Here is a 57671-nt window from a genome sequence, read left to right as displayed (position 1 = left end):
CAGGATTAGTATTTATCGTAGTAGGTGCTATCTTCACGATTTTCTTACAGAAGATTAAACTGTCTGATCGTAAAAAAGGTGCTGAAGAGCCTGCTGTAGAAGAGAAAGAACGAACTGCATCATATTCGTAATGAAGAAGCATCGCCTTATGGCGGTGCTTTTTTGAGTATAACCTTAAAAGCTTTTTAATGAGAAATGATTGACGTATTTTTAGAAATACGTTATATTATTTTCTGTAAACGGTTACATGAAATGGAGAGAAAAGAGAATGAGTACGATTAAAGACGTTGCAAAATTAGCGGGAGTATCTGTTGCGACCGTTTCCAGAGTGTTAAATAAAAATGGATATGTCCATGAAGATACATTAAAGAAAGTAGAGCGAGCGATTGAAATGCTAGATTATAAACCTAGTACAGTAGCACGTTCTTTATACAATAAAAAATCTCGTTTAATTGGCTTAGTTGTTCCAAATATCGTGAATCCATTCTTTCCAGAAGTTGCACGTGCCGTTGAAGATGTAGCACATAAGCAAGGTTACACAGTTGTCCTTTGTAACTCTGATGAAAGTTTAGAAAAAGAGAAACAATACATTGATGTACTTAGACAAAATAATGTGGATGGGTTTATTGTGGCAACGAATCCACAAAATAGTGTTAATTACATGAATTTGTCTATTCCAGTTGTTGCGATTGACCGTATGTTTAATGAGCGCATTCCTACTGTATATGCAGATAACTATGCAGGGAGTCAAGCGGCGACAAAGTTATTAATAGACAAAGGATGTAAACATATTGCACATATTCGCGGACCCCGTGATGTGAGTACAGCCAATGAACGTTTTGAAGGTTTTGTAGACGTTATTACGCAAAATAATCTTTCTTATATGATTGCAGAGAGTACATTCGATCCAGCTCATAGTGAGCGTGTAGCGGTGGAATTATTAGAAGAATATCCGCATATTGATGGAATCGTTGCTGGGAATGATTTAATTGCAATAGGTATTGTAAAGGCTGCACTTCAAAAGGGAATTTCTATTCCAAACGATTTACAAATTATTGGATTTGATGGGATTTCTTTAACTGAAATGATGTATCCATCTATTACGACTGTTGCACAGCCAATTTATGAAATGGGGAAAATTGCAACAGAATTGTTGTTAGAGCAGATGGAAGGAAATGCATTAGAAGAGAAACACTATCGTTTACCGATTGAAATTATAGAAAGAAATACAACGAAGTAAGGGGATGAGACAGATGCCAAATATTGCGGTAGTAGGTAGTATTTCAATGGACTTAGTGGCTGTTTCAAAAGTACGGCCGAAAGCAGGCGAAACAGTAATTGGGGAAGCGTTTCATACGATCCCAGGGGGAAAAGGGGCAAACCAAGCAGTTGCAGCAGCTAGATTAGGAGCAAATGTAGCAATGGTTGGTGCAGTAGGAAATGATGATTACGGAACAGTAGTTAGAAAAAATTTAGAGAACGAACGCGTTTTTATCGACTATGTGGTACCGGTTACAGATAGAACGACAGGAATTGCTCATATCGTTTTAGCAGAAGAGGACAACAGTATTGTTGTTGTACAAGGGGCAAATGCTCTTGTAAATGAGTCGATTGTAGACCGTTCAAAAGACCTTCTTGTAAAAGCTGATATGGTTGTTCTTCAACTAGAGATTCCGCTGGAAACAGTAAAATATGTTCTATCTATTTGTGAGGAGCATAAAATTCCGGTTATGTTGAATCCAGCTCCAGCACAAGTTTTATCAGAAGACATTTTAGAAAAGGCAACGTACATTACGCCAAATGAACATGAATGTCGCATTGTATTAGATGATTTTACGTCACCAATCGAGGATTTATTGGCAAAATACCCAAATAAACTATTGATGACTGAAGGATCTAATGGTGTTCGTTTCCATAATGGTACGGAGATTGTACATGTTCCTAGTATTGCTGTTGATGTAGTGGATACGACTGGAGCGGGTGATACATTTAACGGCGCGCTAGCAGTTGCACTTTCTGAAGGAGAAACACTTCAAAAAGCAATTCGTTTTGCGAACATTGCTGGTGGTCTTTCTGTAACGAAACTTGGTGCACAAGGCGGTATGCCAACGAGAGATAGAGTACGTGAAGTGCAGGTGATTATTGGATGAAAAAGCATGGTGTATTAAATAGCGAAATCGCAGCAGTCCTTGCTTCACTTGGACATACAGATACGATTGTAATTGCAGACTGCGGATTACCGATTCCTGACGGAGTAAAACGAATTGATTTAGCAGTTGAGATTGGGAAACCAAGTTTTTTAGATGTATTACAAGTTGTAGCTGATGATATGGCAATTGAAAAAGTGACGTTAGCAGAAGAAGTTATTATAAATAATGCGGAAGTAAATAAAGAGATTGAGCTGCGATTAAAAGAGCCAGCATTTGAATATGTATCTCATGAACAATTTAAAGAGCATACGAAGAAAGCAAAGGCAATTATTCGCACAGGTGAGGCTACGCCTTATGCCAATGTTATTCTACATGCAGGTGTGATTTTTTAATAAAGGGAAGTGATGAGAATGCATATTGAAATGAAAAATATTTCAAAGGCGTTCAATGGTAATCCTGTTTTGAAGAATGCACAGTTTATGATTGAAACAGGGGAAGTTCATGCATTGATGGGGGAAAATGGAGCGGGTAAATCAACGCTCATGAAGATTTTGACAGGTGTATATACAAAAGATGGTGGAACAGTCACGATTGATGGACAAGAACGTACTTTTAAAAATGCGAAAGAAGCTGAAGAGTACGGCATTGCATTTATTCATCAAGAATTGAACATATTGCCGAATTTAACAGTAGCTGAAAATATGTATCTTGGTAAAGAGTTAATGTATGGGAAAACAGGTATTTTACGTACTCGTCAAATGAACGCACTTGCACAGCAGCAATTAGCGGAGCTAGGATTGCATGTAAAAGGCGCTATGTTAGCTGGTGAATTATCGGTTGGACAACAGCAAATTATCGAGATTGCGAAAGCTTTAATGACAAACGCGAGCGTTATTATTATGGATGAACCAACTGCGGCACTGACGGATCGTGAAATTGAAACGCTCTTTACAGTTATAAATAAGTTACGCAAAGAAGGTGTTTCATTCGTTTACATTTCGCATCGTATGGAAGAGATTTTCTCAATATGTGATGCCATTACGATTTTACGTGATGGAGAATACGTAGGAAAGAGGTTAATTCCAGAAACGTCATTTGATGAAGTAGTGAGTATGATGGTGGGGCGCAGCATTGGTGAACGTTACCCAGAGCGAAATAGTCAAATTGGCGAAGTGATTTTTGAAATGCGTAACGGAACGAAAAAGGGGAAATTCGAAAATGTTTCGTTTCAAGTGAGAAAAGGTGAAATTCTTGGTGTAGCTGGTTTGATGGGAGCTGGGCGCACGGATATTATGAAAGCGATATTTGGATATGAACCGTTAGACTCTGGACAAATTTTTATAAATGGACAAGAAGTAAAGATTGATAGTCCGATAGATGCGATTAGACAAAGAATTGCTTTTATTACAGAGGACAGAAAATCAGAAGGGTTAGTGTTAGATTTCTCAATTCGAGAAAATTTAGCGTTACCAAATTTAGAAAGTCTTTCAAAGGGAAGTGTTCTAAGTAACGCACTAGAGCAGCAATTTACAGAAGACATGATGAAGCTTCTTAATGTGAAAGCAGCTAACGGAGAGCAAGCTGTGAAATCTCTTTCAGGTGGAAATCAGCAAAAGATTGTAATTGCAAAGTGGCTCGGTATTCATCCACAACTACTCATATTAGATGAACCAACGAGAGGTGTAGATGTTGGGGCTAAAAAAGAAATTTACTCTATTATGAATAAGCTTACAGAGCAAGGAGATGCCGTTATTATGGTATCGTCTGAGCTTCCAGAAGTTCTAGGAATGAGTGATCGCGTTCTTGTCATTCATGAAGGGAAAATCGGTGGTATTTTAGAGAAAGATCAGGCATCGCAAGAGTCTATTATGGCACTAGCTACAGGGGGAGAGTAAGGTATGGCTAAGAAGGGGAATGTATTACAACAACTTGGTTCTTTAATCGGTTTAGTGTTAATTATCGTAGTAATTACAGCTTTAAATCCGGCATTTATTGAAATCCCAAATTTGTTTAATATACTGCGTCAAGTATCGATTAATGCACTCATTGCATTCGGAATGACCTTTGTAATTTTAACAGGGGGTATTGACTTATCGGTAGGTTCTATTTTAGCATTATCAAGTGCACTTGTTGCTGGAATGATGGCAAGTGGCATGGATCCGTTCCTTGCAATGGCAGTTGGATTATTAGCTGGTCTTGTAATGGGAGTTATAAACGGTATCATTATTGCGAAGGGAAAAGTAGCTCCGTTTATTGCGACTTTAGCAACAATGACTATTTTTCGCGGGTTGACGCTTGTTTATATGGACGGACGTCCGATCACTGGTCTTGGTGATCATTTAATGTTCCAAATGTTTGGCCGTGGTTATTTTCTTGGTATTCCGGTACCAGCTGTTACAATGATGATCGCTTTCGCAGTATTGTACTTCATTTTGAAGAAAACAACATTCGGTCGCCGTACCTTTGCGATTGGCGGAAATGAAGAAGCAGCAGCACTATCAGGTATTAATGTTACGAGAATTAAAGTAATGATTTACGGTCTTTCCGGGATTTTGGCAGCGCTTGCAGGTATTATCTTAACATCACGACTAGATTCTGCACAGCCGACTGCAGGTACTTCTTACGAATTAGATGCAATTGCAGCAGTTGTATTAGGTGGAACAAGCCTTTCAGGAGGAAGAGGATGGATTGTTGGTACATTCATCGGTGTACTTATTATCGGTGTACTAAATAACGGTTTAAATTTATTAGGTGTATCTTCTTTCTTCCAACAAGTTGTAAAAGGGCTTGTAATCTTACTAGCTGTATTAATTGATCGTCGAAAAGAAGCGTAATGGAGGGACAGTTCATGAAGAAATGGTTACTTATACTCGTTGCATGTATTATGGTCATTACTGCTGGTTGTTCAATGGAACCACCAGAATGGGCAAAGGATTCTAGCGATAAAGGTCGAAATAAAACTATTAAAGTTGGATTCTCTGTTTCAACTTTAAATAATCCGTTTTTCGTGACTTTAAAAAAAGGTGCAGAAAAGAAAGCGAAAGATAGCGGCATTGAATTGATTGCTGTTGATGCGCAAAATGATGCAGCAAAGCAAACAAACGATGTTGAAGATTTAATTCAAAAAGGTGTCGATGTAGTTGTTATTAATCCAACCGATTCAGACGCTGTTGCTTCAGCGGTAAGTGCAGCGAATGCAGCGAATGTTCCTGTTATTACAGTTGACCGCGTTGCGAATTCAGGTAAAGTTGTTTCTCACATTGCTTCTAATAATATCGAAGGTGGTCAAATGGCTAGTGATTACATTCGTGAATTAGTTGGCGAGGGAGCAAACGTTGCTGAGTTAGAAGGAATCCCTGGATCATCTGCTGCTCGTGAGCGCGGGAAAGGATTCCATAACGTAGCTGATAAGTCTTTAAAAGTAGTAGCAAAACAAGCAGCTGATTTCGATCGTGCAAAAGGTTTATCTGTTATGGAAAATATTTTGCAAGCGAATAGCGATATTAAAGCGGTATTTGCTCATAACGATGAAATGGCATTAGGGGCAATTGAGGCATTAAAATCTGCTGGAAAAACAGATGTAGTTGTTGTTGGATTTGATGCAACAGAAGATGCTGTGAAAGCGGTTAACGATGGGCGTATGGCTGCAACAGTCGCTCAAAAACCGGAATTAATCGGAGAGAAGGCGATGCAAACAGCAAAAGAGATAACACAAGGTAAAAAAGTGGACAAATTTATTCCGATTGAATTAGAGCTTATTAAGAAAAACAAATAAATATAAAATGAAAATTAGGAAGGAAGAATAACAAATGAAATTCTTTATTGATACAGCAAACATTAACGAAATTAAAGAGGCAAATGCATTAGGTGTAGTAGCTGGAGTAACGACAAATCCATCACTTGTAGCAAAAGAAGGCGTAGATTTCCATGAACGTATTCGTGAAATTTGCAGCTTTATTGAAGGACCTGTAAGCGCAGAAGTAATTAGCTTAGAAGCTGATAAAATGATTGAAGAAGGAAAAGAGTTAGCAAAAATCGCTCCAAACGTTGTTGTAAAAGTTCCAATGACAACAGAAGGCTTAAAAGCAGTAAAAGCATTCTCTGATTTAGGAATTCGTACAAACGTTACACTAGTATTCTCAGCAGTTCAAGCATTACTTGCAGCTCGCGCTGGTGCGACATACGTTTCACCATTCTTAGGTCGTCTAGATGATATCGGTCATAACGGTATGGACTTAATTCGCCAAATCGCAGAAATCTTTGCAATTCACGGCATTGAAACAGAAATCATTGCAGCATCTGTACGTCACAGCGTTCACGTAACAGACGCAGCATTAAATGGTGCACATATTGCAACAATCCCAGCAAACGTAATTGCTTCATTAGTGAAACACCCATTAACAGATCAAGGAATTGAGAAATTCTTAGCTGATTGGGAAAAAACACAAGAGAAATAATAGAAAATCGAGAATCCTAGTTTAATTGACTAGGGTTCTTTTTTTATCCCGTTATTTGTGGGCAGTAAAATTCCCGCCTCAAAATTCGGCATATGCGAGGAAGTTAGGTGGGAGATAACTGCCCGTAAAAGCCCGATTGGTGAAGGCAAATAATCAGAGGGGGATGGACAAAACATTCCTCTGATTAAAGTTCCGCTTCATTTAAAAGAATTTTCATGCAATTGTGCATATTGTCTTTTAAATTTGTTATATAAGCTATTTAATATATATCAAATCACTTTTTATTTTTCATATTTCGACATAAAAGGTAGAGGGTCTGACCAGAAAACTGGAGGGCATGATTCTATAACAGAAAGCTTAACGTTTATAGAATTATGCCTTTTTATATAGGGAGGGCAGAAAGTAGGGATTTCGATTAAAATGCACTTATTTATCTGAATTTTAAGTTTTATAAAAGGAGAGAAATAGAATGAGAAGAAAAGCGCCATTTAAAGTGTTGTCGTCATTAGCAATTACGGCAACCATTGGATACACAGCTGTATTGAGTGCTCCGTTAGCATACGCAGAAACGCCAGTGAAAGCAAAAGAAAATATTTCTACGACGCCAATTGATCATAATTTAATTCAAGAAGATCGTTTAGCGGAAGCGTTGAAAGAAAGAGGAACAATTAATCCAGCATCTTCTAAAGAAGAGACGAAAAAAGCTGTAGAGCAATATATTGAAAAGAAACAAGGGGATCAGGCGAATAAAGAAATTCTTCCAGATGATCACTCGCAAGAAGTATCTGATTTCACGAAAAAAGTAAAAGAAAAAAAGATGGAAGAAAAGGAAAACGTAAAGAAGGCTGAAAAAAATGTTAGCTCTGAGAAAAAGCCAGAGCCAAATAAAAAGCAATTGAATGGGCAAGTCCCAACGTCTAAAGCAAAACAAGCTCCGTATAATGGAACTGTCCGCAATGATAAAGTGTTAGTGTTACTCGTTGAATTCAGTGATTATAAGCACAATAATATCGATCAAACGCCAGGTTACATGTATTCGAAAGACTTTAGTAGAGAACATTATCAAAAAATGTTGTTTGGTAATGAGCCTTATACATTATTTGATGGTTCGAAAGTAAAAACATTTAAACAGTACTATGAAGAGCAATCTGGTGGTAGTTATACGACAGATGGGTATGTAACAGAGTGGTTAACTGTCCCAGGAAAAGCATCTGATTATGGAGCAGATGGTAGTAGTGGTCACGATAATAAGGGGCCAAAAGGCGCACGTGATTTAGTGAAGGAGGCTTTACATGCGGCAGCCGAGAAAGGACTAGATTTATCTCAATTTGATCAATTTGATAGATATGATACAAACGGTAATGGGAATCAAAATGAATCAGACGGTGTAATTGATCATTTAATGGTAATCCATGCTGGTGTTGGTCAAGAAGCTGGTGGCGGTAAATTAGGTGATGATGCAATCTGGTCACATCGTTCAAAATTAGCAGTAGATCCAGTAGCGATTGAAGGTACAAAATCAAAGGTAGATTATTGGGGTGGAAAAGTAGCAGCACATGATTACACAATTGAACCAGAAGATGGAGCAGTAGGTGTGTTTGCACATGAATTTGGACATGACCTTGGTTTACCGGATGAATATGACACGAAATATACTGGAAATGGTTCACCTGTTGAAGCTTGGTCATTAATGAGTGGAGGTAGTTGGACAGGGAAAATTGCTGGAACAGAGCCAACTAGTTTTTCGCCGCAAAATAAAGACTTTTTACAAAAGAATATGAATGGAAACTGGGCAAAAATTTTAGAGGTAGATTACGATAAAATTAAGCGTGGTGTAGGAGTTCCTACATATATTGATCAAAGTGTTACAAAATCAAATCGTCCAGGCATTGTTCGTGTGAACTTACCAAGTAAGAGTGTTGAAACAATTAAGCCGGGATTTGGAAAGTATGCATATTATAGTACAAGAGGCGATGATATGCATACAACATTAGAAACACCGTTCTTTGATTTAACAAAAGGAACAAACGTAAAATTCGATTATAAAGCAAATTATGAGTTAGAAGCAGAGTGCGATTTCATCGAAGTACATGCTGTAACGGAAGATGGAACGAAAACATTGATTGATAGATTAGGAGAAAAGATAGTACAAGATGATAAAGATACAACCGATGGAAAGTGGATTGATAAATCATACGATTTAAGTCAATTTAAAGGAAAGAAAGTGAAACTACAATTCGACTATATTACAGATCCAGCTTTAACATATAAAGGTTTCGCAATGGATAATGTAAATGTAACAGTTGATGGACAAGTAGTATTTTCAGATGACGCAGAAGGACAGTCTAAAATGAAGTTAAATGGATTTGTTGTTTCTGATGGGACAGAACAGAAGCCTCATTATTATTATTTAGAGTGGAGAAACTATGCTGGATCAGATAATGGATTAAAGGCGGGAAGAGGTCCGGTGTATAATACAGGACTTGTCGTTTGGTATGCAGATGATAGTTTCAAAGATAACTGGGTTGGGGTACATCCAGGTGAAGGCTTCCTTGGTGTTATTGACTCTCATCCAGAAGCACTCGTTGGTAATTTAAACGGGAAACCAGCGTATGGTAATACGGGCATGCAAATTGCAGACGCTGCATTTTCATTGGATCAAACGCCAGCATGGAGTGTAAATTCATTAACACGCGGGCAGTTTAATTATGCTGGCTTACAAGGCGTTACAACGTTTGATGATTCAAAAGTATATAGTAACAAACAAATTGCTGATGCAGGACGAAAAGTTCCAAACCTTGGACTTAAATTCCAAGTTGTTGGACAAGCAGAGGATAAGTCAGCGGGCGCTGTTTGGATTAAACGTTAATAATATAAAAGCACATTCTTCATATGAAGAGTGTGCTTTTAAAATTTGTATAGTAAGTTATTATTTTAGCTCATGTAATACAACTGTTGGTTCATGTGTAGTGTATCAAATTATGTGGGGAAAGGAAATATTTCCGAGGAAATTGTCGAAGTATCGTCAGTATTTATTCAGTTTCTTTCTTAAAGGAAGAAGGTAGTATTGATTTTATAAATAAGTTTATTTACAGTATTACTTGGTTATACACAAAAGTAATATATTAGGAAAAAAAGACAATGATGAAATTAACCCATCATTGTCTTTTTTACTTTGTCTTTTACTTTGCTTTTTACTTTGCTTCTTACATAAATCATTCCAGCAAATGTTAATAAGAATGCAGTTCCGATAACGAAGCTAGCACTAGGAGATGCTCCGATTGCTCCAACTGTAAAGGAACCAGCAACAACTCCTAATGAGAAGAATGCATAAAACAATCCGAATGCTTTCCCACGGTTACCATCTGTCGTATTTTCAACAAGTAAAGCATTAATTGCTGGGAAGAGGATAGCGAATCCAATTCCATAAATCATCATAACGATAAAGAGCATGCTTTTTGTTGCAAACAATCCAAGTAAAGATAATGCTAGTGCCATTACTGCAATCCCGATTAGCATTAGTTTTGAACGATTAAATCGATCGTAAATACGATTTGTTGGCAGTAAGAAGAAGAGGATAGCGGTAATTCCAAATACACTTAACATCATGCCTGTTGTAGATGCTTTAAGTGCTAACGCCTCAACTTTTACTGGTAACATATAAGTGACAATCCCTTGTGAAAACATTAGTGTGAAAGCACCAATATATGCTTGTAATAACGGTTCTGATTTCAATAGTTCAATCATATCTTCTTTGTTCATCATTTGTGTTCTTGATATATCTTTTCTTGATACGTTATTTGGTAAGAAGAATAGAGATACGATTGTACCAAGGGCCATTAAAATAGAAATCGTAATGAAAACCCACTCTATACCAGCTGTTGCTTTCATAATGCCACTGAAAGCAGGTCCTACGATTGCCGCTGTTCCAACAGCAGCACCAGATAGAGCCATTGCCTTACCTTGCCTTGCTGAATTTGTTTGCTTTGATAAAAACGTAAAGGCAGCAGGAATTAAAAATCCGTCACTAAAACCGTGCATAAAGCGCACAACTAATAGTTGTTCACCACTTTGAACAACGGTATATAACAAGACTATGAAACTCGTAATTCCCATGCTTATATAAAGGATTTTTTTTGCTCCAAATTTATCGACAGCGGCTCCAGCAATAATATTACCGATCATATTAGCGAATGAGTACATACCGACAACTAGTCCAATAACAAGAGGGGTTCCCCCAAGACTTTGAGCGAAAGTACTCATAATAGGTAATTGTGAAAATGTATCGAAAAACGCTACGATAACAATAAAGTAAATAAAATATTTCAAGCGATATTCACCTCTCCCATGCTATTATGGCATAATGCTAATTTCAACTGCAATGAAATTGAATTAACAGATGTGGAAAAAAGTACAAAGTGACAAAATAGTGAACGTTATTTGTTAAAAATTAGTGGAAATGAGATTGTTTTTTTGAAATATATGGATGGGAGTATTATAATAGGTTTGTAAACTTCACCAGGTTAAGTATATACATAGAGAGGGATGTATAAAATGAAAGCATTACTTTGGCATAATCAACGTGATGTACGAGTAGAAGAAGTATCCGAACCAACTGTAAGACCAGGAGCAGTTAAGATTAAAGTTAAATGGTGTGGTATCTGCGGGACAGACTTGCATGAATATTTAGCAGGGCCTATCTTTATTCCGACAGAAGAACATCCATTAACACACGTAAAAGCACCGGTTATTTTAGGTCATGAGTTTAGTGGTGAGGTAGTAGAAATTGGTGAAGGAGTTACATCTCATAAAGTGGGAGACCGCGTTGTTGTAGAACCGATTTATTCTTGTGGTAAATGTGAAGCTTGTAAACATGGACATTACAATGTTTGTGAACAACTTGTTTTCCACGGTCTTGGCGGGGAAGGCGGTGGTTTCTCTGAATATACAGTAGTACCAGAAAATATGGTTCATCATATTCCAGATGAAATGACGTATGAACAAGGTGCGCTTGTAGAACCAGCAGCAGTAGCAGTTCATGCAGTACGTCAAAGTAAATTAAAAGAGGGAGAAGCTGTAGCTGTATTTGGTTGTGGTCCGATTGGGCTTCTTGTAATCCAAGCAGCAAAAGCAGCGGGAGCAACTCCTGTTATCGCAGTGGAACTTTCTAAAGAACGTCAAGAGCTAGCTAAATTAGTAGGTGCTGATTACGTATTAAACCCAGCAACTCAAGATGTACTAGCAGAAATTCGCAACTTAACAAATGGCTTAGGTGTAAATGTTAGCTTTGAAGTAACAGGTGTTGAAGTTGTACTTCGTCAAGCGATTGAAAGTACAAGCTTTGAAGGCCAAACTGTAATTGTTAGTGTGTGGGAAAAAGATGCGACAATTACTCCGAATAACCTTGTATTAAAAGAAAAAGAAGTTATCGGTATTCTTGGATATCGTCATATATTCCCAGCTGTTATTAAATTAATTAGCTCTGGTCAAATTCAAGCAGAGAAATTAATTACGAAAAAAATCACAGTGGATCAAGTTGTTGAAGAAGGCTTTGAAGCACTTGTAAAAGATAAAACACAAGTTAAAATTCTTGTTTCACCTAAATAATATATAATAGAAGAAATTAGCCCTTTTCTAGAAATAGAAAAGGGCTAATTTTTTCTATACTGAAAGGTGATAGACTTTCCTTTAACTAAAAGTATTCTTGTTTGGAAGGGGAAGTTCGATGCTTTGTATTTTAGTGTGGTGACATTGACAACTGTAGGAGATAAAGATTTTAGTTCTCAAACTGATTTTGGGAAGATATTTACGATACTATACATATTTATCGGAATCGGATTAGTTTTTGGGTTTATACATAAGTTGGCAGTTAACGTGCAACTGCCGAGTATATTATCGAATAGAAAAAAGAGTAAAGCATGTAATTGCTTTACTCTTTTTTTACATTATTTTAGACAAACATTTGCAGTAGCTTAATAATACTTTATTACAATGTAAGTGCATTCATTCATTACGTTCACTATGTATAAAGTTATAGCAATATGAACATTTGCATATTTTGATTTAATAATAGAAATTCGATGAAAGGTGGGATATTCTAATCATAGGTTAACCGAAAGACATCGTAGGATCCTAACAAAATATTTACAATAACTTAATTATAAAATGGAGGATTTCAGATGAAAAAGAAAGTTCTTGCTTTAGCAGCAGCAATTACGTTAGTAGCTCCGTTACAAAATGTAGCATTTGCACATGAAAATGATGGAGGGAATAGAGTACAAATTATTCAGTATTGGTCTGCTGAAGATAAACATTCAGAAGGTGTAAATTCTCATTTATGGATTGTAAATCGTGCAATTGATATCATGTCTCGTAATACGACAATTGTAAAACAAGATCAAATTGCGCTATTAAATGAATGGCGTACAGATTTAGAGAACGGTATTTATTCTGCTGACTATGAAAATCCTTATTATGATAATAGTACATTTGCATCGCATTTCTATGATCCAGATGATGGAAGTACATATATTCCATTTGCAAAACAAGCAAAGGAAACGGGAGCAAAGTATTTCAAACTAGCTGGTGAGTCATATAAAAATAAAGATATGAAACAAGCATTCTTCTATTTAGGATTATCTCTTCATTATTTAGGAGATGTAAATCAACCGATGCATGCAGCAAATTTTACGAATATTTCTTATCCACAAGGATTCCACTCTAAATATGAAAACTTTGTAGATACAATTAAAGATAACTATAAAGTAACGGACGGAAATGGATATTGGAATTGGAAAGGTATGAACCCCGAAGATTGGATTCATGGGGCAGCAGTGGCTGCGAAGCAAGATTACCCTGGAATTGTAAATAGTAATACGAAAAGTTGGTTTGTAAAAGCTGCTGTATCACAAAGTTATGCGGACAAATGGCGTGCTGAAGTTACACCAATGACTGGTAAGCGATTAATGGAAGCACAGCGTGTAACGGCTGGATATATTCAGCTTTGGTTTGATACGTACGGAAATCGTTAAGTATTGGCGAAAGGTCAAATGTCAAAATAGAGCATCTCTCAAAAAAGTTTCTTCGTGCAGAAGAAACTTTTTTTATTTGAAAACAGGAAAATCATTCTTTCTTTCCAATATGTATAAGACATATATAGAAGAGGAGAGAAGAATGTGGATAGAGGAATTTTTAAGGAAGTTCCATTACCGTGTGCATTTTTAGATGAAGTGGCTTTAGAGAGGAATATTCAATTGATTATAGAGTTAAGTGGAGATAAGAAGATCCGTATAGCTAGTAAATCATTACGATCTGTTCCAATTATGAAACGAATTTTAGCTGCAAATGATCGATTTCAAGGTATTATGTGTTTTTCACCTAGAGAAGCTTTGTTCTTAATAGAACAAGGCTTTAATGATTTATTGTTAGGGTACCCTGCTTATGATGAACGAGCTTTACATGAAATTAGTTTACTAACAAAGAAAGGGTTCATTATAACTTGTATGGTGGATTGTGAAGATCATATTGTTTATTTAGAAAAAATTGCTGAGAAGTCTAAAGGGTGTTTTCGTGTTTGTTTGGATATTGATATGAGTAGTCTTTTTTTTCAATTTCATTTTGGTGTAAAAAGATCCCCGGTAAAAGATGTACAAGTCGCTTTGAAAATAGTTAAAAGGGTGAAGGAATCATCATATTTAATACTAGATGGTGTAATGGGGTACGAAGCTCAAATTGCCGGGGTGGGGGATCATATACCTAATCAATGGATGAAAAGTAAAGTGATTTCGTATTTAAAGAAGAAATCAGTGCTAGAGGTTAAAGAAAGAAGGGGACATATCGTAAAAGAAATCCAAAATCTTGGTATTGAACTAAGGTTTGTAAATGGAGGAGGGACAGGAAGTATAAAAACAACTGAGCAAGATAATTCAGTTTCAGAGATTACAATAGGTTCTGCTTTTTATTCTCCAAAACTGTTTGATTATTATAAAGAAGTACAATTTCATCCAGCCGTTGGATTTGCTTTACCAGTTGTGCGCAAACCAGCTCCGTTTATTTATACTTGCCTAGGTGGTGGATATATTGCTTCAGGAGCAGTTGGTAAAGATAAAGAGCCTGAAGTTTGAGGACCGGGTGGTGCAAAATTATTAACTTTAGAAGGTGCTGGCGAGGTACAAACACCAATTTTTTATAACGGTGAAGAACGAGTAGATATAGGCGATTCTATCTTGTTTCGCCATAGTAAAGCTGGAGAGTTATGTGAGCGGTTTCCTTTTTTATATCGTGTTAAAAAAGGAGAGATTGTAGGGGAGTATTCAACATATCGGGGGGATGGCCAATGCTTTCTATAAAGGGACAAAAATGGAGAAATTGGACAGGGAATGTAGAAGGAACGCCGCATTATACAATGTATCCAGAAAGTATACAAGATGTAGTAGAAGTTGTAGGGCTTGCACGAAAAAAAGGGAAGAAAATTCGTGTTGTCGGTTCAGGGCATTCGTTTACACCTCTTGTGCAAACGGAAGAAATTTTAGTTTCTTTAGATGAATTAAAGGGCATTACGAATATTGATACAGAGAAGATGACTGTTGAAGTGTGGGCAGGAACAAAGTTACATGATCTAGGGAAGTTACTTGAGGAAAAAGGTTATGCACAAGAAAATTTAGGGGATATTGATTCACAATCTATTGCGGGAGCGATTAGTACGGGAACGCATGGGACGGGTGTTACCTTTGGTAGTTTATCAACACAAGTTATAGAGATTACGGCAGTTTTATCAACAGGTGAGAGTATAGTTTGTTCGGAAACCGAAAACGTCGAATATTGGAAAGCGTTTCAGCTGTCGCTTGGAATGCTAGGTATTATTGTAAAGATAAAATTGAAGGTTATTCCAGCATATTCGCTCGTTTATGAAAGTGAAAAACAGTCATTCTCTACTGTAATGAACAAATTAGAAGAATATAAGAAGAATCGTCATTTTGAATTTTTTATCTTTCCTTATTCAGATGAAGTACAAGTGAAATTTACAAATGAAACAATGAGTAAAGAAAGTGACTTGAGATGGCATAAATTAAAGGTGGAGTTACTTGAAAATAGAATGTTCTCTTTGTTATCTAAAGGGTGTAAATGGTTTCCTTCTATAAGTAAAGGAGTAAGTCGGTTATCTGCTAAGACTGTACCAAATACAAAAATAATTGGTCCAAGCTATGCAGTGTTTGCTACATCACGTACGGTTCCATTTTTTGAAATGGAGTATAGTGTTCCTTCAAAGTATATGAGGACTGTTGTAGAAGAAATTTCAAATCTTATTGAAAAGAAAAAGTATAAGGTGCACTTCCCGATCGAATGCCGCTATGTGAAAGGTGATGATATATGGCTCAGTCCAGCCTACGGAAGGGATTCAGCGTATATCGCTGTTCATATGTACAAAGGTATGAAATATGCTGCTTATTTTGGTGAAGTGGAAAAAATTTTTCTGAAGTATGAAGGACGTCCACATTGGGGGAAAATGCATACATTATCGTATAAGCAATTACCAGATATATATCCAGAATTTCATTCGTTTTTACAAGTGAGAAAGTCGCTAGATGAAATGGGAATGTTTTTAAATCCGTATGCAGAAAAGTTATTCCTGAGTATGAAAAAAGCTGACAAATAATTATTTGTCAGCTTTTTTTAGTATAATTGCATTTCTTGTTTGACTAATACGCTCGTAAAATAGTAACTTATCACGGCTAAATACATGTAATAAAACATGAATAATAAATAGGCCGTTAATTACGAATTGGAATAACAATATAACTAGTAATACTAAAGGCTCTGTAAGATTTAAGATAGAGCTACTAGAAAGAATATAATTGATTCCCCCTAGAATGAAATAGAATATACCGTAACGAATGAATAATTCCTTCATCGTAATACGATCTGACTTTCCTTTAACATAAATACGAAGTAATGCTTTTCCAATTGTTTTTCCGTTCGTAAAGTATGGAATGATAATAAAGTAAATAAAGATCGAACACGTTATGAAAATGAGTTCGTATATATTGGTGTAAGATTGAATATTAGAAATGAAGAAAGAATTTCCTTTATTTTTAATGACAGGTACAACGATAGATAAGAAAATCCAATCAATTTGCATCGCGATAAGGCGGCGAACGAATCCAACTGGTTTCGTTTCCAAATCAATATGACTATCTAATTCGTTTGCTTTCGGAAGGAAGTACGTGAATATTGGTGCGATAATAAAACCAATGATTCCTCCTAATGTATTTAAAAACAAATCGTCGATATCGAGTAAGCGATAGGCACAATTATATATACCGTATAATCCAGTTACCTGTGTTAGTTCGAAAAATAGTGAAAGACAAAAAGAAATACAAATAGTCTGTAAGAAACTACGTCGGAAATAATAACGTAAGTAAATACCGAATGGAACGGTTAATAAAACGTTAAATGCAACTTGTAAAAATGCAGATTCTTTTAATAAGTAGAAATAAGTAGCTGGTTTCGTTAAAATTGCCGATGTATGATTACTAATCTCTTGTATGAAATAAAATGGCGATAGTTGCATGTGCTGTGTATTAGCCGGTTGTAGGCTACAAGTATCGTACGTTTGTGGTAATGGCAAAATAACAAGGAAATAGGCATTTAATAAGTAGAGTAATAATGAGTATAAAATAAATGAGCGCCATTTATTTAAATAACCGTATTTTCGATAATTAAATATTAAAAAAGGAATTAAGAGAAAGATTGCTAAAATAGGAAATAAAATAAATGCTGTTTTTACTGGAAATAAATATGCAGTCAAAATGAAGCTCCTTTCAATTGAATTTCGTTTATCATTATAGCGCTAAAAAGAATTGAAAACAAAGTTGAAATAGTTCGAAATATAATAAAAAACCCTTATGGGCAGATAAGGGTTTTTTATTATTAATTAGAAACTACCGTTTTTTGAATAGTTTGAGCCAATTGAGAGTCGACTTTTTCAGCATCATGAATATGATTCATAATAGTAGTGTTTAATTTTTGGAACATTTGTTGTGTATTAGCGAATTCTCGTAATATATCATCATTACAAGATTTTTGGTTTTCGATAGCTTTAATAACATTTGTAGCACCATTTTGTAACGTTTGAATCATGATTAAAATATTTTCAATTCTAGCGTTTGTATCGGCACTCATTTCTACACCTTCATCGACTAAATGTAAATTATCTTTTGTGTTGTCATATGCTTTTTCAATTTCTTCTTGAATTTTTTTCGTTAAGTTACCGATGTTTTTTGTACTTTCTGCTGTACTTTCCGCTAGTTTTCTTACTTCATTGGCAACAACAGCGAATCCTTTACCATGCTCTCCAGCACGTGCGGCTTCAATACTTGCATTTAACGCAAGTAAATTTGTTTGTGCTGCAATGTTTTGAATTACTTCAACAATTTGCTCGATTTCTTTTGAGCGTTCGCTTAAATGATTCATACTATTAGACGTGCGCTGGGATTGTTCACCTAATTTATTAATTACAATAAGTAAACGGTGAACGGATTCTTTTCCTTCATTAGAGCAGTCAATAATTTCTTCAATAGATTGGATTAAGCTTTGTTCTTTCTGTAACATTTCATTATTTAATTCATTGGAATGTGTTGTACGTGCTGAAACATTTTCGAAACATGAGCTCAATTGCTGAACTAAATTTTGGAGTGTATTGTGTTGGTTATTTACAAGTTTATGTTCTTGAACAACGCGTTGTACACGGTTGTGGATAGAAGAAATAGTTTCTTGGTTCTCAATATCTTTTTGTTTTAATTCCGCTTCTAATTCTTGTATACGATCTTCTAATTGATCAATTTTATGTTGGAGTGATTTCTTTTGAGTAAACATGTGTTTATTTCAACCGCCTTTAGAAGTTATATTTTCTCTATATTTGGATTTTAGCATCTTTTGTAATTTTTAAATATAGGAATTGTTAAATATTTAAGAATCTATTACATTTTATTCATAATTCCCTTTTTTTTGTCATGAAAAATAAACTGTATTTAATCGTATTGTAAACAAACTGTAAAATAAATCATGTATAACTGTATAAGAAGGGAGTCGGATTATGAACTATTTTAAGCGAATCAGTAGTCTAGTATTAGCAGGAATTATTGGTCTTTCTAGTACAGTCGCTGTAAAAGCAGAGTCAAACGACGAGAAACTTAACAACATGCAACAGCAATTGCAGCAAAACGATGCAGATATGCAGAAGAAAGAGCAAGAGAAGCAAGCTGTTACTAAAGAAATTCAAGGTATCGAAAACGAACTACATAATTTAAATAATACAATTGCAAAAAATAAAGAGGATCAAGCTGCTATTCAACGTAAAATCGATGAAACACATAAGCAGATTGAACAAAAAAAAGCAGATATTATCGTTTTAGAAGATAAAGTCCTTGCTCGTAAGGATATTATGAAAAAACGTATGGTTTCTGTTCAAAATAGCTCAAATACGAGTTTAGTAGTAGAAGTTGTTGTAGAATCAAAAAACTTTGCTGATTTCATACAACGTATGAATGCAGTATCTACAATTCTAGATGCAGATAAAGAAATTTTACGTCTACAAGAACAAGATCTTCGTCAAATTGAAGAAGATAAAAAAGCGATTGACGAAAAAGAAGCATCTTTAGTAGTAGATAAGCAAAAATTAGCAAAAGCACAAGCTGATTTGCAAGATAACTTGAAAAAACGTCAAGATAACTTACAAACAGTTCAAGCGAAATATAATCAGCTTGCAAGCGAAATCAATTTAGCAGCAGAAGAGAAAGCTAAAATTGAATCGAATATGAAGACAGTACAAGAAACGATTGCTCGTGAACAAGAAGCAGCAAGAATTGCAGCGGAAGAGCGTGCAAAAGCAGAAGCAGCAGCAAAGGCTGAACAAGAAGCTTTAGCGAAAGCGAAAGCAGAAGCAGCTGCTAAGCCAGCAGAGCCTGCAGCAAAAAATACAGCATCAGAGTCTAAGCCAGACACGAAACCAGCTCAAGGTGGAAAAGAATTTTATGTAACAGCAACTGCTTATACAGCTGATCCATCTGAAAATGGCTATAAACCAGGTGAAACTGTAAAGTCTAAGCTGGGACATAATTTGACTGCAAATCCAAATATGAAATTAATTGCTGTAGATCCAGCTGTTATACCGTTAGGTTCTACTGTATATGTAGAAGGATATGGAACAGCGATTGCTGGAGATACTGGTAGTGCAATTAAAGGTCATATTATTGATTTATTAATGCCGGATTCAGCGACAGCTAATGCTTGGGGTAGAAGAACAGTTAAAGTTACAATTTTAAACTAAAACATGATCCAACTTTACAATACGTAAAGTTGGATTTTTTTACAAGAAATATGTTAAGTTGAGTTTACATTTTGTTAAGGGTAGCATACAATGAGGGTGAGAGGTGGTAAATTTGACCATTTTAAATAGGGTAAAAGAATTAAGAGCACGCTTTAATTTTTCGCAAAGTGTATTAGCGGAAAAGGTTGGAGTGACGAGACAAACAATTGCTGCAATTGAAAAAGGGGATTACGTTCCTTCTTTGTTATTAGCACTTACGATTTGTGATGTATTCCAGTTAAAGATGGAAGATGTGTTTGTTTTAAATAAGGAGGGGGAAGAGGATGAATAGAATTGCTTTTTCTTATATTGTAAACGTGCTTTATACTGCGTTAGCATGCTGGACATTTGTTGAACTGTATGGTGTTACTACAGAGCTAGCAGATATAATTAAAAACGAGAAGTTCCCATTTGAAGTATGGTTTAATGGAGTACCATTCATTTTATTATTTATTGGAGCAACTATAGTTACAATTTTTTATAGAATTCAAAAGAAAAAATACAAAAATTTATCCTTCTGGATGTATCCATTATTATTTCCGCTAGAAGATGAGCGTGAAAAAGCAATTACGGAGAAAGCTTGTCGAACAACTTTTGTTTCATTATGGTACGTGTTACCTTGTGCAGTTGGATTTTTAACTCTTTCTCCTATTACCAATGAATATCTTCCAGGCTACCCGTTGTATATTATATTTTCTATATTCTTTATTCAAATGACAGTATTCCACGTATCACTATACAGAAATAAATTAGCTTAAAAAGAAACCTTCTTGCACCGGCAAGAAGGTTTCTTTTTAGCTTACACTTGTACATATAGCAATATTATCTTATCATTTTATATAGAGTAAGATTTTGTAAGGGAAAGGAATTGTATATGAATAAGCAAAGAATTTATAGTATAGTAGCAATCCTTTTATTTGTTGTAGGTGGTTTTTTAATTGGAAAGCCATTTTATGATGGATATCAGGCTGAAAAGAAACAGACTGAAAATGTACAGGCTGTTCAAAAGATGGATTATGAAAAGCATGAGACGGAATTTGTAGATGCTTCAAAAATTAATCAGCCAGACTTAGCAGAAGTAGCGAATGCATCGTTAGATAAGAAACAAGTAATCGGTCGTATTTCGATTCCAAGTGTTTCAATAGAACTTCCCGTTTTAAAATCTTCTACTGAGAAGAACCTATTGTCAGGTGCAGCAACAGTAAAAGAAAATCAAGTAATGGGAAAAGGGAATTACGCACTAGCAGGACATAACATGTCTAAAAAAGGTGTTTTATTTAGCGATATAGCATCTTTGAAAAAGGGCGATAAAATTTATTTGTATGATAATGAAAATGAATATGAGTATGCGGTTACTGGCATATCTGAAGTAACTCCTGATAAATGGGAAGTTGTAGAAGATCATGGGAAAGATGAGATAACGCTTATTACATGTGTATCTGTGAAGGATAATTCTAAGCGTTATGTTGTTACGGGTGATTTAGTAGGGACGAAGGCGAAGAAATAAAAAAGAAGGTCAACTCTTTAAAGAGTTGACCTTCTTTTTTACTAATGTTGAGAAATAATAGAATATTTTAGTTGGTATTTAAGTATTTTTCTATTTATGTATAATAAAGTTAGAATTCTAGATTTTGGGAGGAACAAGAGTGAAACAACAGGTGAAGAAACTTCTTTTAACAACAAGTATAGCGTTATTGGTAGCTCCAATTGCAGCTTATGCGCATCCAGGGCGTACAGATGCTAATGGTGGACATACGTGTCGTACAAATTGTGAGAAATGGGGATTACAGTACGGGGAATATCATTATCATAATAAACCAGCTTCTAGTAGTGGTGCAACGAGTCCTGCACCTAGCCAAAATAATAATGGCGCTGTAGAAGCTGAAAGACAAGCAGAAGCACAGCGCAATGCTGAGGTTGAAAAACAACGTGCTGCAGAAGCACAGCGTAAAGCAGAGGAAGAGAGGCAGCGTACTGCAGAAGCGCAGCGTAAAGCTGAAGAAGAGAGACAACGTGTAGCTGAGGAACAAAGAAAAGCAGAAGAGGCACGTAAGCAAGAAGAAGCTAAGCGCCAAGCTGATATGGAAAAAGGTCAACTTGAAGGCCAAAAAAATGGAGAAACTGATTTTAAAGCTGGAAAAAATGCTGCAGAAGCACATGTAGCTGGAAAATCGGATACATATAAACAAGCATTTACAACTGCTTATGCTGCGGCATGGTCTTTAGAAGAGCAGAAAAAAACGCATTTTGAAAAAGGGAAAGAGCAGGGGTTAGCACAAGAGGTAATGGACGATAGTCAAGTTGCCCCAGAGTTTAAATCAAACTTTGAAGAGGGATTCAAAGTAGGAAATAAAGAAAGAACGGAAAAAATTGAAAAAGAGCAAGCTGAACTAGGGGAAAAGGCTGGTAAAGAGTTAGCAGAAAAGAAACCTGGGAATAGTGATAAAGATGCATACGTGAAATCATATGAAACCGCGTATGAAAAAGGCTATAAGTCTACAAAAAAGGCAGCAGAAAAGGCTGGCTATAAGTATGCATTTGAAAACTATGATTTGAAAGTTCCTGCTAAGTATGAAAAGAATGAATCATTAAAGAAATGGTTTATTGAAGGATTTAAATCAAATAAAAAGGCAACGGAAATTCGGGAAGAAGGATACAAAAAGGGAGACAGCTGGCTTTCATTCTTCTATAAGAATTTCGTTCCAAGTGAATATAAAGAACATAAAGAGCTGTATGAGCAATCTATAGAAAAAGGTAAGAAAGCATAAAAAAGATGAGGAGAAATTCCTCATCTTTTTTTATTCCATCCATTTCACTAATCTCTTAGAAATTAATAATAAAACACAACCTAAAACGATCGCAGCAGCGCCGATTACTGTAAATACTTCAGAATATCCAAGTGAAGTTGTAAAGCTCGCAAGTTGTCCGCCTAAAATGTTGGCAATTCCTGAGCTTGCTAGCCATACTCCCATTAATAAAGAAGCAAGTTTTACTGGAGCAAGTGCACTAACCATTGATAGTCCAACAGGTGATAAGAATAGCTCACCTAACGTATGGAAAAGATACGTAAAGACGATAAATAGTAGGTTTGCTTTTTCTGTAATGTTATGTTCATCACTACCTGTTTTTAATGTAGCGATAACGAGAATGATATAACCGATACCGAGTAGGATCATACCAAGTCCCATTTTTGTTGGGATTTTTAAGTCCCCATTTTTTCTAGTTGCAAGTTTTGCCCATAATGCTGAAATGGCTGGGGCAAGTAAAATAATAAATAACGGATTGACCGATTGGAACCAAGAGGTTGGGACTTCCCATCCGAACACAGAGCGGTCTACAAATTTGTTTGTATATAATGTTAACGAACTACCAGCTTGTTCAAAGCCAGCCCAGAAGAAGACAACGAAACATGTTAAAATGACGATAACTGCGGTACGTTGTTTTTCTTTTTTTGTTAACGGTGTATTTCCTACTGTTTGTTGTCCATCTGTCGTTTGTAAATCGCGAGCTGGTTTTTTACCGATCTCACCAAGGAAGCGATTAGATAGAGTTGTAAATAAAATTTGTCCAATAATCATTCCGATTGAAGCCGCTAAGAAACCATAACGGAATCCGTAATGAACAACGCCATCTACTGTTGTTTTGAATAAATTTTCTGATAAAAATCCGCAAACGAGTGGAGCTAAAAATGAACCGACGTTAATACCCATATAGAAAATGGTAAATGCACTATCACGTTTTGGATCATGTTCTTCATATAATTCTCCAACAAGTGTAGAGATATTCGGTTTGAAGAATCCGTTACCGATAATAATAAGCGCTAATCCGAGGTATAGGCCGATTTGGTTTTGCATGGCAAATAGTGTAAGGTTACCGATTGCCATTGTTATACCACCAATTGTGATAGCCTTTCTTTTACCTAGGAAGCGGTCTGTTAAGTATCCACCAATTAACGGGGTGAAATAACAGGCTCCAGTATAAAATCCATAAATGGAGAGTGCCCATGCTGGACTAAACCCAAGACCACCGCTTACTAAAGCTGTCGTTAAATATAATGTTAATAATCCTCTTAATCCATAGTAACTAAATCTTTCCCACATTTCTGTAAAGAAGAGTAAGTATAAACCTGGAGGATGTTTCTTTTTTCTTTGTTGTTCTTTTTCTAGTTGTATCGCTGATTCCATGTAATTTTCCTCCTGACACAAACAAAAACAAAGTGAATAGTTTTGTATATTTAATAGTTTACTTTATTAACTATTAAAAGTCAATAAAGGTCGATTTTTCAGAAGAAATTGGAAAAGGGGTATAGCTATAGAATGGGTGATTCTTTTGTGATAGACTATGGACTATGTTTTCTTTGTAAGGAAGCGGATTATCGCGTTTTTCCTATGTGTGGAATAGATTTCATGCGTGATGAAATTGAAGAAGGAGAAAGAAATGAAATTGTTACAGAAAAAAGAAATTTTACTTATTAGTCTTATGTTATTCTCTATGTTCTTTGGAGCAGGGAATCTTATATTTCCGCCTTTCCTTGGATATGAAGCAGGAGAACATGTATGGATTGCACTGTTAGGTTTTATTATATCAGCAACAGGTCTTCCAATATTAGGTGTTATTGCTATTGCGAAAGCGGGAAGTTTTCAAACGTTAGCGGGGAGAGTTCATCCTTCATTTGCAATTATTTTTCCGTGTATTGTGTACTTGTTTATTGGACCTGGTCTTGGTATACCACGTGCAGGAAGTTTAGCATTTGAAATGGGTCCAGGGCAGTTGCTCCCAGAAGCGGGAGGCATTGTATTATTGTTTTACACGGTTATTTTCTTTAGTATTGTTTATTGGTTAAGTTTATCCCCATCTAAATTAATGGGCTTGTTTGGAAAGGTTTTAACACCTTTATTATTATGTATGATCGCCATTATATTTATAAAAAGTATGTTTACATCAGTAGGCAGTTTGAAAGAGCCTGCTGGAAACTATGGACAAGCGCCTATGTTCCAAGGGTTTTTAGATGGATATTTAACGATGGATGCGCTAGCAGCTTTAATCTTTGGGATTGTTATTGCAAATGCTCTACGTGCAAAAGGTGTTGAAGATGATAAAGGTTTAGCGAAATATATGAGTATTGCTGGAATCGGGGCAGGACTATTACTATCTATTATTTATGTCGTCCTCGGATATGTTGGTTCAATTAGTGGCTCGTTAGGTACATTTGATAACGGTGCGCAAGTGTTAGCACAAGTTATGACGGCATTATTTGGACAAGGCGGGGTAGTTTTATTAGGTCTTATTTTTACTATTGCGTGTTTATGTGTTTCGATTGGACTCGTTACGTCCTGTAGTCAATTTTTCGCTAGTGTATTTCCGAAAGTATCTTATAAAGTTTGGGCGTTTATATTAAGTTTTATTAGTATGGTTTTAGCTAACTTAGGATTAACGCAAATTTTAAAAGTATCAGTACCAATTCTCGGATTTATTTATCCGGTTGCACTAACCCTTATTATTTTAGGGTTATTCCATAAGTATATCGGAAAGTATGTATATGTATATTCGGTAACGATTGGAATCGTAGCGTTATTTAGTGCGATTGATATTTTAAATAAAAATGTACTGATGGATCAGTGGACGTCAGTATTGAAATACATTCCTTTTTATACAGAAGGTGTTGGGTGGATTGTTCCAGCTATTATAGGTGCTTGTATTGGCAGCATCGTTAGTATTGCTCTAAATAAGAAGAAATAAGTAAAAGGTGTTTTCCATAACGGGAAAACACCTTTCTTTTTTTGGGAAAAATAGTCTTGAAAATGAATAGACTAAGAGTATGATAAAGATAATTGGTAATATATAGGTTTCGAATGAATGATGAGGGGGGAGCGTATGAAGGAGGATTTGAATAAGAAAATAGAAGCACTCGAAACTGCAATAGAAACGATTCAAGAAGCACTTTCTGAATTGAAAGCGAAACAAAGAGAAATAGAAGTAGAAAACGCTCAGCAACATGTTCGTAAGGAAAAGAAAGTGTATATTGAACCGATAGTGGATGAAAAATCACAAGAAAGTGTAGTTACAATTAAAGAGAACATGCAAGAAATTGAGGAAAAACAAGTAAATATATCTGCTTTTAAACCGGAACCATTCAATATTATTAAGTTTTGCCAAACGTGGTTGCCGCGCATATTTGTCGGTATTATGTTACTCGGGGTTATTTGGTTGTTTAAAGCAGGGGTAGATGCTGGTTTATTAACACCAGCAATACGAATTGTGTTTGGTATCGCCCTATCTATCGGTTTGTATTATATAGGGGATGTTCAAATTAAACGAGAGCGGCAAGCTTTAGGGCTAGTATTAGCTGGAGGGAGTATTACGGGTATTGTTTTAACGACGTTTGCGGCACATTATTTATATGGATTCATTCCAGCAAGTGTCGCATTTATTTGTAATATTGCATGGGTCATTTTAGGCATTTATTTAGCGAAAAGATATCAATCGGAATATCTCACTATTTTCGTAGCGGTCGGGGCGTTCTTCGTGCCATTCTTGTTAAATAGTACGACTCCTAATTCTTACATTTTCTTTGGATATGAGATGATATTAACACTTAGTTTATTATGGTATGCGTTGAGAAATCGTTATAAGTATTTATATATGATTTCTTATGCTGTTGCTGCGATTGTCCTTTTTGTTTTCTTTGCGGTTATGTCAATGTTAGTAGAGAATTTGCAAATACAATTAACGTTTGTTTATGGCTTGATTCATTTACTATTATTTTGGCATATGTTTACGGAGAGAAGTTTTATATTAGAACCACGCTTGGCGATATTTAGTGCGAATGCCATTTTCTTTATATTAACCATTGCAAAAATTCCAGAATTCACAACATGGGGATTAATCATTAGTGCACTCGTGCATGCTATTATGTTCGTATTTGAATATAGGAAGAATAGACACTCTACATTTACAAATCTGTTATTTGGTTTCGCAATGGGAGCATTTAGTTTAGCCATTTTATATGAATACAGTTTAGTGAATGCAGCGATCGTATTATTGTTACAAGGTTTCCTCGGCATGATGACTGCTATTAAAGTAAAACAACAGATAAAATTGTATGTGAGTGCAACGATTTACGCGATTGGAATGATACAGACGATTTTTAGCCCATTTGATCAATTCCTCTCATCTGGATGTGTTGCTCACCTTATTTTAATAGGTACATTTTATTACTGCATGAAACAAGCGAAAGATGTGTTAATAAGCTTTGGAAAATATGTTTATTCTATAGCACTCTATTCGTTTATGGTCATTGTATTCGTTGCAATTACGAGAGTCGGTGAAGTTCTTTCTACAGATGGAAGTATAATAAGCGTACCTGTATCGTTATTATGGATGGTATATGCATTATTTGCAGTTTGGCTTGGAAGAAATAGAAACATGAATGAAATATTGTATGCTGGTTTAGTCGTATTAGTCGTAACGATAGGGAAGCTATTCCTTCTGGACTTACCAGAAGTATCAATGATGATCAGGGCAGTGTTATTTTTAATTGTAGGTAGTATAGGTATCGTTATTTCAAGAATGTTTTTCTCAAAGGAAGAAAAGTAAAAAGAAGGCAATCCATATGCGGATTGCCTTTTTCATTATTTTTTATTAATCGTTACAGTTTCACTATATTTCGCTGTTGTATTTTGACGTAGACGAAGCGTTGCTTGTCCAGTTGTATTTGGATTAATTTGCACATTTACAATTTTCTCAGCAGAACCTAAGCTGTTTGTTGTGAAAGAGAATGCACTGCTATATCCGAAAGTAGATGGCCAAGTGCCGTTTGTATTTTGAACCTTTGCTACTTGTGTTCCGCCAGTAGTGAATATACCTAAAGAGTAATTATTGTATGTTGTGTTTGGGAATAAGTTATTTACTTGAATCTTTATTTGGAACACTTCATTGTTTGGTAGAATGTTAGGGTGTGTAATTATATAGTCGTTTGTTGTTACGGCACCTTTATATCCGTATGAACCTGGTTTAAAAGTATTTGTATTGAACCATTGGTAACCTGCGTTTGGTGCACTCCAAGGCTCTGGTTGTGGCTCTGTTGATAAGCTTGGTTGTTCAAATGTTTGTAAAGCGGTAGGTGCATCAAGTTGTAAACCATTTACTTGATCTAAACTTGTAAATGTCTCTTTTTTCGATAGCCAATTTACGATGTTTTCTAGTAAGATAGCATCGTTTTCTTCTTTATAACCATCGTAGGTTTTCTTTGTTTGACCAGAGTCTTCGCGAACGTATTTTGGCGATACATCTTCAACGGGAGAAGAATCCCCAATAAATGCAGCTTTTCCAAGTCCTACTTTTGCAATTGCAGCATAAGGGCCTTCAGCAACACCGCCGCCGTTATAAACACCACTATCAACAGCATTATTCCATTTTGACGGGTTTTCTGGAAGATAAACAAGTCCTTTTGCTAGTTTTGGATTTGTAATAGCTAGAGTAGAACCAGCATGCATTGCTACAGATGATACGCCTTCTGTAATTCCGAATGATTGTTCAGGTGACACAATGTTTTTAGCTGAAACATCACCAATTGCATTATAGCGGAAACGAATACCGAAATTATCGGATAGCCAATCAGAGCTTTCGACTCCTTGCATAGCCTGTGAATTTACTTCGTCACTAGACATGCCTTTTGCTGGATTCTCCCATGCACCGCGTCTATATCCATTGAATACCTCTGAGGAGTCCCAACGGTTTTTATTACGATCTGCATTATAATGATCAGCAATGAAGAAGATACTGCCGCCAGTTTTTACGTATTGTAACATTGCGTCTTGTTCAGATTTTTTATAAGGAATATTTGCTTCTGGAACGATAAATACATTGTAATCTTTTAAATCTTCGTATGTAATAGGTGTTGATTTACGAAGTTCTTTTACATGATATCCGTTCTGGGCAATGCCGTTTCCGAAATCAGAAAAGCCGCCATCAATAACCCAGTCAGCTGTCCCTGCTGTTTGACCGTGCGTATTATCAAATAATACTTTCTTCCCGTTGTTTTGATTTACAACTTTTGCAGCAATCTCAGGAGCTGGGTCTACGGAGCTTTCGGCATAAGTAGATGGAATGTACGAACTCCCTATACTAAGTGTAATTGCTGCTGCTAAAGAAAATATAATCCATTTTTTATTCTTCATAGAAGAATCCCCCTAATAATAAATATATGTGCTTTCATAATGTAATCTATTTTGTTCAGGAAAGAAAGACGGAAAATATTAAATAGTGTAAAGATAGCGTTAATTTGATTGATAAATATTTGTGTGAATAATGAAAAATCTCTTCCGGTAAATAGGAAGAGATCACAGGTTTAACTTATTTTTGAATTAGGTGTTTCATCACTCTTATGAAACCCTTTCATGTAATATACGATCGCTAAGCCGATAAGCCAAATTGGGCCAACAATCAATGCGATTCGTGTATCTTCCGAATAGGCCATTATACCTAGTACAAGTCCGAGGAAACCGAGTGAGAAATATGAACTGAATGGATGTAAAGGCATTTTATATGTTAGGTTGTCCCTTTTATCAGTTTGCAATCCTTTTCGGAATTTAATTTGAGCGACTAAAATAATGCCCCAAGTCCAAATTGCCCCGAAAGTTGAAATGCTAGTAAGCCATGTAAATACTTTAGCAGGAACAAGATAGTTTAATATAACGCCGACGAGTAAAACGATTGCTGTTGCTATAATTCCTTGACTTGGGATACCGTTTTTATTTAAACGGCCGAATCGTTCAGGAGCTTTCTTTTGTTGTGCTAATGTATATAGCATACGGCCTGTACTAAATAAACCGCCGTTACAAGAAGAAAGTGCAGCTGTTAATACAACAAAGTTAATAATTCCAGCCGCCTTTGCGATACCGATTTGCTCGAATGTTAATACGAATGGACTTCCTTTCTCACCAAGTTCGTTCCATGGATAAATTGCCATCATAACGAATAATGCCCCAACGTAGAAGATTAATATTCTCCAAAATACGTTATCAATTGCTTTTGCGAGTGTTTTCTTCGGATTTTGAGCTTCACCAGCAGTAACACCGATTAGTTCAACTCCCAAATAAGCGAATAGTACCATTTGCAAGGAGAGTAGTAATCCAGAAAAGCCATTAGGGAACCAGCCACCATGTGACCAAAGGTTTGAAATGCCAGTAGCGATACCACCATTTCCGAATCCGAATAAAATAATTCCAGCTCCAACAACTATCATACAGATAATTGTGACAATTTTAATGAGAGCAAACCAAAACTCAAGTTCTCCAAATACTTTTACTGATAAGAAGTTGAAAGCGCTCATTAATAATAGAGCTAAGAGTGCCCAAGTCCAGCGTGGAATATCTGGGAACCAGTACTGCATATAAATCCCTGCTGCCGTAATTTCAGCCATACAAGTAACAACCCATAAGAACCAATAGTTCCAACCGGTAATATAGCCAGCTAGTGGCCCAATATAATCATTTGCATATTTACTAAAAGAACCAGCAACAGGCTGTTCAATTGCCATTTCTCCAAGTGCTCGCATAATGAAAAAAATAACGAGTCCGGCAATCATATAGCCTAGCAAAATAGAAGGGCCAGCTAGTTTAATAGCAGAAGCGGATCCTAAAAATAGGCCAACGCCAATAGCTGAACCGAGTGACATTAAAGTAATATGTCGTTCTTTTAAACCACGGTTTAAAGTTCCAGATTTGTTTGAGTGCTGCATAAGAAGAATCCCCCTTGTAGAATGACCGATATTTGAATGTTTACACTAAATATTTAACTATTTCAAATTATAAAACATTTCTATCTGTTATGCTACAAAAATAATCATAAAGAACTGTACTATATCTGAACTTGTCAGACTTAAACTTAAAATTCTCACTATTAGAGAATATATTGACTCTTCTTTTTATTGATTGTTAAGATTAAGTATTATATTTTCTCACATACTAGTAAGAAAAGAATATGTAATAATAATTCAGATGTAGGAAGGGTACATAAGCATGTTTCAATTACAAAAATATAACACTTCTGTGAAGCAAGAGCTTTTAGCTGGCATCACAACTTTTTTTACATTTGCGTATATTCTTGTCATCAATCCGAAAATATTATCTGATGCAGGTGTACCATTTGATCAAGCTTTTACGGCAACTATTATTGCGACAGTTATTGGAACGCTATGTATGTCGTTTTTAGCTAACTATCCAATCGTTATTGCTCCAGCTATGGGAATGAATGCATATTTTGCTTATTCTGTTGTTCAACAGGCAGAGGGGATTACATATGTCATTGCGTTTTCAGCAGTATTTGTAACAGGGATTATTTTTCTTTTATTATCTTTTACTTCGTTTAGGCAAAAGTTAATTTTAGCAATTCCTGATAGTTTAAAGCATGCAATTGCAGGTGGAATTGGACTCTTTATTGCTTTTATTGGATTACGCCTTTCTGGAATTATCGTGGATCATCCATCAAATTTAGTGACGATTGGTGATTTTCATTCTCCAGCCGTTATATTAACTTTAATTGGTTTAATTTTAGCGGCAGTATTAATGGCATTACGTGTTAGTGGTGCATTATTTATTAGTATGATTGTGACAGGAGTTATCGCCTTCTTTACAGGGCAACTGAAGTTTGCCGATAAAATTGTTGCGATGCCTCATTTACCAGAAGGAATTATCGTTTCAAATCCAATCAATGCATTTTCAGATGTAGTTGAATACGGATTATATGGTGTTGTATTTTCATTTTTACTTGTGCTTTTATTTGATACGACAGGTGCATTACTTGGTTTAATTAAACAAGCAGGTTTAATTACAGATAATACGGAGAAGCGTTTTGGTAAAGCATTTATCGCAGATGCGATTGGCGGAACGACAGGCTCTATCTTTGGAACAAGCCCAACAGCAGCGACGATTGAATCGTCAGCGGGTATTGCTGCAGGTGGTAAAACTGGATTAACAGGTATTGTGGTTGTTGGACTAACAATTATAACGGCATTCTTCAGTCCTGTTATCGCGTCTTTATCAAGTGTAGCTGCTATTACAGCTCCTTCATTAATTATTGTAGGTAGTTTAATGGCGCAAAGTATACGTGATATTAATTGGGATGAGTTTGAAGATGCATTACCGGCATTTTTAATCTTCGTAGGTATTCCGTTAACATCTAGTATTGCGAATGGAATTGCAATTGGATTTTTAGTGTATCCAGTCTTAAAGATTGTGAAAGGGAAAGGGATGGAAGTACATCCGTTACTATACTTATTTACAATTTTATTTGGATGTCATTTATTCTTATAGTATAGATATAGGAGAGGGGCTTCTTATGAGAGGCCCTTTTTTGTGTATAATAAAGTGAAACTAAAACCCTTTACGCAAAATATAAATTACTTAACGGAATATATATATTACAATAAAGGCAGAGGAGGAGCATGAATGGCTGTAAGTAAAATAAAAGTCGCGCGTGTTCAGTTAGATTTAACACAGCAACAATTAGCAGAAAAAGTAGGCGTTACAAGGCAAACGATTAGTTTAATTGAAAAGGGGAAATACAATCCGTCTTTAGATTTATGTTTGAAAATTTGTTATGCGGTAGATAAAACATTGAATGATTTATTTTGGGAGGAACAGGAGTGATAGGGTGAAAATCGTGAAAGATGAACGTTTAATGATTGAGGGATTAAAACATATTAGATTAGCTTTCGTCTTACAAAATATCGTCATACTAGGTATTGTTTTTTACCGCTATGTCTTGCAAGGAGCGGGATATGAAAGTGTTTCGGATTTATTAATGGTATTTATGGGCGGGATAGTAGTTATTAACTTTTTAAATTTAAAAAATTCAGTGGAAGTGTATGAGCATACAGGAGGAGTAGCACGTCGTTATTTCATGAAGTTATTATTCATTCCGGTAGGTGTTGTGATTGGGATTTTAGCTATTTGTATAATTGTAACACCAGCTATTTCAATAAAGGAGATTAGTATAACAGCACTTATTATGGTTGCTTGTTTTTTAGTTCCTAGTTTGTTTATATACATATATATGAAAAAAATAAAAAGTGAAGATTGAAATATAAGCAAAGCTCTCCTGCATTAAGGAAAGCTTTGCTTATATCTTTTTATACAGAACTTTATGAAGACCAATCGGTTCAATTTCAAAGATTTCACCATGTTCGTGGAAACCTAATCGTTTGTAATAGTCAGCTACAGTAATACGGCCATTACACCATAAAACGTTTGCGTTACGCTCTTGTAAGATTTGCTCGGCTTTTTGGATTAAGGAGCTTCCAGCGTATTTGTTTCGAAAGTTTGGTAACGTAGCCATTCCACGTAGTCGATAATGGCTACCAGCTGGTAAGGCAGGATATATTTCTTTTGAGAAGGAAGCAATACTAATCAGTTCATCGTTTATAAAAGCACCTAAGTGGAAAGTGTCTACTTCGAAGTCAGAAGAATATTTACAATCTGCTAATGTTTGACTCGGGCGCAAAATTTTTTGACGTAATACGTAAGTTTCAGACCCATCAATATTTTTCACAGTAATCATATTAACATCCTTTCTTATAAACTTTTTTCTGTTAGTTGTATAAAGAAGTAGGCAGGTGCAGCGAAAAGTCCGAGTATGCTAGCGGTTCCAAGAATGAGTGAAAGTAAGAGACAAGAGTATTTGACTCCATTTGATTTTTTCCAGCCATAGCTACAAATTTCAATACTAATACCGATAAGAATAATGGCGACGAGTACTTCCGCTAATAATAAAAGAGCTAAAGTTGCAATAGACATTGTGATTCATCCCCATAATATGTGATAGTAACATTTTACCATATAGAATAAAAAAAATGCCCCTCAATTATGTGAGGGGCATTTTTCTATTCTAATATGCTTTTTAGTGTATCGATATGTTCTTTTGAACCTGTTACAAGTAATATATCACCGTGTTGTAGCTTCGTATCACCATGTGGTATTAATGCTTTATTCCCACGATAAATTTGAATGACGAGTACATCACCTAAAAACGGAAGGCGACGAAGTGCAACACCGTTATATTTATTGCTACGCAGTTCAACTTCACGTACTGTTTCGTTCGCTGTTGTAATTAAGCGAACAAGACTTGGTTTATCAATCAGTGCACGTAATAAAATACGTGTAGAGTTAATTGTCGAGAATACCGCAATATGTTCTTGCGTTGCTTTTTCTTGTAGAAGGGGATCTTCTACGCTTGCGATGACATGTTCAACACCTAACTCTTTTGCATGTTCTGCTAATAATAAGTTTTGTTCATCATCGCTTGTTGCAACAACAACGCGATCTACATCAAATGCTGTTTGTTCAGTTAAGGATTCAATTGTAATTTCATCAAGTTTAACGATAGGGAAGTCATGAGATTTCACTTCCTCATCATCTAGTTTATTTTGGCGTATCATATATAGTGTTACGTCATAATCTTCGCGTTTTAAATCAAGTGATAAAGGAAGGGTAATTCTGCTTGCTCCAATAATAGATACTTTCGGTTTTGGTGTTTCCACTTTTGGGAACATCTTTTTAAATAATATAGGTGCAAAAATACAAGTAATAACTGCGCTTAAAATAAGAGATGCTGATAAACTTGGACTAATGATTTCTAGTTTTTCACCGATTTGTGCAGCAGCAATAACTAAAGAAAGTGTCGATGTTAATAAAATGGCACTTCCGAGTACGATATTACGTGGGTACCATTTTCGTAATACAAGTGATGGCAGCAGTTTTGAAATAAAGAGTCCCACAATTAAAATTGGAATCATTAGCATACTAGAAGGCTCTTTAAAAATAGACCATACTTCTAGATTTACACCAACCATTACGAAGAAAATAGGGATGAAGAAACCATATCCGATGGAATCAAGTTTTTCAACCATATCTTCATTTGGTGATAATAAAGATACGAGTACACCTGCTAAAAAGGCTCCCAAAATGTTTTCTGCACCAACTGATTCAGATAATCCAACTAATATTAAGATGAGTGCGAAAACAGCTCGTGTATCAATTTGTACACTACCGGCTTTTAAGCTTTCTAGGTATGGAATATTTTTAAAGCGTCTTGCGACAAAGTAAATGACAATACCAGCACCGAATAGAAGAAGTAGAAGCCACATGCTTTGACCACTTTCGGAATTTAATCCGACGAATACAGCGAGTAAAATCATTGTAACTAAGTCTGCAATAACAGCGACTAATAAAATGATTTGTCCGATTGCCGTTTTTCCTAAGTTATTTTCTTTTAATGTTGGTACGACAACACCTAAGGAAATAGTTGAAATAATTAAAGTCATGAACATTGCATTGTCTACGAATCCTAGCCATACGAATAATAATGATAAGGCATAAGATAAGATGAAAATAAATAAGAAGATAATGCTTGCTGCTTGGAATGTGTTTGGTTCGTTTGTCGTATTCTTTTTCCCTTTTTGCTTAAAGATCGAAAAGTCAATTTCTAAACCACTTAAGAACATTAGGAAGATAAATCCTAGTGTCGATAAGACTTGAAGCCACATATCTGGCTCAATGATGTTAAATCCACTTTTACCTACAAAGATTCCTGCGATAATTTCTGCAACAACGACAGGAAGTGCTTTTAATTTAAAGCGTTGTAACAAAAGGGGAACGAAAAACGCGATTGCAACGACAACCATAAGTGATAGAACAGAAGTGTGATGTTCCATTGCGTTCTCTCCCTTCAAATAAATATAGTCCTTATTTAGCCATATAATAGGAAGAAAAGCAACGCATATGGATTCGATTTCATAAAGAAAGACTTTTCTTAACATTTGTCATAATAAGTATATTTTACATAATTTTGTTGTTAATTCCGTAATGTAGATGTAATAGGGGAGGGAATAAAAAAAGACTACTGAGGAATCTCAGCAGTCTTTTTCATGTACATTACATTGAGAAGAAGATCCATACAGTTAAACCAACTGTTGCAGTTGCAACGAAGAAACTGTATATCATTGTAAGGATTTGAACTCTTCCTTCTCCTTCTTTTAAATGCATGAACATAATTAATTGTAACAACGCTTGCGCAACAGCCATTATGATAATAGTTGTTAAGATCGTTGAAAGTGGCAGGCTTGTGTAAAGTGCCACGTATAACGCTAGAAACGTTAGTGCCAGCGATAAAATAAATCCGAAAACGTGTGACCAAGGGAATCCGCTATGCGCATGCCCGTTTGCTTGATTGTTATTTTGAGCCATCTACGCCACCATCCCGTTCAAGTAAACTAGTGTGTAAATAAAGACCCAAACAAGATCAAGGAAATGCCAGTATAAGCTGATAATAAATACTTTACGAGCTGTAACTGGTGTTAAACCTCGTTTTAAAATTTGGATGATAACACAAGTTGCCCAGATGATACCACCTGTTACGTGGGCACCGTGCGTTCCAAGAAGAACGAAGAATCCAGATAAGAAAGCACTTGTCTGAATTGTTGCGCCTTCACCAATGTACATAATGAATTCTTCGATCTCGAAGAATAGGAAACCTGCACCTAAAAGTAATGTAAAGATGAACCATCCAAGCATTGCTTTTTGGTTGTGCTTACGCATTTCGTGAATTGCGATACCACATGTGAAACTACTTGTTAAAAGTAGTAGTGTTTGAATTAAAAGTGTTTTAACTTCAAACAGCTGCGCTGGTGTTGGGCCGTCTGCCGTACGACCAGCAAGGACTAGATAAGAGGCGAAAAGTGTTGCGAACAGCATAATTTCAGCCCCAAGAAAAATCCAGAATCCTAGGATATTCAATCTGCTTTGTTCGGATTGATATTCCAAAGGTAAGCTTTTATCTAAAGCCGCCATGTCATTTCACCTCTCATGCTATATGTTCTGTTTCTTTAATTTCATCAACACTGATATAGTAACCTTCATCGTAATCGAATGAACGATAGATTAAGCAACCTAAAATACCAACGCCGCCGATTGCTGCAATCCAGAACCAGCTAAATACTAATGCAAAACCTGCAAGACCGAAGAATGCAGACATAATAATAGGCACACCAGAGTTACTTGGCATGTGAATTGGTTTTAATTCCTCTGCAGCTGGTGTAACTGTTTCTCCACGTTTCTTCATGAACCAGAAAGCATCAGCTTCTTTAATTTCAGGAAGTTTCGCGAAGTTGTAATGTTGTACAGGAGATTGAGTAGCCCATTCAAGTGTACGACCATCCCAAGGATCTCCAGTTGTGTCACGTTCACCGTGACGTGCACTCCAAATTACGTTGTAACAAAGAAGTACGAATCCGATACCCATCATTACTGCGCCGACAGATGCGATTTGGTTCAACCAACCCCATCCAAGACTTTCAGAGTAAGTGTACATACGACGAGTCATACCATCTAGACCTAGGAAGTACATTGGGAAGAAACAGATGTTAAATCCGCTCATAAAGATCCAGAATGTCCATTTACCAAGGCGTTCATTTAGCATATGACCTGTCATTTTTGGATACCAGAATGTGAATCCAGCAAGCATAGCGAATACTGTACCTGCGATTAATACGTAGTGGAAGTGAGCGACTAGGAAGTAGCTGTTATGATATTGATAATCAGCTGCTGCCATTCCAAGCATAACCCCTGTAACTCCACCAACTACGAAGTTTGGAATAAATGCCAATGACCAAAGCATTGGAACTGTAAAACGAATACGTCCTTTATACAGTGTAAACAACCAGTTAAAGATTTTAACTCCGGTTGGAATCGAAATCGCCATTGTCGAAATCGAGAAGAACGAGTTAACCGCTGGACCTGCACCCATTGTGAAGAAGTGATGAAGCCATACGACGAAACTCAGTAAAGAAATTGCGACCATTGAGTACACCATCGCACTGTAACCGAATAGACGTTTACGTGAGAATGTACTAATGATTTCAGAGAAAATACCGAATGCCGGTAAAATAACGATATACACTTCAGGGTGACCCCATACCCAGAATAGGTTGGCCCATAACATTGGCATACCGCCGCTCGCCATCGTAAAGAAGTGAGCATCGAATAGACGGTCAAATGTCATTAATGCAAGAGCAACTGTTAATACTGGGAATGCGAAAATAATGATAACAGTTGTAATTAAGATTGACCAAGTAAACATTGGCATTTTCATTAATGTCATACCAGGTGTACGCATTTTTAAGATCGTAACTAGGAAGTTAATACCTGTCATTAACGTACCGAGACCGGATATCTGTAATGCAATTGCATAGAAGTTATTTCCTACACCAGGAGTAAATTCTGTACCCGCCATTGGGAAGTAAGAAGTCCACCCAGCGTCTGGAGAACCACCGATAACGAAAGCGATGTTGAATAACATTGCTCCGATAAAGAATAACCAGAAACTTAAAGCATTTAAGAACGGATATGCAACGTCACGAGCACCAATTTGTAATGGTACTACAAGGTTCATTAATCCCATAACGAATGGCATTGCCATGAAAAGAATCATAACTGTACCATGTGTTGTAAAGATTCCGTTATAGTGTTCAGCGTTTAAATATGTTGTATCTGGGAATGTTAATTGTGCACGGATCATTAAACCATCCATACCACCACGGAATAACATTATAACGGCAGATATAATATACATGGCCCCTATTTTTTTATGGTCAACAGTTGTTAACCACTCATCCCAAAGCCATCTCCATTTTTTGTACTTTGTTAGTACGAAAAGAATCGCTAATGTCACAAGAACGATAGATGCGTCAGCGCCGTAAATAATCGGGTCACCTGTGACAAAAAATTCATCAAGCTTCAATGTTTTCACTCCAATCTGTTGGAATAATAGCTATTATTTTTTGTTTTTATAGTAGTTGTAATCACAATATTCAAGTGATTTTGGATCTACATAACTTAAGTGATGACTAGAGAATGTCATACGACCAACTACACCAGGTTTAACAATTTCGTTGTACTTATCTTCTGTTAGTTTAGGAGCAGTTTCTTGTACTTCTTTTACCCACTTGTCATACTTTTCTTTTGTTTTTGCTTCAACTTCGAATTCCATGTGAGTAAATCCTTCACCTGAGAAGTTCGAGCTACGCCCTAGGTAAGAACCTGGTTTGTCAGCTTGTAAATATAAGTCCATAATCATACCATCCATTGTATACTTCATACCACCAAGTTCTGGTACCCAGAAAGCATTCATTGGACCTACAGAAGTCAGTTTAAATTGAATTGGTACACCAGCTGGGATGTTTAAATAGTTAACGGTTTCAATTTTTTCCTCCGGGTAACTAAATAACCATTTCCAGTTTGCAGATGTAACATAAATTTCAACTGGTTTAATATGTTTGGACTCTTTCGGAACCTCTTCCGAAGCATAAGTTGCTTTTACTGTTGGAATCGATAATGCGATAACGATAATAACAGGAACAAGCGTCCAAATAATTTCTAATAATGTGTTACCGTGTTGATCAGGTGGCTCATAGTCCATATTCTCTGGTTTTTCACGATAACGAACCAAGATGACTGTAAACAGGATGAATACGATTGCGATAATTAATGACATAAGCACGAATGACCAAACAATTAAATCATATTGTGCTTTTGCAACAGGTCCTTGCGGATTTAATACTGCGAGTTTCTTATCACAGCCACCGAGGAACAGAAGTAATGATAACGGAAGAAGCGAAGCCAGCTTCCAAAACGTTTTCTTTAGTTGCACGATTGAAAATCTCCTTTCTCCTTGGATTGAAACTATGCCAATAAAACAATATAAACCTATTAATTTATAGAAGGCAATAGTTTTTGTGATATTGTTAAAAAATAGACACAAATGCACACTTTTTAAGGTGAATATCATTTGTAACTTGATTACATTGTAAACTATTTTCCAGAGAAAAACGTGATTGTGAAAATTTTAAGATAAATAAAGTTATACCAAGATATCCAAGAAATAGAAAAAAGCTATCTTATCATAAGAAAGATAGCTGAATATTTTGTATTTTTAGTTTATTCCCCGAATTATAGTTCGTTGCTGTTCAAATGTGACAACTTTTTATATGTAACTTGGTATAAAATGTAACAAATGATCATAAATGGAATACCGCAATAAAGAGCGATTCTCTAGTTTGGAATGAGGGCTAGACTAACAAATATAATACTTGTTGATTCATAGCTCCCCTCCCCCGTTATTTTCTTGTATGTGTTAACTGGTTTTCATTCTAAGTTTTTAATCATTAGTGAGGAATGTGACACATAATCAGTTTATTTGTTATGAAATGAATGGAGTATGTAAAAAAACGAACTATGACGAAATACTCTAAGAATGTTCATTAACATGGTGATATCTTCACCATGTTAATGATTTTGATTTTAGCAAAATGTTTCGGGAAAGTATATTGTTTTTTCTTTTTGTTAAAAATAATTAGAATTTTATAACGATATAAGTGTAAATAATAATTCATAGAATCTTTCTAGCAAACTAGTAAGAAGAAAGGTACAATGATAAGAGTTGTGTCTATAAAATAATAATTAATGGAGTTTTGTTTATAATGAAAAAGCTAAAATATCTTTTTGTTTTTGGAATTATACTAGCTGCCGCGTTTTTTATAGGGAAAGATAAAATTATACAAAAGGCGCAAGTGCTACGCTTAGATTTTCTATCTGAAATGAAAGAAGCGGCTATGATTGAAGATGTTCCATTTATAAAACAATTACCAGAATTACCTCGTGGATGTGAAGTGACAAGTTTAGCTATGTTGCTGCAATATAAAGGTGTACAAGTAGATAAGATGCAACTTGCTAGCGAAATTCATCGTGTTCCATTTGAACAAAATGGTTTGCGTGGAAATCCTTATGAGGGATTCGTTGGAAATATTTATACGAAAGCTGAACCAGGATATGGTGTATACAATAAACCAATCTTTAATTTAGCAGAAAAATATGTTCCTGGAAAAGTACTTAATTTAACAGATAGAGACGTAAAAGATCTATATAAGGTAATTAGTTCTGGCTCTCCAGTATGGGTTATTATTAATACAACGTTTAAGCCGCTAGCTGAAAGTAGTTTTGAAACATGGAATACAAGTTCTGGTGAAGTGAAAATTACATATTTTGAGCATAGTGTAGTAGTGGTTGGATACGATCAAAACTTTGTATATGTAAATGATCCTCTAAAAAACAATCCGCGTTTCGCTGTTCCGAGAGCAGAGTTTGAGAAAGCCTGGGAGCAAATGGGGAAACAAGCAATTACTATATTATAAAAGTGAAAAGTCATCTTGTGATGGCTTTTTATTTTTATGATTATATTATAGAAAATTCAGAAGATTCTTTTAAAAAATGACAATTCACGCTATAATAGCATTTAACTTGGTGAAGAAGGAGAGAAGAGAAATGGATGTTGCAAAGGAACTTATTTTGTCAAAGAATCAGTTGGTTGAGTGGAGAAGGCATTTTCATAAGTATCCAGAGTTATCTTTTCAAGAAGAAAAAACATCTCAATTTGTATTCGATATACTTCGAAATATCCCGAACTTAGAAGTTTCAAGGCCTACTAAATATAGTGTAATGGCAAAGTTAACCGGTAAGAAGCCTGGTAAAATAATTGCGGTTCGAGCTGATATGGACGCTCTTCCTATTCATGAAGAAAATGATTTTGATTTTATTTCTACATATTCAGGTGTGATGCATGCGTGTGGTCACGATGGACATATGGCGATATTACTTGGGGTCGTACATAAGTTAGTAGAAGAAAGAGAAAAAGTTAAAGGAGAAATTCGCTTTTTATTTCAGCATGCAGAAGAAAATTTCCCTGGCGGTGCAGAGGAGATGGTTGCGGCAGGTGTAATGGAAGGTGTGGATTATATTATTGGTGCTCATCTATGGGCCTCATTAGAAGTTGGAAAAATAGGTGTAATTTATGGTCCTGCGATGGCCGCACCGGATGTTTTTAAAATTACAATAGAAGGAAAAGGTGGACATGCTGGAATCCCTCATGAAACAGTTGATAGTATTGCAATCGGTACACAAGTTGTTTCACATATTCAGCAAATTGTATCTCGTCTCACGAATCCGTTAGATTCTCTCGTAGTGTCTGTTACGCAATTTCATGCTGGGACAACCCATAATGTGATTCCAGAACAAGCAGAGATTGAAGGGACAGTGCGGAGTTTAAGACATGAGTTGCGAGAAGAAACAGAAGAAAAGATTGAACGGATTGTAAAGTGTATTACGGAAGCGTATGGAGCGAAATATACATTCTCTTATGAATATGGATATCGACCAGTTGTAAATAATTATGAGGTTACAGAGCTGATTGAGCAGACGGCATTACAGCTTTATGGAAGAGAGCGGGTTGTTCGTTTACAGCCAACGATGGCTGGAGAAGATTTTTCAGCATTTTTACAAAAGGCACCGGGGACATTCTTTTTTATCGGAGCAGGAAATAAAGAGAAAGGAATTATATATCCTCATCATCACCCTCGTTTTACAATTGACGAAGATGCATTACCGATTGGAGTGGAAATCTTTGTATCATCCATTATGAATTTCATAAATAAAGGAGAATAAAATGAAGAAAATACATGTGCTAGCACTTATTCCAGTTCTTTGTTTAGTAGTTGGACCAGTATTTGCAAATTCGGTCACTCCTTACGTACTTGGGATGCCTTTTTTATTATTTTGGGTATTATTATCGGTACTCATTACGTCTCTTTGTATGGGCATTGTATACGTATTCGATCCTGCTAATAAGGGGGATGTAAAATGACAGCATTACTTATCATTATTTTATTCTTATTTCTAGCGCTATTTTTAGGGATTCGAGCACAACATGGAAAAGATATGAATTTAGAGCAATGGTCAGTTGGAGGAAGAGGGTTTGGAACGATTTTCGTTTTTCTCCTTATGGCAGGCGAAATTTATACGACATTCACATTTTTAGGAGGAAGTGGCTGGGCGTATAGTAAAGGAGCACCCACTTTCTATATTTTAGGCTATGGTGCACTAGCCTATGTTTTATCGTATTTTTTATTACCGCCAGTTTGGAAATATGCAAAAGAGCATAACCTTGTTTCACAGCCGGATTTTTTTGCGAAAAAATATAGAAGTAAAGCGCTTGGATTGATTGTTTCGATTGTTGGTGTCGTTTCCATCATCCCATATCTTGTTTTACAGCTAAAGGGGTTAGGGATCATCGTTTCGGAAGCTTCTTATGGAAGAGTATCGCCTGTTATTGCAGTTTGGATTGGAGCCATTGTTATAACTATATATGTAATGGTTTCAGGTATACATGGTTCGGCTTGGACAGCTGCTTTGAAGGATATTATGATACTATTTATCGTTATGTTTTTAGGTATATATTTACCGTATCATTATTATGGGGGATTGCAGCCGATGTTCGAAGCTGTAGAAGCTGCGAAACCAGGGTTTTTATCTTTGCCTGAAGAAGGAATGAGTATTTCTTGGTTTGTTTCTACTATTATATTAACGGCCCTCGGTTTTTATATGTGGCCTCATACATTTGCTTCTGCTTTCTCTGCAAAAAATGAAAAAGTGTTTCGGAAAAATGCGGCGATTATGCCACTGTATTCTTTAGTTTTACTTTTCGTATTTTTTGCAGGATTTGCTGCTATCTTACAAGTCCCGGGATTAAAGGGAGCGGATGTAGATCTTTCATTATTTCGCCTTGCTTTACAAACCTTTGATCCTTGGTTTATTGGAATTATTGGAAGTGCGGGGGTATTAACGGCACTAGTTCCAGCATCCATGCTTGTTATGGCTGCTTCGACATTGCTAGCAAAAAATATTTACCGAACGATGGCTCCATCTGCTTCAGATAGACAAGTTGCTAAAGCTGCAAAATTATTTGTGCCTGTAGTAACGCTTGTATCCGTGTTGTTTACCTTCAAAGGAGGAGAAACGATAGGTGCGCTTCTTTTAATGGGGTACAGTATCGTTACGCAGCTTTTCCCTGCGCTTGTATGTAGTTTGTTTCCTCGCCAAATTATTACGAAGCAAGGAGCGATTGCAGGAATGGGGGTTGGGTTGTTAGTTGTCGCGTATATCACTTTAACAGGTTCTACTTTAGCTACAATGTTTCCGAGTTTCCCGCAGTATATAAAAGATTTGAATGTAGGTATAGTCGCGTTGTTAATTAATATGATTGTGATGTTTGTAGTTAGTGGATTTACGAAAAGTGTATCTATAAAGGCAGACAATATAATAGTAGAAAAGTAATCCGTGTGTTAGAGCTATCTTTGAAAAGAGATAGCTCTTTTTTTGTATATATTTCCTTCTATTAGCGGAATCTAACTAAAAACTTGTTGAAAAGGAAGTTAGGTGGGGGAATTGTTAGAGTTAAAAGGTAACTTGTTTGAAGTTATGAAAGAAATTAGGGATGAGTTAGGTTCACCTAATGATTTAACAATTAGAGAAGTTGCTCTTGCTGGTAGTTTTACACGCTGCGCTGTCATTTTTTTATGTGGGTTAACAGATAAAGATAATGTTTATAAATATGTAGTTCGCACGCTTCAATATGAAGAAATAGAAAAAGAAGCAGCTGTTGTTCAAACGTTATTGGATCGTTTCATTTCTATCGCAGAAGTCGGTATGAAGACGACGTTCCCGGATATTATAAATGCAATTCTAGCAGGAGACACAGTTATATTAATTGAGAATATTCAAACGGCTATTGTCGTTAACAGTAGGGCTTGGGAGAAAAGAAGTCTAGAACCTCCAGTGACAGAAGATTTAATCCGTGGACCGAGAGTTGGATTAAATGAAGATATTAATGTGAATAAAATGCTGATTCGCCGTGGTTTACGTGATCCGAAGTTGCGGTTTCAATCTTATATTATGGGGAAGCGATCACAGAAAGAAGTAACCCTAGTATATATAGAAGATATTATTAACCCTTATATTGTAAAAGAACTAGATCGGCGCCTTCAATCAATAGTGACAGATGTTATTTTTGAGACGGGTACGATTGAACAATTAATTCAAGACAATAACCTATCGCCATTTCCGCAGTTTTTGAATACAGAAAGGCCTGACAATATTGTGGCCTCATTAGTGAAAGGAAAGGCGGCTATTTTAGTAGACGGATCACCGTTTGCTCTTATTGCACCGCTCGTATTTGTTGATATTTTTCAATCTGTAGAAGATCATTACGAGCGCTGGGTAATTGGCACGTTGTTGAGAATTTTACGAATGGTTTCTGGTATTATGGCGGTTTTGTTACCGGCGATGTATGTAGCGCTTGTTTCATACCACCAAGGACTTATTCCATCTAAATTGGCCTATTCAATTGCTGGAGCGCGAGAAGGGGTTCCGTTTCCAGCGTATATTGAAACATTAATGATGGCATTAACGATGGAGTTAATACGAGAAGCTGGAATTAGATTGCCAAAGCCAATGGGGCAAACGATTGGTATTGTAGGTGGTCTTGTAATTGGAGAAGCGGCGGTGAATGCCGGGATTGTGAATCCGTTTTTAGTCATTATTATTGCAGTTACTGCAATTGCCACATTCTCACTGCCTGTATATAGTATTACGATTACGTTTCGGATCTTACTTTTTGTCTTTGTATTTGCTGCGACAGCCTTTGGGTTATATGGAATTACCTTAGCGCTTATTGCACTTACTGTTCATATTACGAATTTAAAAAGCGTTGGTGTACCGTATACAACTCCGATTGCTCCTGCATTTTATAAAGATTGGAAAGAAGAACTTATTCGTATGCCAAAATCGATGTTGAAAGAGAGACCGGAATATTTACAAACGAAAGACTCTACATTACGTCCAAAGGAGCGAGAATAATTGAAACCATTTGAGTATGGCGATGAAGAAATTGGATCTCGGGAACTTGGTTTCGCGGTATCTTCAACCATTATTGGTATAGGTGCATTGTCTATGCCAAGGGATATTGCCAACCAAACTTTATTTTCGGACGGTTGGATTATTTTGCTTTTGGGTGGATTGATATGTGCAGTTTTAGGTTGGTTTGTAACGAGGGTGGCTATTTTATTCCCAAAACAAAACTTTGTTCAATATACAAGTACACATTTGACGAAGCCTGTTGCATACACAATTAGTAGCATTTTAGTATTAACATTTGCTACTTTGACAGCATATGAATCGCGAATGATTGCAATTATTTCACAAACGTATTTATTTAGTGATACGCCGATACAGCTACTGTCTTTCTTCTTCTTATTAGTTGTTATTTATGGAATAGCAGGATCGAGAGCAGCTTTATTAAGGTTAAATGTTATGTTCTTACCTATTGTTTTAATTGCGATAGTACTTCTTTCTTTATTGAATATAAATTTAATGGAAATAAATAATTTATTTCCAGCTTTTCAAACGGGCGTCACTCAATATGCTGTAGGAGTTAAAAATTCTATTTTTACGTTTATTGGATTTGAGGTAGCTCTGTTTTATGCTGTGATGTTGAACGATAAGACAGCGAAAAAAGCGCCAATGGCAGTTGCAAAAGCAGTGATGGTAAATGTGCTGTCGTACATTTTAATTTATGTAACTTGTATTAGCGTTTTTACATATATGACAACCCGTGGATTGACATATCCAACGATTGAATTAGGGAAAGAAATTGAAATTGGAGGAGGGTTTTTAGAAAGGTTTGATGCAATTTTTTTTACGACTTGGATTATTACTATTTATAACACTACAGCAATGTATTATGACGTAGCTTCTTTGTTGTTTTGTGCTATGTTTCCGAAAGTGAAGAAGCATATTTTCATTTTCGTAAGTGCACCAATTATTTTTATGATGAATATGTTACCTGGTAATTTGAATGCTTTATCAAATTATGGGACATATTTAGCTTGGGTTGATATGGGTTTTGTTGTGCTAGCGTCTTTCTTAGTTTTTATTGTATATAAAATAAAAAGAAGGAATGGTGGAAATGAAACACCTTCTTAAAATGATGATAGTTACGGCTTTAGTTGGATTTATGAGCGGGTGTTCTGAATTAGAAGAGATAGAAGAAAGAGGGTTTGTAGTAGGTGCAGCCTACGATATTGTGAAAGAGAAGAAATTGAATCCGATTATGAAAGGGACGTATCAGATGGTACTCCCTAGTAAATTGTCGCAACAGGGTGGACAAGGGGGCGGAGATAGTGAAAATTATATTAACGTAAGTGCGAAAGCTGATAATGTCTTCGAACAAATAAGAATTATTGCTAAAAAAATTAGTCGAACGTTATTTTTTCCACATATACAAGTGATTATTTTTTCTAAAGACTTACTAGCGAATCCATATGTTTTACAAAATACGTTAGATGTATATATTCGCGATCATGAAATGAGAAGAAATATTCGTTTGTTCGTGTCCGAGAAAAATGCAGAAGCTATTTTAAAGCAGAGTGCAAAACCTGAAAACTTACCGGCGCAGTACATTGATATGTTAGCTGAACATCCTCCGAAAAACGCTCAAATGATTGAGGCGGCAAGAATTGGGGAAGTACAGGGGAAAATGATTGCAAACCGAAGTTTCGCATTACCTCTTTTAGGTCTAACAAAACAAGGAGTGCAAATGGAAGGCGCAGCATTGTTCCGGGGAAAGGATAATAAGTGTGTGGGAACCTTGAGTGGGGAACAAACATTAGGGATGAACTATATAATAGGTAAAAAAATTGGAGGTTTTTTTACCATCCGTAAAAAGGATCAACTTATTACATATGAGATTCATAAGATGCATCGAAAAATTAAAGTATCTACGAAAAATGTTACAAAACCGAAGTTTGATATTCATTTATCTCTGGAAGGGACTTTGGCTGAGTTACATTTTAATGATCATAAACAAGTTATGAGCGAAAAGAAGGTAAGGGAAGATATTTCAAAGGAAATGGAGAAGCGGATCCAAAAATCAATTAAGCTTGTCCAAAAAAAATATAAGGTAGATGTATTAGAGTTAGGAGAAGTGTATAAACGGCATAACTATAAAGAATGGAAAAAAATAAGTAAGAATTGGGATCAAGGTGAAAATTATTTTAGTAATGCTGAAATTACCGTTCATGTTCATCCAACAATTGAACATTCAGGTTCGGCATTACCGAAGAGAGTGAAATAAGGTGATGTAAGCTGTTTACTGGATTAGGAATTAGCTGCACGATATTAATGGCGGTACTTCCAGGGGCTGTATACTTTATTCATAAAAAAATTACAACGTATGGAGCGCAGCCGTGGAATAATGATACGCAAAAAAAGAAACCTGAATAACTTTCAGGTTTCTTTCGTGCAAAGCATATGTGAAGGGGGATACCTTCACATATGCTTTGCTTTATACAAGCCCTAACCAATGTACCAATTGTGTAGTGAGGAATGTAACAACAATAGCGATTACAGTAGGGATTGCAAACGATAAGAATGTCCATTTCGCACTTTTTGTTTCTTTATATATGTTAACTAGTGTTGTTCCGCAAGGGAAATGAAGAAGTGAGAACAACATTGTGTTTAATGCTGTTAACCAAGTCCAACCATTTTCTAAGAATAGATTTTTAATCTGATTAAAATCATCTATTTCAGTTAAAGCTCCAGTTGATAAGTAGGACATTAATAAAATCGGTATAACAATTTCATTAGCGGGTAACCCAAGAATGAATGCAGCTAGAATAAAGCCGTCAAGTCCTAGCATTTTAGCGAATGGATCTAGGAAGTTTACGAAATACATAAGTAGGCTTGTGTCACCGACGAAAATATTAGCAAGTAACCAAGTTAATGCAGCCGCAGGGGCAGCTACAACTATAGCTCGCTTTAAAACATAGACTGATTTATCGAGTGTTGCACGAACAATGGTATTCCAAACTTTTGGCTTACGGTATGGCGGTAATTCAAGTGTGTAGTGAGTTGGAACGCCTTTTAAAGCTGTTTTTGATAGGACCCAAGAGACGGTTAATGTCATAATAACACCAATTACAACCATTCCAACTACAACGCCGGCAGTAACAAGTGTTTGCATGCTACCTGTATATCCAGCAGCCATAAATAATGAAGCCATTAAAATTAATGTAGGCCAGCGTCCATTACATGGAACAAAGTTGTTTGTTAAGATAGCAAGCATACGCTCACGTGGTGATTCAATAATACGTGTTGACATAATAGCTGCAGCGTTACAACCAAATCCCATTGCCATTGTTAAAGATTGTTTACCATGTGCACCAGATCGTTTAAATAAGCGGTCCATATTAAACGCGACACGTGGTAAGTATCCGTAGTTTTCTAATAGTGCGAACATGGGGAAAAAGATTGCCATAGGTGGTAACATAACGCTAATGACAGCACCGATACCACGGAATAAACCAAGTATTAAAATGCCATGTAACCATTCAGGTGCATGCATTGCTTGGAACCAAGATGTTAAATATCCTTCTGCCCATCCAAAGAACTCAGCAATCATATCAGAAGGTACGTTAGCACCTGCAATTGTAAGATAAAAAATAATAGATAAAATACCTAGCATGATTGGGAATCCCCAGATTGGAGATGTAAAAATTTTATCTAGTTTCTCAGAACGATACAATTTATCAGTATTTGTATATTGAACAGATTCTTTACAGATGCTCGCAGATGTTCGATAAATATCTCCGACAATATCATCTCGTATATCTTCTTTTGAAAGTGTTTGAGCGTGTTGAATAATATAGTCTAATGGAAGAGCTTTACTGGCTGAGTGAGATTCCATTGATTATGACCTCCCTTACAAGTGGTTCGTTATGGTGTTTTTGAAGTGCAGTTAAGAAATTTTTATCTCCATCTAATATACGTAACGCAATCCAACGTGCCGGATACGTATCACCGAACACTTTATAAATTTGTGGTTCTAATTCCCGAATCATATTTTCGATTTTGTCGCTATAAGTAATTTTAATTGGTGTTGGAATTAGTTTTTTATTTGTCACTTTCGCGATGACATTTAGCAAATGACCAATCCCTACTCGGTTACGAGCTGAAATTTTAACTACAGGTACACCAAGTGATTTTGTTAATTTCTTTTCATCAATAACGATACCTTTTTTCTCGGCTTCATCAATTAAGTTAATACAAATGACTACGTTGCTTGTCATTTCCATCACTTGGAGTGCTAAATTTAAGTTTCTTTCCATAGCAGTTGCGTCTACAACGACTACAGTTACTTCTGGCTTTTCAAATATAATATAATCCCTTGCTACTTCTTCATCTGCAGAATTTGAATACAGCGAATAAGTTCCGGGTAAATCTATTAATGTATAATTACTTCCGTTATGTTCATATTCCCCTTCAGCTTTTAAAACGGTTTTTCCCGTCCAGTTTCCAGTATGTTGTTTTAAGCCTGTTAAAGTATTAAATAATGTACTTTTCCCGGTATTCGGGTTACCAGCTAAAGCAATACGATGTTTGCTCATCTGAAATCATCTCCTATTAATATCCCGAAAATAAGGGAGCTTTCTTCCTTACGCAGTGCGATAGTTGTGTTGCTTACTTGATAAGCGACTGGATCTCCAAGTGGACTGCGCTGTAATACTTTAATCGTTGCCCCAGGGATAAATCCTAAATCTAATAAACGTCGTTTCATAGTTCCTTCTAATTGTATCTTCTCAATTTGTACAAATTCCCCTGTTTTAAAATCGGAAAGAGGTTTAGTATTAGCCGATACCATAAAAGTTACCTCATCTCTATATTTTTAGTGTTAGTTTAAAAAGTTTCCTTAGGTAAACTTTTTGTTAGTAATATAGTAGACCACATTGAATGATGCTGTCAATTAGTACTTTAAAAATATTCAATTATTTTTAGAATTGTTCCAATTTATTTAGTTGTACTAAAAAATATTACTGAAATTCTTTTTAATGTAAATAAAGTAAGGGCGTAAAAATGAAAAAGATAGCGAAATTGTAAATATATTTTTAAGCTAAAGGGCAAAATATAGAAAGTTATTTACATTAGATTTACATTTTTAAAATTAAATTTACAATACTTCATGTTTAATGTGGGTTTTGTTGGCTTTTTTAACTATAAATGTTGGAATGTCTAGCTTTTACGGGATGTTACCTCTATTTACTTAAACTTAAAAATTGCTTAACACTCACATAATATTGTTGTCCTACAATAAATTTATGTTCGAAAGAAAATGAATTCGAAAAGCGATAATCCAAATGGGGGTACAAGACATGGTTATGAAAAAAGGTATTAAATTTTCTTTAGCAGCTTTAGTTATGGCAGGTGCATTAGTTGGATGTGGAAAAGCAGAAAGTACGGATAAAGAGGCTGCTAAAGGAAGCGATAATGCAAAACAAGAATTATCAGGTACGATTGCAGCGGCTGGTTCTACAGCTCTTCTACCTCTTGCGGAGGAAGCTGGAAAGAAATTCATGGAGAAAAATTCAAAAGTTTCTATTCAAGTTCAAGGTGGCGGTAGTGGAACTGGGATTAACCAAGTAGCTTCTGGTGCAGTGCAAATTGGTAATTCAGATGTTCCATCTGGAGATAAGATAAAAGATGCTGAAAAGGCAAAAGAATTAGTAGATAACAAGGTCGCGGGTATCGCATTCGCACTTGTCGTAAATAAAGATGTAAAAGTTGATAACTTAACAGTACAACAAGTACAAGATATCTTTACTGGAAAAGTAACAAACTGGAAAGAAGTAGGCGGGAAAGATGAAAAAATCAACGTAATTAATCGTCCGGCTTCATCTGGTACACGTGCTACATTTGAAAAGACAGTTATGAAAGATGCGAAAATCAATGATGGAACTGGTACAACACAAGATTCTAACGGTGCAGTAGAGCAAGCGATTAATTCTACGCCAGGCTCAATAAGTTATTTAGCAATGTCTTACATGGTTGGAGAGAAAAAAGGTGCGCTACAAACAGTGAAAATTGATGGTGCTGAACCAAAAGTTGAAAATATTTCGTCTGGTAAATATCCATTCTGGTCTTACGAATACATGGTAACAAAAGGTGAAGCGAAAGAAGCAACAAAAGCTTACATTGATTATGTAAAAGGTAAAGACTTTGAGAAACAAGTAGAAGATATGGGTTACATTCCAATGTCTAAATTAGATAAGTAATCAAATTTATGGGGCTGGCTGCAAGGCCAGTCCTGTTCATTTCAATCTATGAAGTGGGGTCTGTCCTGTGATGAAGGGGAAAAAACAAATTAATTACGTAAAAAGTGAATATATAGGAAGATCACTTGTTACGTTTTGTGGTATTTTAATTGTCTTAATTACATTAGCTATTATTGCGTTTATTTGCGGTAAAGGAATTCAATCTTTTACGCAAAGTGGTATCTCATTTACTGAGATGTTAACATCGACAAAATGGAATCCAAATGCTGACGAAGGAAGCTTTGGGGCTTTGATTTTTATTGTAGGTTCAACAGTGGTTTCGTTAGGTGCGGTTATTATTAGTGCGCCGATTGCTATAGCTCTTGCTATATTCATGAATTTAATTTCGCCAAAGTTTGGAAACAAAGTATTGAAGCCTGTTTTAGAATTATTAGTTGGTATTCCTTCAGTTGTATATGGATTATTAGGGGTTACGATTTTAGTTCCGTTATTACGTGATTCATTTGGGGGAGTAGGCTTTAGTTTAATTGCAGGTATTATTGTACTAAGTATTATGATTTTACCTACTATTGCTAGTATCGCTTCTGATGCAATCCGCTCTGTTCCGTTTGAATATTTAGAAGCTTCTTATGGTCTAGGATCAACGAAATGGCAAGCGGTTAGTCGCGTAATTGTTCCGGCTGCTAAAAAAGGGATTTTAACAGGTATTGTTTTAGGTTTAGCGCGTGCTTTTGGTGAAGCGTTGGCGGTTCAAATGGTAATCGGAAATACGATTAAATTACCAGAAGGAATATATAGTCCGACAGCAACGTTAACAGGTATTTTGACAATGGATATGACAAATACATTGAACGGAACTGCTTGGAACAATGCGCTATGGACTTTAGCGATGATTTTACTTGTTATTTCATTCCTGTTTATTTTAGTAATTCGAGCGATTGGACAAAGAGGTGAGCGATAATAATGAATGCAAGAACGGTAGATAAAGTTTGGACGGGTATCTTTTATGCAGTTGCGGCTTTAGTTGTAGCGCTGCTAGTATTCTTAGTGTTTGAAATTTTACAAAAGGGATGGGGATTTTGGGATCCTAATTTCTTATTTGGAGAACCAAGCAATACAAGAGCTGGTGGTGGGATTGGTCCGCAGTTATTCAATTCCTTCTACATGCTTGTTATAACGCTTGTTATATCTATTCCTCTTGGATTAGGTGCTGGAATATATTTAGCCGAGTATGCAAAACAAGGACGTTTTTTAAGTTTTGTTCGTTTATGTATTGAGACAATGGCGTCTTTACCTTCTATTGTCGTTGGTTTATTCGGTTTGCTAGTGTTCGTTACAATGACAGGTTGGGGATACACTGTAATAGGTGGTGCTCTCGCTTTAACTATTTTAAACCTACCAGGTTTAACGCGTGTTTGTGAAAATGCGATTTCGGAAGTTCCTCCTAATGTAAAAGAGGCAAGTCTTGGATTAGGTGCAACAAAATGGCAAACAATCGCTCGTATTATTATTCCGTCATCATTACCACAAATTATTACAGGGATTATTTTAGCGGCGGGTCGCATATTCGGGGAAGCGGCAGCATTAATTTACACAGCGGGTTTAACATCTCCGATTTTAAATTCAGCAGCGGATTTATCGAGCCCTTCGCATCCTTTAAATCCATTTAGACCAGCTGAAACGTTAGCGGTTCACATTTGGAAGTTAAATTCTGAAGGGGTTATCCCAGATGCGAAGTTAATTGCGACAAAATCTGCCGCTGTATTAATTATTATGGTATTACTATTCAATATCATTTCACGTTTTATAGCATCTGTATTACACAAGCGTTTTACAGGAACGCAAAGAAAAAGTAAAACGACGAAAAAAGTAAAAGCGGCATAAGTTGCAAAGAAGAACTCTCTATTTATAAATAGGGAGTTCTTTTATATAGAAGGAATGGATGATTATATTGATAGGTAGAGAAAAAGGCGTTATCTTCGTTCATGAAGATAACGCCTTTTTGCTTTAAATATCGGGTGTTTCTGTAGAGGTGCTTATTTTTCTGTGAGAGCGTCTTTTTCTCCCGATTTTATCCAATAGTTCATACATAACGGGAACGACTACTAACGTAAGAATCGTCGAGACTGCCAAACCACCGATGACAACGACGGCTAGACTTTTTGATACCATACTGCCTGCCTGAGATTGGCCGAACAGGAGTGGTAGCATAGCAACGATTGTTGTAATGGCTGTCATAATAATTGGGCGTAATCGAGTGGAACCAGCTTCTAGTAAAGCTTCTCTGGTTTCCATACCGTGTTCCCGATTTTGTTGCACTCTTTCTATTAATACAATAGCGTTTGTAACGACGATTCCGATTAACATTAATGCACCGATCAAGGAATTTATATCAACAGGTGTTCGTGAAACGATTAATCCTAAAATACCGCCGATAGTAGCTAATGGCAAGGAGAACAAAATTGCAAAAGGAGCGCGCGCCTGCCTGAATGTAATAACCATAATTAAATATACAATCCCGATTGCAATTCCCATGATTTTGAATAGATCTGTAAAGTTTTCTTGCATAGATTCAGTAGCACCTGCGATATTTACTTTTGCGCCGCTAGGTAAATCTAAGTCGGTTATTGCTTTGTTTACTTCTGCGCTTACTTGACTTAAATCTTCGTTTGAAGCTTCTGCGGTAATTTGAATCGTTTCTTTTCCATCTTTATGGAAGATTTCTGTTTGAGTTTGTTTTTCTGAAATAGTCGCGATGTCTTTTAAAGGAATTGGTCCGTTAATAGGTGATAGCATGTTTGTGTTTAAAATATCTTCTTGTTTATTAATGTTTTCCTTTTTATGTTCTATCATAATAGTAGTTTTTTCATTATTGATTGAAATTTCACCAATAGGTGATTTCTTCATAAGGAATGCTACTTGTTGAGCAGCTAATTCTGGTGTTAAACCTAGTTGTTCAGCCTTTGTTTGATCAATATGAATTTGCCATTCTTTCTTAGATTCTTCTAAATTCGTTTTTACTTTAGATAGAGCATCCATGCTCTTTAGTTTCGTTTCGACGATGTTAGCAGCCTTTTTTAAATTTGCTTCGTTAGTAGCTGTTACGTTAAATTGCAGATTGTTGCCACCGCCAGAGCTTGAATAACTCGTTTTTATATACTCGAGTTCGGCGGGCTCAAAAGCTTTTTGTTCTTTTTTTAATTCTTTAATATATTGATCGATGTCAGAACCTTTTTTGAAGACTACAAATATACTAGCAAGATTATTTTTAGTCGTTTGTCCCCATTGTGCATCTTCTGCGCTTGATCCCATTCGTAAAATAACATCTGTGACAGCAGAATTAGAGAGTAGTTTCTTCTCGAAATCAAAGGCTTTTTGTTTTTGAGATTCAGAATCATAATCGGCTGGAAATGTCATATTAATGGATAGCATTGTATCGTCTTCAGACTTTATGTTCGCTTTCGGTAGTACTATGTAGGCGGCGATTGATCCTGCAAATAATAAAAAAGAAGTAAGTAGAATGATAAATTTATGAGAAAGAGCCCATTTTAATGTAGCGACATATCGTGGTGAAGAAATCGTCTTGCGATGCTTTGTTTTTTTGAGTAGTAAAAAAGCCATAAGTGGAACAACTGTTAGTGCAACGATTAAGGATGATAGAATAGAATATACAACGGCTAATACCATAGGTAACATTAATTTTCCGATTACTCCCGATACGAGACCAATAGGTAAAAAAACAGCGACTGTTGTTAAAGTAGAAGAGGTAATTGCAATGGCGACCTCTTTCGTTGCATCTAGAATGATATCTTTAGAGAAAGATTCTTTTTGTAAACGGCGGAAAATATTCTCTATGACAACGATACTATCATCGACGAGACGTCCAACTGCAACGGCTAAACCACCAAGAGTTAAAATGTTAAGTGTGATGTTGGATTGATGTAGTAAAAAGAGTGTTAATAAAATAGATAATGGAATGCTGACGACAGCGATGAGTGTCGTTCGGAAGTTACGTAAAAAGATTAAGATAATTAGAGTTGCAGCAATTGCCCCCAGGATTACTTCTTTCCCCATACTAGTAACAGCATTTTCGACTTGCTCGTGAGTTGAGGCTAGAAGTTTAATAGAAAACTGATCTTTATATTCTTTGCTTAAATCCTTAACTTTTTTATCAATTTCCTTTCCGATTGCCACCGCATTTTTACTCGGTTCTTTCATGATGACTAATCCTGTGCCTTCTTCTCCGTTTATGTGTGAGATTGTATCATAGTGTTGTTTGAGTTCAATTTGAGCAACATCTTGCAATTTCACTTGAGGTGCAACGGTAATATTTTTAATATCATCTACATTTTTTATAGCTCCGATTACACGAAGGTTGTATTCTTCTTTATTAACGGTAATTGCTCCAGCTGGAGTGGAGGTTTCTTTTCCTTGTAAAACTTTTAATGCTTGCTCTGATGTTACGTTTTTATCTTTTAGTTTGTTAGGATCAAGTACAATGGATAATTCGGAAGTTGATTTTCCGAAAAACATGACACTAGCAACACCATCAATGTTTTCGAGTTGTGGCACGATTTCTTTCTCGATTTGTTTTTCGTCAGCTTTTGAAAATCCGTTTTGCTTCTGGATGGTAATTTGAGCGAGTGGAATCATAGAAGTATTTAATTGGCTAACTACAGGCTTCGATACATCTTTAGGTAATTTAATCGTATTAATTGCTTTTTCGACTTCGCGTGCCGCGTCTTTCATATTTGCCTTGGATGTATATGCAATGTCGATACGTGATAATCCCTCGTGTGTGGAAGAAGTGATGCCATCAATATGTTCTAAGTTACGAAATTGTTTTTCAAGGGGATCAGTTACTTCCTTGGTCATCGTTTCAGCATCGAGCCCTTGAGATAATGTCGTGACAGTTATTGCAGGGTTATCGATGCTTGGTAAAAATTCCATAGGTAATTTAGAGCCGGAATAAACACCGAGTACGGAAATGAGAAAAACCATGATAATAATAGCGGCTCGGTTTTTTAATGAAAACTTTGTTAACCTATCCATAAGATAATTCCTCCATTAGTATTTATAGTTTTGTTGGCACTTTCTTACTATATAACAAAAAATGGATATTTTTCATTAATTAAATGTAAAAAAATTCTAACAATAATCTTAAGTTAATGTTTTTGTGGAGATTTTAGTATTTGTAGAAAGTGAAATGGTGGGTTGGAGAAGAAAGTGTTCATTTGAGTTGCTTTTTAATGTGTGAGGGATTCGTTTCTTGAGGTTAATTTATATCGTTATTCTATAGAGAGGTAAATGATTATGAACCTTAATATAGAAGGGAATGAAAATATGGGAAGTTATTGTGGAATACAATTTGGTTGATCAGGGTCTGTTAGTATACAATTGAAATACTCGTTTTCAGTAGAAAGGATAATAGTTCTTTCTATAGAAGGAAGTAGGATGGATAATTTTTTTGTATTTTTTATAAAAAACACTTGTTATTTCAAAAACATGATGGTATATTAATAAACGTCGCTGATGCGGAAACGCAGAAAACGACAAAAAAGAAATTAAAAAAACATGGTTGACATCGAAAAATGAAGATGTTAATATGATGAAGTCGCTTTTGAAGCGGCGGACAAGTTCTTTGAAAACTG

Annotated in this window: 49 protein-coding genes and 4 pseudogenes (1 of these 53 running past the window's edge); 35 read left to right on the top strand and 18 right to left on the bottom strand. The window is 35.9% G+C overall.

The window, feature by feature from the left end:
* The 9 genes from COC96_RS07620 to inhA2 form a co-directional block, all read left to right on the top strand.
* Window positions 1-131, top strand: partial view of an MDR family MFS transporter gene (locus COC96_RS07620; RefSeq protein ID WP_098269215.1) — the end only. The gene continues 1483 nt to the left of window position 1, outside the view; the window shows 131 of its 1614 coding nt (coding positions 1484-1614); its start codon lies off the left edge, out of view; its stop codon occupies window positions 129-131.
* A 116-nt stretch (window positions 132-247) separates the two neighbouring features.
* A complete protein-coding gene (rbsR, locus tag COC96_RS07615) occupies window positions 248-1240 on the top strand; it encodes a ribose operon transcriptional repressor RbsR (RefSeq protein WP_141436479.1) in 993 nt (330 codons plus the stop codon).
* Between the two features lie 13 nt (window positions 1241-1253).
* Window positions 1254-2150 (top strand): ribokinase, encoded by an 897-nt coding sequence (gene rbsK, locus COC96_RS07610; RefSeq protein ID WP_098269214.1) that lies wholly within the window; start codon window positions 1254-1256, stop codon window positions 2148-2150.
* Entirely contained in the window at window positions 2147-2542 is a 396-nt protein-coding gene (gene rbsD, locus COC96_RS07605; protein ID WP_098269213.1) for a D-ribose pyranase, read from the top strand. Before rbsK ends, rbsD begins: the two co-directional genes overlap by 4 nt.
* A gap of 18 nt (window positions 2543-2560) precedes the next feature.
* A complete protein-coding gene (gene rbsA / locus COC96_RS07600; RefSeq protein WP_098269212.1) occupies window positions 2561-4045 on the top strand; it encodes a ribose ABC transporter ATP-binding protein RbsA in 1485 nt (494 codons plus the stop codon).
* Window positions 4046-4048: 3 nt separating this feature from the next.
* Window positions 4049-4984, top strand: a complete 936-nt coding sequence (locus COC96_RS07595) for an ABC transporter permease subunit (protein ID WP_097905269.1) — start codon at window positions 4049-4051, stop codon at window positions 4982-4984.
* Between the two features lie 14 nt (window positions 4985-4998).
* On the top strand, window positions 4999-5925 hold the full coding sequence (gene rbsB, locus COC96_RS07590) for a ribose ABC transporter substrate-binding protein RbsB (RefSeq protein ID WP_098269210.1): 927 nt from the start codon (window positions 4999-5001) through the stop codon (window positions 5923-5925).
* Between the two features lie 34 nt (window positions 5926-5959).
* Window positions 5960-6607 (top strand): fructose-6-phosphate aldolase, encoded by a 648-nt coding sequence (gene fsa / locus COC96_RS07585; protein ID WP_000667666.1) that lies wholly within the window; start codon window positions 5960-5962, stop codon window positions 6605-6607.
* Window positions 6608-7076: 469 nt separating this feature from the next.
* Window positions 7077-9476, top strand: coding sequence for a M6 family metalloprotease immune inhibitor InhA2 (gene inhA2 / locus COC96_RS07580; protein WP_098768612.1), 2400 nt, complete (start codon window positions 7077-7079; stop codon window positions 9474-9476).
* Between the two features lie 281 nt (window positions 9477-9757).
* On the opposite strand, the gene COC96_RS07575 is transcribed toward inhA2, so the two are convergent.
* Complete coding sequence (locus tag COC96_RS07575; RefSeq protein ID WP_097905266.1) at window positions 9758-10936, bottom strand: MFS transporter; 1179 nt, start codon at window positions 10934-10936, stop codon at window positions 9758-9760.
* Window positions 10937-11161: 225 nt separating this feature from the next.
* Here COC96_RS07575 and bdhA point away from each other — a divergent pair, with 225 nt between their 5' ends.
* From bdhA to COC96_RS07550, 5 genes and pseudogenes are all read left to right on the top strand, one after another.
* Window positions 11162-12214: a (R,R)-butanediol dehydrogenase gene (gene bdhA, locus COC96_RS07570; RefSeq protein WP_098269208.1), complete on the top strand. Its 1053-nt coding sequence runs from the start codon at window positions 11162-11164 to the stop codon at window positions 12212-12214.
* Between the two features lie 117 nt (window positions 12215-12331).
* Window positions 12332-12583: pseudogene (locus tag COC96_RS07565) on the top strand (potassium channel family protein); the annotation flags it as partial.
* 203 nt (window positions 12584-12786) lie between these two features.
* Window positions 12787-13638 (top strand): phospholipase CerA, encoded by an 852-nt coding sequence (gene cerA, locus COC96_RS07560; protein WP_098768611.1) that lies wholly within the window; start codon window positions 12787-12789, stop codon window positions 13636-13638.
* Window positions 13639-13782: 144 nt separating this feature from the next.
* Window positions 13783-14955, top strand: a pseudogene (locus COC96_RS07555) (amino acid deaminase/aldolase).
* Window positions 14943-16262 carry a D-arabinono-1,4-lactone oxidase gene (locus COC96_RS07550; protein WP_098768610.1) on the top strand — a complete coding sequence of 440 codons (1320 nt, stop codon included), beginning with the start codon at window positions 14943-14945 and terminating at the stop codon, window positions 16260-16262. The pseudogene COC96_RS07555 and the gene COC96_RS07550 overlap by 13 nt, the downstream one beginning before the upstream one ends.
* Here the strand turns inward: COC96_RS07550 and COC96_RS07545 are convergent, their stop codons facing one another.
* Window positions 16263-17414, bottom strand: coding sequence for a VanZ family protein (locus tag COC96_RS07545; protein ID WP_098269205.1), 1152 nt, complete (start codon window positions 17412-17414; stop codon window positions 16263-16265). It abuts the gene before it with no gap.
* Between the two features lie 122 nt (window positions 17415-17536).
* Window positions 17537-18070 (bottom strand): annotated as a pseudogene (locus tag COC96_RS28470) (methyl-accepting chemotaxis protein); the annotation flags it as partial.
* Window positions 18071-18701: 631 nt separating this feature from the next.
* Between COC96_RS28470 and COC96_RS07535 the strand changes: the two are divergent.
* From COC96_RS07535 to COC96_RS07515, 5 genes are all read left to right on the top strand, one after another.
* Window positions 18702-19934 carry a 3D domain-containing protein gene (locus COC96_RS07535; RefSeq protein WP_098768609.1) on the top strand — a complete coding sequence of 411 codons (1233 nt, stop codon included), beginning with the start codon at window positions 18702-18704 and terminating at the stop codon, window positions 19932-19934.
* 112 nt (window positions 19935-20046) lie between these two features.
* Window positions 20047-20265, top strand: a complete 219-nt coding sequence (locus tag COC96_RS07530; protein ID WP_000154011.1) for a helix-turn-helix transcriptional regulator — start codon at window positions 20047-20049, stop codon at window positions 20263-20265.
* Complete coding sequence (locus COC96_RS07525; RefSeq protein WP_088232566.1) at window positions 20258-20731, top strand: DUF2178 domain-containing protein; 474 nt, start codon at window positions 20258-20260, stop codon at window positions 20729-20731. The genes COC96_RS07530 and COC96_RS07525 overlap by 8 nt, the downstream gene beginning before the upstream one ends.
* Window positions 20732-20847: 116 nt before the next feature.
* Window positions 20848-21480, top strand: a complete 633-nt coding sequence (locus COC96_RS07520; protein WP_098768608.1) for a class A sortase — start codon at window positions 20848-20850, stop codon at window positions 21478-21480.
* Between the two features lie 139 nt (window positions 21481-21619).
* Window positions 21620-22741 (top strand): YHYH domain-containing protein, encoded by a 1122-nt coding sequence (locus COC96_RS07515; protein WP_098269200.1) that lies wholly within the window; start codon window positions 21620-21622, stop codon window positions 22739-22741.
* 30 nt (window positions 22742-22771) lie between these two features.
* Here COC96_RS07515 and COC96_RS07510 read toward each other — a convergent pair whose 3' ends face one another.
* On the bottom strand, window positions 22772-24157 hold the full coding sequence (locus tag COC96_RS07510) for a peptide MFS transporter (RefSeq protein WP_098269199.1): 1386 nt from the start codon (window positions 24155-24157) through the stop codon (window positions 22772-22774).
* 132 nt (window positions 24158-24289) lie between these two features.
* Between COC96_RS07510 and COC96_RS27490 the strand changes: the two genes are divergently transcribed.
* The 3 genes from COC96_RS27490 to COC96_RS07500 all read left to right on the top strand — a co-directional run bounded on the left by COC96_RS27490 (window position 24290) and on the right by COC96_RS07500 (window position 27569).
* Complete coding sequence (locus COC96_RS27490; protein ID WP_170952783.1) at window positions 24290-24448, top strand: hypothetical protein; 159 nt, start codon at window positions 24290-24292, stop codon at window positions 24446-24448.
* A complete protein-coding gene (brnQ1, locus tag COC96_RS07505) occupies window positions 24411-25712 on the top strand; it encodes a branched-chain amino acid transport system II carrier protein BrnQ1 (protein ID WP_088232569.1) in 1302 nt (433 codons plus the stop codon). The genes COC96_RS27490 and brnQ1 overlap by 38 nt, the downstream gene beginning before the upstream one ends.
* A gap of 135 nt (window positions 25713-25847) precedes the next feature.
* Window positions 25848-27569, top strand: a complete 1722-nt coding sequence (locus tag COC96_RS07500) for a DUF2339 domain-containing protein (RefSeq protein ID WP_098269198.1) — start codon at window positions 25848-25850, stop codon at window positions 27567-27569.
* 35 nt (window positions 27570-27604) lie between these two features.
* Here COC96_RS07500 and COC96_RS07495 read toward each other — a convergent pair whose 3' ends face one another.
* A complete protein-coding gene (locus tag COC96_RS07495; protein ID WP_098768607.1) occupies window positions 27605-29152 on the bottom strand; it encodes a DNA-binding protein in 1548 nt (515 codons plus the stop codon).
* A 170-nt stretch (window positions 29153-29322) separates the two neighbouring features.
* On the bottom strand, window positions 29323-30714 hold the full coding sequence (locus tag COC96_RS07490) for an amino acid permease (RefSeq protein WP_098768606.1): 1392 nt from the start codon (window positions 30712-30714) through the stop codon (window positions 29323-29325).
* 280 nt (window positions 30715-30994) lie between these two features.
* Between COC96_RS07490 and COC96_RS07485 the strand changes: the two genes are divergently transcribed.
* The 3 genes from COC96_RS07485 (at window position 30995) to COC96_RS07475 (ending at window position 33056) form a co-directional block, all read left to right on the top strand.
* Window positions 30995-32287: an NCS2 family permease gene (locus COC96_RS07485; RefSeq protein WP_098269195.1), complete on the top strand. Its 1293-nt coding sequence runs from the start codon at window positions 30995-30997 to the stop codon at window positions 32285-32287.
* Between the two features lie 135 nt (window positions 32288-32422).
* Window positions 32423-32623 (top strand): helix-turn-helix transcriptional regulator, encoded by a 201-nt coding sequence (locus COC96_RS07480; RefSeq protein ID WP_097905250.1) that lies wholly within the window; start codon window positions 32423-32425, stop codon window positions 32621-32623.
* Window positions 32624-32627: 4 nt separating this feature from the next.
* On the top strand, window positions 32628-33056 hold the full coding sequence (locus COC96_RS07475) for a hypothetical protein (protein ID WP_098768605.1): 429 nt from the start codon (window positions 32628-32630) through the stop codon (window positions 33054-33056).
* A gap of 39 nt (window positions 33057-33095) precedes the next feature.
* On the opposite strand, the gene COC96_RS07470 is transcribed toward COC96_RS07475, so the two are convergent.
* The 8 genes and pseudogenes from COC96_RS07470 to COC96_RS27955 all read right to left on the bottom strand — a co-directional run.
* On the bottom strand, window positions 33096-33533 hold the full coding sequence (locus COC96_RS07470) for a GNAT family N-acetyltransferase (RefSeq protein WP_098269193.1): 438 nt from the start codon (window positions 33531-33533) through the stop codon (window positions 33096-33098).
* Between the two features lie 14 nt (window positions 33534-33547).
* Window positions 33548-33769 (bottom strand): DUF4022 family protein, encoded by a 222-nt coding sequence (locus tag COC96_RS07465; protein ID WP_098768604.1) that lies wholly within the window; start codon window positions 33767-33769, stop codon window positions 33548-33550.
* A gap of 86 nt (window positions 33770-33855) precedes the next feature.
* Window positions 33856-35685 (bottom strand): monovalent cation:proton antiporter family protein, encoded by a 1830-nt coding sequence (locus COC96_RS07460; protein ID WP_098269191.1) that lies wholly within the window; start codon window positions 35683-35685, stop codon window positions 33856-33858.
* A 220-nt stretch (window positions 35686-35905) separates the two neighbouring features.
* Complete coding sequence (gene qoxD, locus COC96_RS07455; RefSeq protein WP_002174911.1) at window positions 35906-36217, bottom strand: cytochrome aa3 quinol oxidase subunit IV; 312 nt, start codon at window positions 36215-36217, stop codon at window positions 35906-35908.
* On the bottom strand, window positions 36218-36820 hold the full coding sequence (gene qoxC / locus COC96_RS07450) for a cytochrome aa3 quinol oxidase subunit III (protein WP_000729319.1): 603 nt from the start codon (window positions 36818-36820) through the stop codon (window positions 36218-36220).
* 13 nt (window positions 36821-36833) lie between these two features.
* Window positions 36834-38768, bottom strand: coding sequence for a cytochrome aa3 quinol oxidase subunit I (gene qoxB / locus COC96_RS07445; protein WP_141536042.1), 1935 nt, complete (start codon window positions 38766-38768; stop codon window positions 36834-36836).
* 33 nt (window positions 38769-38801) lie between these two features.
* Window positions 38802-39677: a cytochrome aa3 quinol oxidase subunit II gene (locus tag COC96_RS07440; RefSeq protein WP_097905244.1), complete on the bottom strand. Its 876-nt coding sequence runs from the start codon at window positions 39675-39677 to the stop codon at window positions 38802-38804.
* Between the two features lie 282 nt (window positions 39678-39959).
* Window positions 39960-40114 (bottom strand): annotated as a pseudogene (locus COC96_RS27955) (amino acid permease); the annotation flags it as partial.
* Window positions 40115-40506: 392 nt separating this feature from the next.
* On the opposite strand from COC96_RS27955, the gene COC96_RS07435 reads away from it, so the two are divergent.
* The 7 genes from COC96_RS07435 to COC96_RS07405 all read left to right on the top strand — a co-directional run bounded on the left by COC96_RS07435 (window position 40507) and on the right by COC96_RS07405 (window position 48047).
* Window positions 40507-41217: a C39 family peptidase gene (locus tag COC96_RS07435; protein ID WP_098269187.1), complete on the top strand. Its 711-nt coding sequence runs from the start codon at window positions 40507-40509 to the stop codon at window positions 41215-41217.
* 130 nt (window positions 41218-41347) lie between these two features.
* On the top strand, window positions 41348-42523 hold the full coding sequence (locus COC96_RS07430; protein ID WP_098269186.1) for an amidohydrolase: 1176 nt from the start codon (window positions 41348-41350) through the stop codon (window positions 42521-42523).
* A 1-nt stretch (window position 42524) separates the two neighbouring features.
* A complete protein-coding gene (locus tag COC96_RS07425; RefSeq protein WP_098269185.1) occupies window positions 42525-42722 on the top strand; it encodes a DUF3311 domain-containing protein in 198 nt (65 codons plus the stop codon).
* A complete protein-coding gene (locus COC96_RS07420; RefSeq protein WP_098269184.1) occupies window positions 42719-44191 on the top strand; it encodes a sodium:solute symporter family protein in 1473 nt (490 codons plus the stop codon). The genes COC96_RS07425 and COC96_RS07420 overlap by 4 nt, the downstream gene beginning before the upstream one ends.
* 102 nt (window positions 44192-44293) lie before the next feature.
* Window positions 44294-45772: a spore germination protein GerLA gene (gene gerLA, locus COC96_RS07415; RefSeq protein WP_098768603.1), complete on the top strand. Its 1479-nt coding sequence runs from the start codon at window positions 44294-44296 to the stop codon at window positions 45770-45772.
* Window positions 45773-46897 (top strand): spore germination protein GerLB, encoded by a 1125-nt coding sequence (gene gerLB, locus COC96_RS07410; protein ID WP_098269182.1) that lies wholly within the window; start codon window positions 45773-45775, stop codon window positions 46895-46897.
* Window positions 46881-48047, top strand: coding sequence for a Ger(x)C family spore germination protein (locus COC96_RS07405; protein WP_141536041.1), 1167 nt, complete (start codon window positions 46881-46883; stop codon window positions 48045-48047). Before gerLB ends, COC96_RS07405 begins: the two co-directional genes overlap by 17 nt.
* Before the next feature lie 210 nt (window positions 48048-48257).
* Here the strand turns inward: COC96_RS07405 and COC96_RS07395 are convergent, their stop codons facing one another.
* Genes COC96_RS07395 through COC96_RS07385 form a run of 3 tightly spaced genes read right to left on the bottom strand, consistent with a single transcriptional unit; the run spans window position 48258 to window position 50612 of the window.
* Window positions 48258-49658: a nucleoside recognition domain-containing protein gene (locus COC96_RS07395; protein WP_088232586.1), complete on the bottom strand. Its 1401-nt coding sequence runs from the start codon at window positions 49656-49658 to the stop codon at window positions 48258-48260.
* On the bottom strand, window positions 49636-50358 hold the full coding sequence (locus COC96_RS07390; protein ID WP_098269179.1) for a FeoB small GTPase domain-containing protein: 723 nt from the start codon (window positions 50356-50358) through the stop codon (window positions 49636-49638). The genes COC96_RS07395 and COC96_RS07390 overlap by 23 nt, the downstream gene beginning before the upstream one ends.
* Entirely contained in the window at window positions 50355-50612 is a 258-nt protein-coding gene (locus COC96_RS07385; protein WP_088232588.1) for a FeoA family protein, read from the bottom strand. Before COC96_RS07385 ends, COC96_RS07390 begins: the two co-directional genes overlap by 4 nt.
* A gap of 508 nt (window positions 50613-51120) precedes the next feature.
* Here COC96_RS07385 and COC96_RS07380 point away from each other — a divergent pair.
* The 3 genes from COC96_RS07380 to pstA all read left to right on the top strand — a co-directional run bounded on the left by COC96_RS07380 (window position 51121) and on the right by pstA (window position 53904).
* Window positions 51121-52020, top strand: a complete 900-nt coding sequence (locus COC96_RS07380; RefSeq protein WP_141536040.1) for a phosphate ABC transporter substrate-binding protein PstS family protein — start codon at window positions 51121-51123, stop codon at window positions 52018-52020.
* A gap of 70 nt (window positions 52021-52090) precedes the next feature.
* Window positions 52091-52981 (top strand): phosphate ABC transporter permease subunit PstC, encoded by an 891-nt coding sequence (gene pstC / locus COC96_RS07375; RefSeq protein WP_142339972.1) that lies wholly within the window; start codon window positions 52091-52093, stop codon window positions 52979-52981.
* 2 nt (window positions 52982-52983) lie between these two features.
* Window positions 52984-53904 carry a phosphate ABC transporter permease PstA gene (pstA, locus tag COC96_RS07370; RefSeq protein WP_098269176.1) on the top strand — a complete coding sequence of 307 codons (921 nt, stop codon included), beginning with the start codon at window positions 52984-52986 and terminating at the stop codon, window positions 53902-53904.
* A gap of 123 nt (window positions 53905-54027) precedes the next feature.
* Here the strand turns inward: pstA and COC96_RS07365 are convergent, their stop codons facing one another.
* Entirely contained in the window at window positions 54028-57072 is a 3045-nt protein-coding gene (locus COC96_RS07365; RefSeq protein WP_098768601.1) for an efflux RND transporter permease subunit, read from the bottom strand.
* Window positions 57073-57671 lie beyond the last annotated feature (599 nt).

The organism is Bacillus cereus, assembly GCF_002577405.1.
In the GTDB taxonomy this organism is placed as follows: domain Bacteria; phylum Bacillota; class Bacilli; order Bacillales; family Bacillaceae_G; genus Bacillus_A; species Bacillus_A cereus_AU.
This window is presented reverse-complemented; position numbering and strand designations above follow the sequence as displayed.

Excerpts from the sequence above, each read along its gene's own strand:
- rbsR (WP_141436479.1), top strand. The coding sequence starts at position 248 with ATGAAATGGAGAGAAAAGAGAATGAGTACGATTAAAGACGTTGCAAAA.
- rbsK (WP_098269214.1), top strand. The coding sequence starts at position 1,254 with ATGCCAAATATTGCGGTAGTAGGTAGTATTTCAATGGACTTAGTGGCT.
- rbsD (WP_098269213.1), top strand. The coding sequence starts at position 2,147 with ATGAAAAAGCATGGTGTATTAAATAGCGAAATCGCAGCAGTCCTTGCT.
- rbsA (WP_098269212.1), top strand. The coding sequence starts at position 2,561 with ATGCATATTGAAATGAAAAATATTTCAAAGGCGTTCAATGGTAATCCT.
- COC96_RS07595 (WP_097905269.1), top strand. The coding sequence starts at position 4,049 with ATGGCTAAGAAGGGGAATGTATTACAACAACTTGGTTCTTTAATCGGT.
- rbsB (WP_098269210.1), top strand. The coding sequence starts at position 4,999 with ATGAAGAAATGGTTACTTATACTCGTTGCATGTATTATGGTCATTACT.
- fsa (WP_000667666.1), top strand. The coding sequence starts at position 5,960 with ATGAAATTCTTTATTGATACAGCAAACATTAACGAAATTAAAGAGGCA.
- inhA2 (WP_098768612.1), top strand. The coding sequence starts at position 7,077 with ATGAGAAGAAAAGCGCCATTTAAAGTGTTGTCGTCATTAGCAATTACG.
- bdhA (WP_098269208.1), top strand. The coding sequence starts at position 11,162 with ATGAAAGCATTACTTTGGCATAATCAACGTGATGTACGAGTAGAAGAA.
- cerA (WP_098768611.1), top strand. The coding sequence starts at position 12,787 with ATGAAAAAGAAAGTTCTTGCTTTAGCAGCAGCAATTACGTTAGTAGCT.
- COC96_RS07550 (WP_098768610.1), top strand. The coding sequence starts at position 14,943 with ATGCTTTCTATAAAGGGACAAAAATGGAGAAATTGGACAGGGAATGTA.
- COC96_RS07535 (WP_098768609.1), top strand. The coding sequence starts at position 18,702 with ATGAACTATTTTAAGCGAATCAGTAGTCTAGTATTAGCAGGAATTATT.
- COC96_RS07525 (WP_088232566.1), top strand. The coding sequence starts at position 20,258 with ATGAATAGAATTGCTTTTTCTTATATTGTAAACGTGCTTTATACTGCG.
- COC96_RS07520 (WP_098768608.1), top strand. The coding sequence starts at position 20,848 with ATGAATAAGCAAAGAATTTATAGTATAGTAGCAATCCTTTTATTTGTT.
- COC96_RS07510 (WP_098269199.1), bottom strand. The coding sequence starts at position 24,157 with ATGGAATCAGCGATACAACTAGAAAAAGAACAACAAAGAAAAAAGAAA.
- COC96_RS27490 (WP_170952783.1), top strand. The coding sequence starts at position 24,290 with ATGGGTGATTCTTTTGTGATAGACTATGGACTATGTTTTCTTTGTAAG.
- brnQ1 (WP_088232569.1), top strand. The coding sequence starts at position 24,411 with ATGAAATTGTTACAGAAAAAAGAAATTTTACTTATTAGTCTTATGTTA.
- COC96_RS07500 (WP_098269198.1), top strand. The coding sequence starts at position 25,848 with ATGAAGGAGGATTTGAATAAGAAAATAGAAGCACTCGAAACTGCAATA.
- COC96_RS07495 (WP_098768607.1), bottom strand. The coding sequence starts at position 29,152 with ATGAAGAATAAAAAATGGATTATATTTTCTTTAGCAGCAGCAATTACA.
- COC96_RS07490 (WP_098768606.1), bottom strand. The coding sequence starts at position 30,714 with ATGCAGCACTCAAACAAATCTGGAACTTTAAACCGTGGTTTAAAAGAA.
- COC96_RS07485 (WP_098269195.1), top strand. The coding sequence starts at position 30,995 with ATGTTTCAATTACAAAAATATAACACTTCTGTGAAGCAAGAGCTTTTA.
- COC96_RS07480 (WP_097905250.1), top strand. The coding sequence starts at position 32,423 with ATGGCTGTAAGTAAAATAAAAGTCGCGCGTGTTCAGTTAGATTTAACA.
- COC96_RS07470 (WP_098269193.1), bottom strand. The coding sequence starts at position 33,533 with ATGATTACTGTGAAAAATATTGATGGGTCTGAAACTTACGTATTACGT.
- COC96_RS07465 (WP_098768604.1), bottom strand. The coding sequence starts at position 33,769 with ATGTCTATTGCAACTTTAGCTCTTTTATTATTAGCGGAAGTACTCGTC.
- COC96_RS07460 (WP_098269191.1), bottom strand. The coding sequence starts at position 35,685 with ATGGAACATCACACTTCTGTTCTATCACTTATGGTTGTCGTTGCAATC.
- qoxD (WP_002174911.1), bottom strand. The coding sequence starts at position 36,217 with ATGGCTCAAAATAACAATCAAGCAAACGGGCATGCGCATAGCGGATTC.
- qoxC (WP_000729319.1), bottom strand. The coding sequence starts at position 36,820 with ATGGCGGCTTTAGATAAAAGCTTACCTTTGGAATATCAATCCGAACAA.
- COC96_RS07435 (WP_098269187.1), top strand. The coding sequence starts at position 40,507 with ATGAAAAAGCTAAAATATCTTTTTGTTTTTGGAATTATACTAGCTGCC.
- COC96_RS07430 (WP_098269186.1), top strand. The coding sequence starts at position 41,348 with ATGGATGTTGCAAAGGAACTTATTTTGTCAAAGAATCAGTTGGTTGAG.
- COC96_RS07425 (WP_098269185.1), top strand. The coding sequence starts at position 42,525 with ATGAAGAAAATACATGTGCTAGCACTTATTCCAGTTCTTTGTTTAGTA.
- COC96_RS07420 (WP_098269184.1), top strand. The coding sequence starts at position 42,719 with ATGACAGCATTACTTATCATTATTTTATTCTTATTTCTAGCGCTATTT.
- COC96_RS07405 (WP_141536041.1), top strand. The coding sequence starts at position 46,881 with ATGAAACACCTTCTTAAAATGATGATAGTTACGGCTTTAGTTGGATTT.
- COC96_RS07395 (WP_088232586.1), bottom strand. The coding sequence starts at position 49,658 with ATGGAATCTCACTCAGCCAGTAAAGCTCTTCCATTAGACTATATTATT.
- COC96_RS07390 (WP_098269179.1), bottom strand. The coding sequence starts at position 50,358 with ATGAGCAAACATCGTATTGCTTTAGCTGGTAACCCGAATACCGGGAAA.
- COC96_RS07385 (WP_088232588.1), bottom strand. The coding sequence starts at position 50,612 with ATGGTATCGGCTAATACTAAACCTCTTTCCGATTTTAAAACAGGGGAA.
- COC96_RS07380 (WP_141536040.1), top strand. The coding sequence starts at position 51,121 with ATGGTTATGAAAAAAGGTATTAAATTTTCTTTAGCAGCTTTAGTTATG.
- pstC (WP_142339972.1), top strand. The coding sequence starts at position 52,091 with ATGAAGGGGAAAAAACAAATTAATTACGTAAAAAGTGAATATATAGGA.
- pstA (WP_098269176.1), top strand. The coding sequence starts at position 52,984 with ATGAATGCAAGAACGGTAGATAAAGTTTGGACGGGTATCTTTTATGCA.
- COC96_RS07365 (WP_098768601.1), bottom strand. The coding sequence starts at position 57,072 with ATGGATAGGTTAACAAAGTTTTCATTAAAAAACCGAGCCGCTATTATT.